The 44,083-nt window shown below is 36.4% G+C and carries 35 protein-coding genes, 1 other RNA gene, 1 pseudogene, 1 riboswitch and 1 other annotated feature; of the genes and pseudogenes, 3 read left to right on the top strand and 34 right to left on the bottom strand.

The window, feature by feature from the left end; translation table 11 throughout:
• From Q5O30_RS00490 to Q5O30_RS00475, 4 genes and pseudogenes are all read right to left on the bottom strand, one after another.
• Nucleotides 1-788 (bottom strand): annotated as a pseudogene (locus tag Q5O30_RS00490) (phospho-sugar mutase); the annotation flags it as partial.
• A gap of 76 nt (nt 789-864) precedes the next feature.
• Complete coding sequence (locus Q5O30_RS00485; RefSeq protein WP_021951812.1) at nt 865-1,848, bottom strand: spore coat protein CotS family; 984 nt, start codon at nt 1,846-1,848, stop codon at nt 865-867.
• 82 nt (nt 1,849-1,930) lie between these two features.
• On the bottom strand, nt 1,931-3,301 hold the full coding sequence (locus tag Q5O30_RS00480; RefSeq protein WP_021951811.1) for a CCA tRNA nucleotidyltransferase: 1,371 nt from the start codon (nt 3,299-3,301) through the stop codon (nt 1,931-1,933).
• Nucleotides 3,302-3,357: 56 nt separating this feature from the next.
• Complete coding sequence (locus Q5O30_RS00475; RefSeq protein WP_021951810.1) at nt 3,358-4,746, bottom strand: PLP-dependent aminotransferase family protein; 1,389 nt, start codon at nt 4,744-4,746, stop codon at nt 3,358-3,360.
• A 221-nt stretch (nt 4,747-4,967) separates the two neighbouring features.
• Between Q5O30_RS00475 and Q5O30_RS00470 the strand changes: the two genes are divergently transcribed.
• The gene (locus tag Q5O30_RS00470; protein ID WP_021951809.1) at nt 4,968-5,804 is read left to right on the top strand and encodes a pyridoxamine kinase; all 837 of its coding nucleotides are present in this window, start codon (nt 4,968-4,970) and stop codon (nt 5,802-5,804) included.
• Nucleotides 5,805-5,888: 84 nt separating this feature from the next.
• Here Q5O30_RS00470 and metK read toward each other — a convergent pair whose 3' ends face one another.
• From metK to Q5O30_RS00435, 7 genes are all read right to left on the bottom strand, one after another.
• Nucleotides 5,889-7,076: a methionine adenosyltransferase gene (metK, locus tag Q5O30_RS00465; protein WP_021951808.1), complete on the bottom strand. Its 1,188-nt coding sequence runs from the start codon at nt 7,074-7,076 to the stop codon at nt 5,889-5,891.
• Nucleotides 7,077-7,227: 151 nt separating this feature from the next.
• Nucleotides 7,228-7,333, bottom strand: a riboswitch (SAM riboswitch).
• Nucleotides 7,334-7,403: 70 nt separating this feature from the next.
• Nucleotides 7,404-9,395: a 2-isopropylmalate synthase gene (locus Q5O30_RS00460; RefSeq protein ID WP_021951807.1), complete on the bottom strand. Its 1,992-nt coding sequence runs from the start codon at nt 9,393-9,395 to the stop codon at nt 7,404-7,406.
• A 97-nt stretch (nt 9,396-9,492) separates the two neighbouring features.
• Nucleotides 9,493-9,728, bottom strand: a binding site (T-box leader).
• An 84-nt stretch (nt 9,729-9,812) separates the two neighbouring features.
• Nucleotides 9,813-11,105 carry a UDP-N-acetylglucosamine 1-carboxyvinyltransferase gene (locus Q5O30_RS00455; RefSeq protein WP_021951806.1) on the bottom strand — a complete coding sequence of 431 codons (1,293 nt, stop codon included), beginning with the start codon at nt 11,103-11,105 and terminating at the stop codon, nt 9,813-9,815.
• 196 nt (nt 11,106-11,301) lie between these two features.
• Nucleotides 11,302-11,856 carry a M23 family metallopeptidase gene (locus Q5O30_RS00450; protein ID WP_021951805.1) on the bottom strand — a complete coding sequence of 185 codons (555 nt, stop codon included), beginning with the start codon at nt 11,854-11,856 and terminating at the stop codon, nt 11,302-11,304.
• Between the two features lie 64 nt (nt 11,857-11,920).
• Complete coding sequence (locus tag Q5O30_RS00445; protein ID WP_021951804.1) at nt 11,921-12,439, bottom strand: shikimate kinase; 519 nt, start codon at nt 12,437-12,439, stop codon at nt 11,921-11,923.
• 20 nt (nt 12,440-12,459) lie between these two features.
• Complete coding sequence (locus tag Q5O30_RS00440) at nt 12,460-13,035, bottom strand: flavin reductase family protein (protein WP_021951803.1); 576 nt, start codon at nt 13,033-13,035, stop codon at nt 12,460-12,462.
• A gap of 13 nt (nt 13,036-13,048) precedes the next feature.
• Complete coding sequence (locus Q5O30_RS00435; protein ID WP_021951802.1) at nt 13,049-14,185, bottom strand: hypothetical protein; 1,137 nt, start codon at nt 14,183-14,185, stop codon at nt 13,049-13,051.
• Nucleotides 14,186-14,335: 150 nt separating this feature from the next.
• Between Q5O30_RS00435 and Q5O30_RS00430 the strand changes: the two genes are divergently transcribed.
• Nucleotides 14,336-15,241: a sigma-70 domain-containing protein gene (locus Q5O30_RS00430; protein ID WP_021951801.1), complete on the top strand. Its 906-nt coding sequence runs from the start codon at nt 14,336-14,338 to the stop codon at nt 15,239-15,241.
• A 148-nt stretch (nt 15,242-15,389) separates the two neighbouring features.
• Here Q5O30_RS00430 and Q5O30_RS00425 read toward each other — a convergent pair whose 3' ends face one another.
• From Q5O30_RS00425 to Q5O30_RS00370, 12 genes are all read right to left on the bottom strand, one after another.
• The gene (locus Q5O30_RS00425; protein ID WP_021951800.1) at nt 15,390-17,129 is read right to left on the bottom strand and encodes an ammonium transporter; all 1,740 of its coding nucleotides are present in this window, start codon (nt 17,127-17,129) and stop codon (nt 15,390-15,392) included.
• 344 nt (nt 17,130-17,473) lie between these two features.
• Nucleotides 17,474-18,415 carry a transketolase family protein gene (locus tag Q5O30_RS00420; protein WP_021951799.1) on the bottom strand — a complete coding sequence of 314 codons (942 nt, stop codon included), beginning with the start codon at nt 18,413-18,415 and terminating at the stop codon, nt 17,474-17,476.
• Nucleotides 18,403-19,239 (bottom strand): transketolase, encoded by an 837-nt coding sequence (locus tag Q5O30_RS00415; RefSeq protein ID WP_021951798.1) that lies wholly within the window; start codon nt 19,237-19,239, stop codon nt 18,403-18,405. Before Q5O30_RS00415 ends, Q5O30_RS00420 begins: the two co-directional genes overlap by 13 nt.
• Before the next feature lie 14 nt (nt 19,240-19,253).
• Nucleotides 19,254-22,259, bottom strand: a complete 3,006-nt coding sequence (locus Q5O30_RS00410) for a hypothetical protein (RefSeq protein WP_021951797.1) — start codon at nt 22,257-22,259, stop codon at nt 19,254-19,256.
• A gap of 42 nt (nt 22,260-22,301) precedes the next feature.
• Complete coding sequence (gene recR, locus Q5O30_RS00405; RefSeq protein ID WP_021951796.1) at nt 22,302-22,898, bottom strand: recombination mediator RecR; 597 nt, start codon at nt 22,896-22,898, stop codon at nt 22,302-22,304.
• Nucleotides 22,899-22,928: 30 nt separating this feature from the next.
• The gene (locus Q5O30_RS00400) at nt 22,929-23,267 is read right to left on the bottom strand and encodes a YbaB/EbfC family nucleoid-associated protein (RefSeq protein ID WP_021951795.1); all 339 of its coding nucleotides are present in this window, start codon (nt 23,265-23,267) and stop codon (nt 22,929-22,931) included.
• Between the two features lies 1 nt (nt 23,268).
• Complete coding sequence (dnaX, locus tag Q5O30_RS00395) at nt 23,269-24,831, bottom strand: DNA polymerase III subunit gamma/tau (RefSeq protein WP_021951794.1); 1,563 nt, start codon at nt 24,829-24,831, stop codon at nt 23,269-23,271.
• Between the two features lie 162 nt (nt 24,832-24,993).
• On the bottom strand, nt 24,994-25,257 hold the full coding sequence (locus Q5O30_RS00390) for a hypothetical protein (RefSeq protein WP_021951793.1): 264 nt from the start codon (nt 25,255-25,257) through the stop codon (nt 24,994-24,996).
• Nucleotides 25,258-25,469: 212 nt separating this feature from the next.
• Nucleotides 25,470-25,730, bottom strand: an RNA gene (ffs, locus tag Q5O30_RS00385) — signal recognition particle sRNA large type.
• A gap of 63 nt (nt 25,731-25,793) precedes the next feature.
• Entirely contained in the window at nt 25,794-26,243 is a 450-nt protein-coding gene (tadA, locus tag Q5O30_RS00380; RefSeq protein WP_021951792.1) for a tRNA adenosine(34) deaminase TadA, read from the bottom strand.
• Nucleotides 26,244-26,285: 42 nt separating this feature from the next.
• Entirely contained in the window at nt 26,286-26,675 is a 390-nt protein-coding gene (locus Q5O30_RS00375) for a hypothetical protein (protein ID WP_021951791.1), read from the bottom strand.
• 54 nt (nt 26,676-26,729) lie between these two features.
• Nucleotides 26,730-28,508 (bottom strand): glycosyl hydrolase family 18 protein, encoded by a 1,779-nt coding sequence (locus Q5O30_RS00370; RefSeq protein WP_021951790.1) that lies wholly within the window; start codon nt 28,506-28,508, stop codon nt 26,730-26,732.
• 540 nt (nt 28,509-29,048) lie between these two features.
• Here Q5O30_RS00370 and Q5O30_RS00365 point away from each other — a divergent pair.
• Nucleotides 29,049-29,825: an adaptor protein MecA gene (locus tag Q5O30_RS00365; RefSeq protein WP_021951789.1), complete on the top strand. Its 777-nt coding sequence runs from the start codon at nt 29,049-29,051 to the stop codon at nt 29,823-29,825.
• A gap of 77 nt (nt 29,826-29,902) precedes the next feature.
• Here Q5O30_RS00365 and Q5O30_RS00360 read toward each other — a convergent pair whose 3' ends face one another.
• From Q5O30_RS00360 to Q5O30_RS00310, 11 genes are all read right to left on the bottom strand, one after another.
• Nucleotides 29,903-30,688: an RNA methyltransferase gene (locus tag Q5O30_RS00360; protein ID WP_021951788.1), complete on the bottom strand. Its 786-nt coding sequence runs from the start codon at nt 30,686-30,688 to the stop codon at nt 29,903-29,905.
• An 18-nt stretch (nt 30,689-30,706) separates the two neighbouring features.
• Nucleotides 30,707-34,192 (bottom strand): DNA polymerase III subunit alpha, encoded by a 3,486-nt coding sequence (locus tag Q5O30_RS00355; RefSeq protein ID WP_021951787.1) that lies wholly within the window; start codon nt 34,190-34,192, stop codon nt 30,707-30,709.
• A gap of 435 nt (nt 34,193-34,627) precedes the next feature.
• Entirely contained in the window at nt 34,628-34,885 is a 258-nt protein-coding gene (locus Q5O30_RS00350; RefSeq protein WP_021951786.1) for an HPr family phosphocarrier protein, read from the bottom strand.
• 65 nt (nt 34,886-34,950) lie between these two features.
• A complete protein-coding gene (gene whiA / locus Q5O30_RS00345; protein WP_021951785.1) occupies nt 34,951-35,895 on the bottom strand; it encodes a DNA-binding protein WhiA in 945 nt (314 codons plus the stop codon).
• A gap of 19 nt (nt 35,896-35,914) precedes the next feature.
• Nucleotides 35,915-36,775 (bottom strand): RNase adapter RapZ, encoded by an 861-nt coding sequence (gene rapZ / locus Q5O30_RS00340; protein ID WP_021951784.1) that lies wholly within the window; start codon nt 36,773-36,775, stop codon nt 35,915-35,917.
• A gap of 12 nt (nt 36,776-36,787) precedes the next feature.
• A complete protein-coding gene (murB, locus tag Q5O30_RS00335) occupies nt 36,788-37,690 on the bottom strand; it encodes a UDP-N-acetylmuramate dehydrogenase (RefSeq protein ID WP_021951783.1) in 903 nt (300 codons plus the stop codon).
• Nucleotides 37,691-37,711: 21 nt separating this feature from the next.
• Nucleotides 37,712-38,653, bottom strand: coding sequence for an ROK family glucokinase (locus Q5O30_RS00330; RefSeq protein WP_021951782.1), 942 nt, complete (start codon nt 38,651-38,653; stop codon nt 37,712-37,714).
• A 19-nt stretch (nt 38,654-38,672) separates the two neighbouring features.
• Complete coding sequence (gene hprK, locus Q5O30_RS00325; protein ID WP_021951781.1) at nt 38,673-39,620, bottom strand: HPr(Ser) kinase/phosphatase; 948 nt, start codon at nt 39,618-39,620, stop codon at nt 38,673-38,675.
• A gap of 99 nt (nt 39,621-39,719) precedes the next feature.
• Complete coding sequence (gene uvrC / locus Q5O30_RS00320; protein ID WP_302674484.1) at nt 39,720-41,624, bottom strand: excinuclease ABC subunit UvrC; 1,905 nt, start codon at nt 41,622-41,624, stop codon at nt 39,720-39,722.
• A 143-nt stretch (nt 41,625-41,767) separates the two neighbouring features.
• Entirely contained in the window at nt 41,768-42,649 is an 882-nt protein-coding gene (locus tag Q5O30_RS00315; protein WP_021951779.1) for a hypothetical protein, read from the bottom strand.
• A gap of 12 nt (nt 42,650-42,661) precedes the next feature.
• Complete coding sequence (locus Q5O30_RS00310; RefSeq protein ID WP_021951778.1) at nt 42,662-43,765, bottom strand: hypothetical protein; 1,104 nt, start codon at nt 43,763-43,765, stop codon at nt 42,662-42,664.
• Between the last annotated feature and the right edge of the window lie 318 nt (nt 43,766-44,083).

Here is a 44,083-nt window from a genome sequence, read left to right as displayed (position 1 = left end):
TGCTCCTTAACAACATATACATTTTCAAATCCTAATTCCTTAAGAACTCTTCTTACCGGAATATTTCCTGTTCCGTGAAGTGGAGTGTAAACAATCTTAATATCCTTCTGCATTGCATCAATGGCATCCTGATGTTTAACCTGTGACTTAAGAGCTGCTATGTACTTGTCATCTACTTCTTTTCCAATCTGAACATAGAGGCCTTCCTTAACTGCTTCATCCTTATCCATTGTCTTTACAAGGCTGTAATCACTAATGGCTGAAACAGCATCCATAATACCTGTGTCGTGAGGTGGTGTAATCTGTGCTCCATCCTCCCAGTAAACTTTATATCCATTGTATTCTGCCGGGTTATGGCTGGCAGTAACATTAATACCTGCTATACATCCTAATTCCCTAACTGCAAATGAAAGCTCCGGTGTAGGTCTTAATGAATCAAATACATAAGCCTTTATTCCGTTTGCATTAAGGCAAAGTGCAGCTTCATCTGCAAATTCCGGTGACATATGTCTTGAATCAAAAGCAATTGCAACACCTTTGTCCTGACCATTCATCTTTATAATATAATTTGCAAGCCCCTGTGTAGCCTTTCTTACAGTGTAAATATTCATTCTGTTAGTTCCAGCGCCTATAACTCCTCTAAGTCCTGCTGTACCAAATTCAAGTTCAGTGTAAAATCTGTCTTCGATTTCCTTTTCATCACCTTCAATTGCCTTTAATTCAGCTTTTGTTCCCTCGTCAAAGTATGGACTTTCCAGCCAGTTATTATATAACTCTCTGTAACTCATAGTAAACCTCCATTAAATTTATGCTATAAGTATTTTAATACAAACTAACCCCAAATAAAAGACCAAATATATTTTTTTACATATTTTCTATAAATTTGTGTCTTAGGTTTTCCTGTTTTAGAAATTGTGTCAGTTTTTCCTCGTTTTTCTCCGAATACCACGCCTTGTTAGAGTTGTAATAGTAATTAATTATTTTCCAAAACTTTTCCGGATAACTTAGCATGATTTTAAGGATGGTATATTCTTCACTATTTAATGGATTAATTTTGTTATATTCTTCCATGATTTTGTTTCCCAGAGAGATGTTCCAGTTGTTCTTTTCCATTACCTTTCTAAGCCAGTCGTATAAATCCTGAAGCTGAGGTGCGTAATTAATTTTTGACATGTTCACCATAATTATTCCTTCCCCATCAAATAAAATATTATGGTGGTTGTAGCACCCGTGATTTATTGTCTTCATTAAAACTGCCTCTTCAAACCTTGAGGCATAGGTGGATTTTAATAAGTTTTCCGTAGCAATAACAGCCTGTTTTTTGTACTCATCCATTATATCCTGTAGGGACATTTCAAAGAAATTCTTGTTTTTCCTCTTCTTTATGTAATTTTTTATGGTAGTAATTTCCCTGTTGTGCCTTTCAAAAACCTTTTCCATGTTTTTTCCCGGATGAAATGCCCTGACATCCTTTAATAGTTCCCTGTTATCCCTTAATATGTTATGAAAGGCTGCCAGTTTTTTTGTTCCTGCTAATATGCTACCTTCATTATTTACATTACATTCCTCTGCATTAAACCATTTTTTTAATATATATGTATAGCCGTCCTCGCTAATGGTAACATAATTTCCCTCATTATTTTCTATTACACAATCACATATAAAACCCTTGTCTTCCATATAGTTGTACAAAATTTTCATTGCCGCCATTTTTTCATTGCTGTTATTGTATTCCTGAAGAATATATTTTTCCTTTTCCACATTACACCCGTAATTTCCCTTTATTCTGTAGGTACTATTTATTTTAAGGTTGTATTGGTCAAATACCGTCAATGCTTTTTCATTCATAAAAAACCTCCTCTTTAAATGGGTAACGTCCCTCCCTATGGTGGAGAACCGGTCATTTAAAGATATGAGGTTTTCTTACTTATTAGAACATTTTTGACGCAATATTAAGGAGTGTTTCTCTTTCATTTAACTGAGGATTGTCTAACACCTTTGCCAAAAGTTCATCTAACACTGTTCCTATTATTTCTCCCTTAGGGCAGCCTATTTCAATCAGGTCTTTTCCTGACACAGCCATCTCTGCCTTACATGTACATATGTTATTGTCCATAATGTATTTAAACTGCTGACAGGTATAAAGATATTTATCAAATCCCTTTTTTCTTCCGTAATCGCTTTTTCCCTGAAAATCTGCATATGCCAGTTGGAGATACTGTTCATAAATATCCTTCCCGATTTTATGAACGCTCCATCTTACGGAAGCAGGACTCATTTCCCCGGAAGCAGTTCTGTCATCGTGACATTCAACTAAACGGGTAACAAGCTTTATGGTTTTATTATCCATTTTCAGCCTTTTCATAATTTCAGGTACCATAAGGCTTCCCACCTTGGCATGACCATAAAAATGAACCAGGTTATTATCCTTTTTGTCCATTGTCATGGAATCAGGTTTTCCCACATCATGTAAAAGTGCCGCCCATCTCATAACCTTTGTGTCAGGGACATTTTCCATTACCTTAATGGTATGTTCCCCTACGTTGTACATATGATATGGTGTGTTTTGAGGGCATTCCATCATTCTGTCAAATTCCGGCAAAACCACTTTGGTAATTCCTGCTTTATAGGCTGTAATCAGCTTATCAGGGTGATTAGAAGTAATTAGTTTTTCTAATTCTACCCGGATTCTTTCTGCACTGATATTTTTTAAAGTATCTGACAAATCCTTAGCTGCTGCTAAAGTCTTATCTTCTATATCAAATCCCAGTTGGGCTGAAAATCTTACGGCACGTAAAATTCTAAGGGCATCTTCACCAAATCTCTCTTCTGCCACCCCTACACACTTTATAATCTTTTTTTCTATGTCTCCTATTCCGTCAAAGGCATCCACCAGCCCTACTGTGGGATTATATGCCATGGCATTAATTGTGAAATCTCTTCTTTTTAAATCCTCTATCAGATTAGAGGTAAATTCCACAGTGTCAGGATGTCTGCTGTCATTGTATTCGCCATCAATACGGTATGTGGTTACCTCATACCCCACTCTGCTCATCATTACCGTAACTGTTCCATGCTGTATTCCCGTATCAAGGGTTTTGTTAAATAACGCTTTTACCTGCTGAGGCAGAGCCGACGTTGTAATGTCCCAGTCCTGAGGCTGTCTGCCTAAAATAGTATCCCTTATACAACCACCAACTGCAAATGCCTCATAACCGTTTTTTTCCAAAATAGTTATTATCATTTTTACACTTTTTGGAATCTCTATATTAAAATCTTTTCTTACTTTATAATCATTCATTAATTTCTGTCCTTCTTTTATGTGATGTAAGTTTTAAAAGTATTAATTAAGTCTGTTTACAATGCCTTGTTCATTATATCGAGGGCTTTCTTTAACTTGTCCTCTGACACGGCAGAGTAGTTTATTATGAATTTATGATTAAACTCCTCTAATTTATTATAGCAATAATCTGAAACACCGGATATATTTATATTATTTTCCCGTAAAACTGCCTTAAAGCTTTCGTCATCTATGTCCTTTTTGATTCCCAAAATAAAATGAAGTCCTGCATTTTCTTCTTCTATGGTAACCTTTTCATAAATATCCGACTGCTTTATGGCACCAATTATTTTGTTTCTGTATTCCCTATAATAATTTCTCATTCTGTTAATGTGCCTCTCGTAGTAACCCTTGGAAATAAAATTTGCCAGTGTGTACTGCTCAAATCCCGACACCGTTCCGGAATAAAATCCCAATTTTTTATGATACAAATCCATTAATTCATCCGGCAGTACCATATAGGCAATTCTAATGGAAGGAGCCAGAGTTTTTGAAAAAGTATTCATATATATAACTCTTGTACTATCCATTCCCACCATGGTTGGTATTGGCTTTCCCGAAAATCTGAATTCACTGTCATAATCATCTTCAATAATCAAGCCATTATTTTCCTTTGCCCATTTTAAAAGCATTTGTCTTCTTTGTACCGGCATAACCCTTCCTGTTGGAAAGTGATGTGAAGGCGAAATATGGACTGCTCCTGCACCGCTTCCTGTTAAATTCTCAGGATTTATTCCCATATTATCAATTTTTAAGTGGAGACATTTAACTCCGTTACTTTCATAAACCTTTCCGATTTTTTTATATCCCGGATCCTCTAAGGCAATAACCGTGTTGCGACCTAAAAGCTGAACAATAATGCTGTAAAGGTATTCCGTTCCCGCACCTACAATAACATTGTCAGGGTTAATTTCCATTCCTCTAAAATGTGCCAAATGGTCTGCAATGGCATTTCTAAGTTCTGCCACCCCATTAGGAACAGGACTTGTAAGGAAGAAATTTTCCTGGTCTAAAAGGGTCTGCCTCATTATTCTTGACCATGTTGCAAAGGGAAAGTTATCGTACATTATATGATTAGAGTTAAAATTAACCAGCCACTGTTTTTTATGTTCTACGCTTCTTGCCATATTTTTCTTTTTAATATTTTCACCCAGATAATCACCACTTATTCTGCTGGCATAATATCCACGTTTTTCTTTTGTGAAAATATATCCCTCCACAATAAGCTGGGCATAGGCATTTTCCACAGTTATAACACTTATGTTGTGATTTTTTGCCATTTCTCTTTTAGAGGGAAGTTTCTCCCCTGCCTTAATTTTTCCTGACAAAATATCATCCTTTATGCATTTATACAAATATTCGTACAGAGACATTTTCCCTCTGTTTTCAAAATCATAGGTAAGCATTGTTCCCCCCTGTTTTATAATGAAATTTGAGTTATTCTAATTTTTCATCATATTAATAATTGCATTTTTAACATTCTGGTATTAAAAAAAAATCATAATATGATATTAACAACAAGACCATTACTGGATTATACTTGAAAAATATGTAATTGTAAATATACGGATTCTTAATTGCCGCTGACCGCAGGGAGGGGGCAATTAAAAATACAAGGAGATTTTTTATGAAACGAGTAATGAGTATTCAGGACATTTCCTGCCTTGGAAAATGTTCTCTTACTGTAGCACTGCCTATAATATCTGCCATGGGTATTGAAACCGCCATTGTACCTATTGCGGTGTTATCTACCCATACTAATTTTGATAATTTTACCTTTAGGGATTTATCTGATGATTTAATTCCAATTAAAAATCACTGGTTAAAAGAAGGTTTTAAATTTGATGCCATTTACACAGGTTATCTTGGTTCAAAGGAACAGGTGGATATTGTATCGGAATATTTTGATGCCTTTAAAACTAAAGACAACTATATAATTGTTGACCCTGCCATGGCTGACAATGGTGAAATGTATTCAGGCTTTACTCCTGATTTTGCACTTAAAATGACTGCACTTTGCAGCAAGGCTGATATTATTCTCCCAAACATTACCGAAGCAAGCCTTATTCTTGGAGCCAAATATCCGGGAGAGGACGCTGATGTGGATACCATTAAGTCAATGCTTCTACAATTATCCAAGCTGGGTTCAAAAAATGTTGTTATTACGGGAGTTAAAACTAATCCCGGACAGTTAGGTTTTGTGGGTTATAATTCTAATGAAGACAGCTTCTTTTGCTACTCTACAAAGGAAGTTCCAATTAAATCCCACGGAACAGGAGATGTTTTTGCCAGCACCTTCACCGGTGCATTAATGAACGGCTACTCTATATTTGGAGCTTTAAAAATTGCTGCGGATTTCACTTACAAGTGTATACAAAATAACTATAACGACAAGGATTCCGTGGATTACGGAGTGAATTTTGAGGCAGAAATTCCTTCGCTACTTAGAATGATTGGAAAATAATGTGCAATATTAATTAAAAATGTCGCAAGGCAATACACTTTTTAGTGTATAATCTTGCGACATTTTTACTGTCTGTTATTCACATTAAACTAACTTTGCCAGTTCCTCTGCCTTATCAGTCTTTTCCCAAGGTAAGTCTAAATCATTTCTTCCAAAATGACCATATGCAGCTGTCTGCTTGTAAATAGGTCTGCGAAGGTCTAACATCTTTATGATACCTGCAGGTCTTAAATCAAACTTATCACGAATGATTTCCACTAATTTTTCATCTGAAACCTTTCCTGTTCCAAATGTATCTACCATTACTGATGTAGGATGTGCAACACCAATGGCGTATGATAACTGAATTTCACATTTATCTGCTAATCCTGCTGCCACAATATTTTTTGCAACATATCTTGCTGCATAAGCAGCTGAACGGTCAACCTTTGTACAATCCTTTCCTGAGAAAGCACCACCACCGTGTCTTGCGTATCCACCATAAGTATCAACAATTATTTTACGTCCTGTAAGTCCGCTATCGCCATTTGGTCCGCCTATAACAAAACGTCCTGTTGGATTTATAAAGAATTTTGTATTTTCGTCTACCATATCCTGTGGAAGAATTTCATCAAATACATATTTCTTAATATCTTCATGTATCTGCTCCTGGGTAACTTCCGGATCATGCTGAGTCGATAAAACTACCGCATCTAATCTAAATGGCTTTCCATTTTCATCATATTCTACTGTAACCTGTGTTTTTCCATCAGGTCTTAAGTATGGAAGTGTTCCGTTTTTTCTGACCTCCGTCAGTTTTCTTGCTAACTTATGAGCCAATGAAATAGGATATGGCATTAACTCCTCTGTTTCGTTAGTAGCATATCCAAACATCATTCCCTGGTCACCGGCACCAATTGCATCAATATCCTCATCCGACATTTTGTTTTCCTTAGCTTCAAGAGCCTTATCAACTCCTAATGCAATATCTGCTGACTGTTCATCTAATGCTGTTATAACTCCGCATGTGTCACAGTCAAATCCGTATTTAGCCCTGTCATAACCGATTTCCCTGATAGTATTTCTTACTATTTTTTGTATATCAACATATCCCTTTGTAGTTATTTCACCCATAACCAACACAAGACCTGTTGTAATACTTGTTTCACAGGCTACACGGCTCATAGGGTCCTGACGCATTAATTCATCTAATATGGCATCAGATATCTGGTCACACATTTTGTCAGGATGACCTTCAGTTACTGATTCAGATGTAAACAATCTTTTTTCCATTTACTTCTCCTTTTCTTTGTTTTAAATGCTTTAACTATAGTATCTTACAAATATTTATTTTCTACTTGTGAGAATTTATTTTTCTTTAAACCTTATTTTTATAAAAGAAAAAGTCCACTAAACAGTGGACTTGAATTCAAGGTATCAAATCCTCTTATTGATCAAACTTGTGTCTGCTCAGGTTGGCACCTTCCTGACAAATGTCGGGGTTGCCGTGGCTTCTTCGGTCCTTGTACCTCCACCACTCTGAATAAGAGAAAATATTTATTTGCAATGGTTATATTACTATTATAGCATACATATGTCAAGGAATAAATCCCAAAAACATTAATCTCTGCTGTTTCTAAATTGTACCGGTGTCATTCCGTACTTTTTCTTAAAAAGGCGGTTAAAATGTTCAACATTCTGGTATCCTACTTTTTCTGCAATAGATTCAACAGTCATGTTTCCACCCTTTAAAAGAGTTCTTGCCTTTTTCATTCTGACATTTTTAACTAACTCTCCAAAGGTCTTTCCTGACTTATCCTTAATGTACTTTGATAAATAAGGTTTTGAAAGATGGAACTGATCTGCTAATTCATCTAAAGAAACCGTTAAATAATTTGTATTAATATAATTAATTATTTCAGTCAGTCTCTCGTCCTGGCAGTCTTTTTCACCTAATTCCTTAATAACCTGATTTACGGCTACTGTTAATGCATGGATTGATGATTTAATAATATCCTCGTCTAATCCTACGCCCCAATGCATAGCTCCGTTATAGCTTATTCCTACATAAGAAACAGCCTTTGAAGAAGAACCTCTTGATAATGAATGTTCCTCGTATACTGAAAGTTCGTAGCTAATATTAAAATACTGCTTAAATGCATTACTTACAGCATCTAATCTACCGTTACCTGTACTCTTAACAATTCTTACCCCGTCATTTTGTGCAATGGTAACTTCTGCCATAATGCCGTTTTTCTGCTGGAAATGTACTTCCGGAACAGAGAAAGCTCCTACATCATTTATGTATTTATCTTCAAATATCTGATATACCCAGTCAGGTGATAATTCCTTATGCTCCTTATCTGAAACATGCTTAACTGTATATCCCACTTCTTCTTTCATCTTATCCGGCAAATCCAGTCCGAAGTTCTGCTTCAAAATGTAGCTTACGCCACCTTTTCCTGACTGGCTGTTAATTCTAATAACATCAGAATCATATGTTCTTCCAATATCCACAGGATCAATAGGAATATATGGAACAGTCCACTCATCAGTTTTGCCTGCTGTCCTGCACGCCATACCCTTGGCAATGGCATCCTGATGTGAACCTGAAAAAGCAGTAAATACTAAATCTCCTGCGTATGGCTGACGTGGACCTACCTTCATTCTTGTAAGTCTCTCGTAAACCTTGCTTATTTCATTTAAATTGCTAAAGTCAAGCTTTGGATCAACACCATGAGATAACATATTCATGGCAAGAGTAACTATATCAACATTACCTGTTCTCTCACCGTTTCCAAACAATGTACCTTCAATTCTATCTGCTCCTGCTAATACACTAAGTTCAGCTGTTGCCACACCGCATCCTCTGTCGTTATGTGGATGAACTGATATTGTTACTGCATCACGATATTTTAAATTCTTATGCATATATTCAATCTGGGTTGCAAATACATGCGGCATTGCATTTTCCACTGTAGACGGAAGATTAATAATAACCTTGTTATCCTTTGTTGGTTTCCACACATCTAATACTGCATTACATACGTCTAATGCATAATCCATTTCTGTTCCTGAGAAACTTTCAGGGCTATATTCAAATGAGAAGTTGCCGTCTACTTCCTTTGCTAATTCATCAAGAAGCTTTGCACCGTCTACGGCGATTTTCATTATTTCTTCCTTGCTCTTTTTGAAAACCTGTTCACGCTGTGCCACTGATGTGGAATTGTACAAATGAATAACTGCGTGCTTTGCACCCTTTACAGCTTCAAAAGTTTTCTTAATAATATGCTCTCTTGCCTGAGTTAAAACCTGAACTGTAACATCATCCGGTATCATGTTTCTTTCAATCAGGGCACGCATGAAATTGTACTCTGTTTCTGAAGCAGCCGGGAATCCCACTTCTATTTCCTTAAATCCGATATCCACAAGCATCTGGAAGAACTCCAGTTTTTCTTCGAGACTCATAGGCTCAATTAAAGCCTGATTTCCATCTCTAAGGTCAACACTACACCATATAGGTGCCTTTTCAATGTACTCCTTCTTTACCCAGTCTGTAGTTACTACAGGTGGCATAAAATACTGTCTCTTATACTTCTTGTAGTTCATCATGATAATTATCTCCTTTAATCTTGTTTTAAAAAATATCTATATAAAAGTTTCCAACTTTTAATGCAAAAAAATATCCCTGTGCTCCATCTGTAGGAAGCACAGAGACGTAAGCTTTACTTGCGCGGTACCACTCTGTTTCATGTAATAAATACACACTCTCATAGGATGCATTCACATCCCTTCCTTTTAACGGTGGATTTCCGTCCTGACCTACTTGACGTTTTCAGCCGGAAGCTCCGGGGCGAGTTCATTAACCTGCATCTGATGTCTCGCACCTTCCGACATCTCTCTTGGTACAGCTCATTAATTACTATTCCTCTTCATAGCCTTTGCAATATTTTTAGGATGAACATATATTAACATATGCCTTTTCCTTTGTGTAGTGACAATATTAATCAGTTTTATTGATTTTTTTTATCATCCTACTTTTAATTTAAACTTCTGTTCTTCCCTTTCAGAATCTACTTTTGCGATAGTTGCTCCAAGTCCTGACAACTTTTCATCGAATCTTTCGTATCCTCTCTTAATGTATACAATATCATCTACCGTAGTAAATCCCTCAGCTGCAAGACCCGCAATAACCAATGCTGCTCCTGCCCTAAGATCAGTTGCCTTTACTTTAGCACCCTGAATACTTCCAACTCCGGTAATAATGGCTGTTCTGCCTTCTACCTTAGTTATGGCACCCATTCTGTTTAATTCTGCTACATACTTAAATCTGTTTTCAAAGATACTTTCCGTAACGGTACTTACCCCATTAGCCATAGTAAGCACTGCTGCCATCTGTGGCTGCATATCTGTAGGGAATCCGGGATAAGGAAGTGTCTTTATGTTAGCACATCTGATAAAATCACCGGCTTTAACCTTAACTGAATCATCATATTCTATAATTGTGCATCCCATTTCCATTAATTTAGATGAAATACACTCTAAATGCTTAGGAATAACATTCTTAATTAAAATCTCTCCACCTGTTGCAGCTGCCGCACACATAAATGTGCCTGCTTCAATCTGGTCCGGAATGGTAGAATACACTGTTCCGTGCAATTTCTCAACTCCGTTAATTCTAATCTTATCAGTTCCTGCACCTCTAATGTCGGCACCCATGCTGTTTAACATATTAGCCACGTCAACAATATGCGGTTCCTTTGCCGCATTTTCTATAATAGTCTTACCTTCTGCCATAACAGCTGCCAAAATTATGTTAATGGTAGCTCCAACTGAAGAAACATCAAAGAAAATATTGTTTCCTCTTAATACATCTGCATGTGCATTAAGCATTCCGTGATCCTGGATAACTGTAGCTCCTAATGCCCTGAATCCCTTAAGATGCTGGTCAATAGGTCTCTCTCCTATAACACAGCCTCCCGGAAGAGCCACCTCTGCCTTTCCAAACTTTCCAAGAAGGGCACCAAGAAGATAATAAGAAGCTCTTATTTTTCTCATCTGTTCTTCTTCCACAATACAGGAATTAATGGTTCCACCATTTATAATTACACAATGTCTGTCAACTCTGTTTATCTTTGCCCCAATTGTTTCTATTGCATCTATTAACTGATTGATGTCACTGACATCAGGAATATTTTCTAAAGTTACATCTTCATCGGTCATAATTGCTGCTGCAATCAAAGCCAATGCTGCATTTTTCGCCCCGCTTATATCAACTTCACCATAAAGTGGTGTTCCACCTTTAATAATATATTTTTCCATTATTCACCTCGGGTTTTATGTAAACTCCAAAAATTTACTCAAATAAATAACAGTGTGCCTTAATTCTTGTCAAAATCTGCTTTTTTCACCTATTGATATTTTTATGCACACTTTCATATATTATAACACAATCTCCTACTTTGTAAACAGCTAAAGGCTTTTTATAATTTTAGAATATGCACTAAGCGGGTAAAAGTTACCCACCGTTTCCGGACTTTACATAATTAACGGGATTAACTTTTTTTCCATTAATTATTACTTCAAAATGAAGATGAGGACCGGTACTGTCTCCTGTATTTCCACTTAATCCTATTACCTGTCCCCTTGAAACCTTCTGCCCCTTTTCCACCTTTAATTCCGACATATGGGCATATCTGGTTTCCACCAAATCTCCGTGATTAATTAAAACGTTGTAACCATAGCTTTCACTATAATACGCTAAGGTTACCCTTCCTTCCTTTGCCGCTTTTACCTTTGTTCCCACACATACTCCCCAGTCATGTCCTAAATGCCTTGAGCTTCTTGATATTGTATCCCCAAACTTTGAGGTGGTAATTCCTCCATTTACAGGCATAATAAAAGAAGCCTCAGAGCCTTTTGCCTTTTTCTTAATGGTTTTCTTTTTAGTTACAACTTTTTTTGCCATTTCAGCCTTATCTTTAGCTTCTTTTATTTTTATATTTTGCCCGGCAATGAAACTATAAGCATGTATTTCCATTGCCATCTGGGAAAAAATAATAACTATCATCATTTGTAAGGCAAGGGCTGATACCGCCCAAAACCATCTCTTCTGATTAAATAGATTATTAATAATTTTAATTTTTCATTTCCTCCAATTTTTCAACAATTTTGTTCACAGTTTTCTGTATTGTACTGTTGTGCTCATTTACTATTATATCCGCATATTTTTCATATAACGGTGTTCTTTCATTATATAAATCCTTAAGAGTCTGTCCTTCCTTTAAAACCACCCCACGTTTTTTAAGACTTCCCAGTCTCTTTGACAACTCATTAAGTTCTAATTCCAGATACACAATGGTTCCAATTTTTGCAAAATGTTCCATTGCCTCCTGACCGTAAACTGCACTTCCTCCGGTAGCTATTATCGCCTTTGTTGTGTTAAGGGATTTATTTACGTCATTTTCAATCTCCTTAAATTTCTCTGTACCTTCTTCAGCAATAATATCCTTAAGGAGGCATCCTGTTTTCTCCTGAATAACTAAATCAGAATCAATAAAGCTATAGCCTAATACCTTTGCCAGCACTACTCCTACAGTGCTTTTTCCAACTCCCGGCATACCTATCAATATAATGTTATCACTGCTTTTGCTCATATTTTTCAGCCTCCTGATTCTTATTTTCTCTTTTTGTTTTTTCTCACTGAGAATCCAAATCTTCCCAGTTTTTTTCCTACTCCGTAATACTGTCCGTGGGAATAAACCAGCGGTGCTGCCATTGCCAAATCAAACTTTCCTTTAGAATCCATATATTTTTCATCAGCATGAACGCATAAAACCTTTGCCAAAAACATGTCGTGAGTTCCCAGATGTGTAATTTCAAGAACCTCACATTCAATGTTTACCGGACTTTCCTTTATAAGAGGTGCCGCAACATATTTTGCCTCCTCCTTTGTAAGATTCATTGCCTTAAACTTGTCCTCGTCTCTCCCTGACTTTACGCCACAGTAATCTGTAGCCTTGGCAAGTTCCTCTGTAGTAAGATTTATAACAAACTGACCTGTGTGTTTTATCATATCATAAGAATGCCTTGAAGGTCTTACTGAAATGTACACCATAGCAGGATCCGAACATACCGTGCCTGTCCATGCTACTGTAAATACATTATCATTTCCTTCTCCGTCTGTAGCAGTAACTAAAACAGCCGGCAGGGGATACAACATATTTCCCGGTTTCCAAATATCTTTTGCCATGTAATTATCTCCTTTATTCCTTCTTAGTATTTTTGTTTAATAACTTTATATCCGTAAGTGAAATATCATCACCCTTTAAGGTATAGTTTAAAGTCATTTCACTTTTACATTTTCCGGATAGGGTATACACATAACTATTATACAATGTGGTCTTTGTAGATGCCATATAATTATAGCTATAAGTATATTTTAAAGTATAAACCTTTGTTTTGTCATTATACGTTATGGTATTCTTTAAATTATTTATATTAAAGTCAGATACCTTATAGTCTTCTATATTTTTAGTATCCGGCGGATATATTATATCCTGTGTCTTAGTAACAAGGTCCTTGACCTTACTTTTCAGCTTTTTATTATTAGGAAAGCATTTTATAAGGTTTGGATAGGATGGTTTTTTATCCCTTGCCGCCTTATAAAACAACTTAATGACTTTATCTCCTGACTGTTTTATTTTCCCGGAATATTCTTCACTGGCAGTGTAAGATTTTTTTGTCATATCAAGCGTTGTATCAGGTTTCTTTAAATCCACCTGACTGTTTACTGCATAATATTTGTTTGTAGCCACTACCTTGTAATCTCCCAAAAGAATACCCTTAAATTTATAAGTCAATTTACCATCCTTTTCTTCTACGGAAGCATTATCCTTTGTAATGGTTTTCCCGTTAATTTTCAATTGATTTCCACTGTTAATAACTACAGTAAAATTTTTTACAATCATGCTGTCGCAATTAACAGAGTATTCCGGTATAATATTCATTCCCTTTCTTATTTCATCAACATATATTTCAAAATATCTGTTTTCTTTTTTTGAGTCATCTATACATTTTACCCTGACTAACTTTTGTCCGTTCTTTTTCTCCGGGTCTAATATTTCGTAAGAATCAATTGTATACTGTAAGCGCATTTGCTTCATGGCTTCGATATATGTTTCTTTATTTATGTAAACCTCTTTTTCCTTTGTAAGGTAATCATACATTTTATTAAAATCACTGCTTACAAACGCTCTGAAATATCCTGCGGCAACATCTGTGGGATCTGACTCATGGTTTATATATGCCATTCCTGCTCCAATTCCCATGCAAACTGCTATAAATATTAATATGAAAAAAAGAGATACTACTCTTTCCCTTATTATCGATTTCTTCTTCATAAGTCTACTCCTGCATTAAAGTCTGTTTTATATATACGTGTACTTAAATGTTACCCATTATCCTTGATTTTTGCAAGGCTTTTATGTATCATTAACATAACATATGAAAGGATTCAGTCGGATAAAAAGTTTTCCGACTATTATATTGTTATGGATAAAAAAGCACAATTTAACGAGGCTCTTACTTCTCTTGTGGATTACGCAGCTACAAAAGGTAACGAAATCACTCAGGAAGATGTTAAGGTCTTTTTCAAGGATTTAATTGATGACGAAAGTCAGTACGGTTTTATTAACGACTATTTAAGCCTTAATAAAATAAAGGTTTTAGGATTTACACCAACGTCTTTTTTTGACACATTAAATGAAGATACCACAGAAAGCATAGCGGAGGATTCCCCTAATGAAGGCATTCCTGAAAAAGCTTCAAATTTTAAGGAGTCCCAAGAGGAAATCGCTTTCGTCAATATGTATATGTCAGATATGGAAAACATTGAACCTTTGTCTGACACAGAAAAGGTTGAATTAATAAATCAGTTACTTTCAGGTAATGCCGAAGCTTCAAAACGTTTAGTTGAAGGTAGTCTTTCATTAGTAGCAGAAATTGCCGGTAATTTTCGTGGCAAAGGGGTCTCCTTTGGCGACCTTATTCAGGAAGGAAATATTGGCATGATGCTGGCGGTATCAGATTATAACAGTAATTGCGGTGACTTTAATGAATTTATTACAAACCGTGTTACTGATGCCATAAAAAATACCATTAACGAACAGATTAATTCTGACCGCATAAGCCAGCATTTGGCTGACCAGCTTAATTTACTGGATAAAGTTACAAAGCAGTTAAGTGAAAAGCTTGGTCGTGTTCCTGAATTAGCTGAATTATCTGAAGCTATGGGTATTGACGAAGATGAGGTATCTCTTTTATTAAAAACATCCATTAACACTTTGTCAGTTAATCAGGATACCAAAATTGCAGAGGATACTTCCCAAACCGGAAATACTTCAGATTTAAACGACAATGATAATAATCAACCTCTTACATGGAGACATAGTAAGTAGTTTTTTTAGCTTAATAAGGCATAAAAGAGGCTGCGGCTTTGACTTATCAGGTCAAGACCACAGCCCTTTTTAATGAGATTAAGTAAAATATATATTTAAGAACAGAGTTCCAAAATATCTAACTGATATACAACTCTTTTCCTGTTTTTTATTTATCCTTGTAAGCTAATGCTTCCACACCAACTTCACCTGTACGAACTCTCATAACATCTTCTACATTTGTTACGAAAATCTTACCGTCGCCATAGTGTTCAGTATTAAGTGCCTTTCTTGCTGCTGCCACAACAAGTCCCGGATCAACTGTTGAAACTACTATGTCAACCTGTACTTTCTTATAAAGGTTCATTGTGGTTGGTACACCTCTGTATCTACCTGTCTTACCTTTCTCAGCTCCACATCCCATTACCTGAGATACTGTCATTCCCATTACTCCAATAGCATTCATTGTGTCACGAAGTACACCAAATCTTTCTTCCGGACATATAATGGAAATCTTTGTATATCTGCCTTCTTCTCTTTCGCCAAGAGCAAGAGCAACCGGTTTAACATCTGAAAGGTCAACTGAACCTTCGCTTTCTCCTGCATATGATGGTGCTGCCGGAAGGAAATCTGCGTAAGCTGATGCAAGGCCATGTTCTGAAATATCCATACCAATGATTTCTTCTTCTGGTTTAACTCTAAGTCCAATTGTATGTTTAATAATCTGGAATACAATTGTCATCATTATTGCTGCGTAAACATCAATTGCTACAATACCTAAAATCTGGATTCCTAAAAGTTTTGCTCCACCACCATAGAATAAACCTGCGTAGTAAGAACCATCTGCAAATGCATTAACTGTTTCTCCCCTACCTGTTGCAAATAAACCTACGGCAATTGTTCCCCAAACACCGTTTGCCCAGTGAACACCAACGGCACCAACCGGGTCATCAATGTGGAACTTTTTATCTAAAACTTCTACTACTACATCCACTAATATACCTGAAACTGCACCAATGATTAATGCTCCTACAGTATCAACTGAAGCACATCCTGCTGTAATTGCTACCAAACCTGCAAGGGATGCGTTAAGACACATACCAACATCAGGCTTTCCGTCTTTAATCCATGTAAATATCATACAAACTACTGTTGCTGTTGCCGGTGCAATTGTTGTATTCATAAAGATTGATGCTAAGCTGTCATTGTTTGTAGCTGCTGCACCGTTAAATCCATACCATCCAAACCAAAGAATGAAGCATCCTAATGCACCAAGAGTTATTGAGTGACCTGCAATGGCGTTTGATCTGATTTTACCATTAGATCTCTTTGTGTACTTGCCAATACGAGGTCCCACAATAATGGCTCCAACTAATGCCGCCATACCACCTACAGAGTGAATAACTGCTGAACCTGCGAAATCTACGAAATGTAACTGCTGTAACCATCCGTTGCCACCATAGTTCCAAACCCAGCCTGCTTCAATAGGATATACTATTAAGCTGATTGCTGCTGAATAAATACAGTAAGCACTGAACTTTGTTCTTTCAGCCATAGCACCTGAAACAATTGTAGCTGCTGTTGCACAGAATACTAACTGAAATACGAACTGTGACCAGTTAAATGTGTCATAATGGATAAAGATATCAAGATTTGGAATACCAATAATTCCCATTACATAATCCTCTGACATCATAAGCCCGAAACCTAATACTATGTACATTATAGTACCGATACAAAAGTCCATTAAGTTTTTCATAATAATGTTGCCGGCATTCTTTGCTCTTGTAAATCCTGTTTCAACCATTGCGAAGCCTGCCTGCATAAAGAATACCAGGCTGGCACCAATAAGGAACCAAATAGCAAAACTGCTGTCTGTTGCTGCTTTAATAATCTCTTCTGCTCCCATAACTAATTCCTCCATTCTTTTTTAGTCCTAAATAATATTTTTACCTGGAAAACATTTAAAGGGGATGTTTTCCCAGACGACACAATTACTGAATTTGCCATTGTGCTTTTCAATAATTATGTGCTCTCAGAAACGAAAAAGGGAGCTAGACCTTTACGTCTGCTCCCTTGCATTTCGTTCAACATGCATTAGTATAACATCATATTTTTTTATTTCAATGGATAAATCACTTTTGCTAATAAAAAAAAGTCCAAATTTAATTTTCTTAAATTCAGACTTTAATTTATTAATGTTAGGTTTTATTTCGTAAACTTTTTTCCGTTTTTTATAAACTTTATTAAAGATTACTGTATATTCTCCTTAATTTTATTATATATGCCTTCTCCATCCAGTCCAAACTCTTTTATAAGCTCTAAAGCCGGTCCTGAATGTCCAAACACGTCATTTACACCTATCTTAGTTACCTTTGTAGGGCATTTTGCGCTTAATGCATCACATACTGCACTTCCTAAACCACCAATTACGGAATGTTCTTCCACTGTAAACACATTCTTAGTCTTTTCAGCGGATTTTACAATTATATCTTCATCTAAAGGCTTAATTGTATGAATATTAATAACCTCGGCACTAATTCCCTCTGCTGCAAGTTTTTCTGCTGCTTCAAGGGCATAAGACACCATAAGACCGGTAGCAACAATTGTAATGTCACTTCCCTGACGCATTAATATGCCTTTTCCAATTTCAAATTTATAATTGTTTTCATCATTAATAACCGGTGCTGCAAGACGTCCAAATCTCATATATACAGGGCCTTCCATTTCATATGCTGCCTTTACTGCTGCACGGGCTTCCACATCATCACATGGATTTATAACTGTCATTCCCGGTATAACTCTCATAAGCGCAATATCTTCATTACACTGATGTGTGGCACCGTCTTCTCCTACAGAAATTCCTGCATGAGTTGCCCCGATTTTTACATTAAGGTGTGGATATCCTATAGTGTTTCTCACCTGCTCAAAAGCTCTTCCTGCTGCAAACATTGCAAATGTGCTGGCAAAAGGTACCTTTCCACAGGTAGATAATCCTGCTGCTATTCCCATCATATTAGCTTCTGCAATACCGCAGTCAATATGTCTATCAGGAAACTCTTTCTTAAAAATGGCAGTTTTTGTAGCTGCTGCAAGATCCGCATCAAGTACCACAATATCGTCATGTTCCTTTGCAAGCTCTACAAGTGCTTTACCATAGCTTTCTCTTGTTGCTATCTTCTTTACTTCTGACATAATGCTTCACCTGCTTTCTCTAATTCTTCCATTGCCACGGCAAACTGTTCATCATTAGGTGCTGCGCCATGCCAATTTACCTGATTTTCCATAAACGAAACCCCTTTTCCCTTTACGGTATTCATAATAATGGCTGTAGGCTGTCCCTTTGTATTTTTTGCCTCATTAAGGGCATTTCTTATTTCATCAAAATCATGTCCGTTAATTACAATAACATGAAAATTAAATGCTTCAAACTTCTTATCAATAGGGTATGGTGAACATACTTCTCCCACTGTTCCGTCAATCTGAAGATTATTGTTATCTACTATTACCACAAGATTGTCTAACTTTCTGTGTCCGGCAAACATTGCTGCCTCCCAAACCTGTCCTTCTTCTATTTCACCATCACCTAATAATGTGTATACTCTGTAATCCTTATGATCCATTTTGCCTGCCAATGCCATACCTACTGCTGTAGATACTCCCTGACCTAATGAACCTGATGACATATCAACTCCCGGAGTATGCTTCATATCAGGATGTCCCTGCAAATATGAATCCGGCTTACGAAGTGTCACAATATCTTCTTTTGGAATAAATCCTTTTTCAGCAAGTACTCCATATAAAACAGGTGCTGCATGTCCCTTTGATAAAACAAATCTGTCTCTGTTAGGATTTTTTGGATTTTTGGCATCAACATTCATTTCCTCATAATACAGGAAAGTTACCATGTCAGCAGCTGATAAAGAGCCACCCGGATGTCCTGATTTTGCACTGTGAAGACCTGTAACAATGTTTTTCCTTACTTCGTTAGCAATCTTTTTTAACTGTAAATTTTCCATTGTTTCTTCCTTTCTTATACATTAAAATCTGATTCTACCAATATGTTATTACCTTCCTCATCTTTTTTAGATGCGAAGATACCCTTTAGCTTTCTTCCTATTCTTCTTGATTTAGAAATAGCCTCATCTACAATGCTTTCAACATCACTTCTGCCAATTCCCTTATTTACACCAAAGAAGTCATCTATAGCCTTATAAAATGCAAGGTTTGCAACCTCGTCAAAAACATATCCCTTGTCTTTTGCATAGCGTTTACCATATTCTACCCATTCCTTAATGTCGTATTCTCTTATGGTAACTACATGATTAAATACCCTTGCAGCCCTCTGGGATTCATTTAATATCTTTGTCATTCCATCAGTTTCGCCTTCTAAGATAATAATCATGTCATCTGTAAACATACCTGATACATCTGTTATTTCACTTAATGTCATAGGTCCTAACCTGTCAGCATTTTCAATAATCAAATCACTTCCAAGAAGCTTTGATAACACTGTTCTAAAACCTTTTCTGTTAAGTGCCACAGCATCTATTTTTGCCAGTTTTCTGTTTCTTCTGCCACGCTTTTTATTTACAAGCTTAATAATTTCTATGGCAAGTGTGGTTTTACCCGTCTTTTCACTTCCCATAATAACTACATTGCCCTCTGCTGAATTTCCATTAGGCTTGTAATTAATAATTAAATCCTTTAAAACATCCCTTATATTGGTGTCAAATCCTTCCACATTAAGATAGTTTTTAAAGGCTGACAGTTCTTCCTCTGTTAAAACTATTTCAGGCTCTACGTCCTCTGCAGAATCTCCATTAGTCTTATCGGTAGGCAGAATCTCCTCATTATATATCGGCTTTGCCTTTTTCCTTACTATAGCCTTGTCAGTATTTCCTTCTTTTCCTTCTTTTCCTTCTTTTACTTCTTCCTTTGTATCATCCGGTTTTGCCTGTTTATCTTCCGGTTCTTCCGTTACCTCCGGTGTCACTTCTTCTTCCTCTTCCTTCGGCTCTTCTAATACTTCAGGTGATTGGCTTAAATTTTCATCCGGCTTTTCCTCTTCTACCATGTCAGGTACCTTGATTTCTAATTTTCCTTCTTCTACAATACCTGCTCCTGAAAGAATTTCTATACTTGCTGATGTAGCATTTTTAACCTTTAAATTCAAGCCCGGCTTTTCAGCCTTTGTTGCCTCTGACTTTTGATTTTCAGTTTCTCTGACAGCAGATTTTAATTCATCTTCTGTTGGAAGTTCCTGGGTAACAAATCCTGAGTTGTCTATCTTAAGGTCTGCTACCATATCATCTTCTATTTCTTCCGGTTCTAAATTATTCTGTGCTTCCCTTTGGGCTTTAGGCTCTACATCCGTTTCCGGCTCAATTTCCGGTTCAGATTGTGCTTTCTGTTCAGCTTTAGCCTCAGGCTCAATTTCTGCTTTCTGTTCAGCTTCAATCTCTACCTCAGGCTCGGTTTCTACTTCCGGCTGTGGTTTTGCCTCTGCCTCAGGTTCATTTTCCGGCTCAATAACCTCCTCTTCAACCTGTCCATCCTTCTGCAAATTATCTTCGCTGTTAAAATGAAGCAATTCATCCTTTTCCTTTATAGATTCCTCTAACTCCTCTCTTGCAGAAGTTGCCTCATCTATAATATTTACAGCCTGCTTAACAGTATCCGCCTTTAATATGCCTCTTTCCTGAAGTTTCCTTAATATATCCGCAACTCCATTCATGTCACTAATGGTATTTTCGGCTTCATTCTGTTCCTGTACCGGCCCTGTTTCTTCTTTCAAATCCTCCGAATGGGATTTTTCCTGTATTTCCGATGTTTCATCTTTTTCTGCTTCCGGTTCTTTCTTATCCTCCGTAACTTCTGACTGCAAAGATGATTCATCAGCCTCCCTGCTTTGGGATTTTGCATTTTCACCTTCTAAGTCCGTTACTATTTCTTCCATTACCGGCTCTTTTTCAGTTTCATCCTCTTCTTCAAGTTCTGAAACCTCTTCCTCGATTTTTTCTTCATCTACCGGCTGTTCAGCTATTTCTGCCTCTTCCATTAACTCTTCAATGGTTTTATTGTTTAAGTCATCCTCTTCGGATTTTAATATAATTTCTTCCATATCGCCATTCATTTTAGGAAAAATCTTTGTTTCTCCTAAATTACCTGAAGCTGTATTGTCAAAAATTCTTGTTTTCGAAAGTCCGTCCTCTGTCTCCTTATTCTGTGCCATCTTAGACTGTTCTTTCTTCTCGTCTGCAAGAATCTCTTTCACACTGTCTGCCACTGCTGCCTGAATATCCTCCTCCGCAGTTTGTGGTTCCACCTTAATTTCAGGAATATCATGGACAATATCCATTTTAACATCTAACGGCTTTAATTCCTCCGCATGCTTTTTAGCTGCTTCGGCTTCCATTGCTATTTTTTTCTTGTTTTCATCATATTTTTCCTGCTGTGCAGGGGTTAGCGGGCTATACATTTTCTTAAGATCCATTGCCTTAAATACATATTTTCCCTCAGCAAACCAAAGGCATATTTCATCACATATATCAATACATTTCTGCTTGTCACCGATTATGTGATACAGTTTGGCTAACTCATATGCCCATCTTTCCTCCATATCAATATTAACATACTCCTCCAGTATGCCAATTAACTCTTCAATAGGCTTTTCCTGTGCCTTTGCCATTTTGTATTTAAGCACAAATCTTGATGTATCCCTAGGTGCCATTTCCACGAAATCTTCGTAATAATCCTTAGCTGCGGTAAAATCTTTTGTCTTTATTGACAAAAGACATAGCTTATACGCTATATGACGACCGGTATTTGTGTTTTCATAGGCTGTAAGAAGCACTTCTTTTGCCTTCTCATAATTATGGTTTAATTCATATGCATTTGCCACGATGTTAAGTAAATTGTTATCTTTAATTTTCTTTATATCCAAAGCATCTGCTATTTTACCTGCCTCTTCGTAATCCCTGTCATGCAGTGCTCTTTTTATTTCCTCTAATTTCAGCTTCTGCTCATTTTTGTCCATTTGAATTCCTCTTATTTTAATATTTATCCATGCTTACATTTTCTAAACCGTAACTCGTCCCTGTAATGCCCTGAGCAATGTTACATTATCAATACATTCTAAATCTCCTCCTACAGGAACACCGCTGGCAATTCTTGTAACCTTTATTCCCAAAGGCTTAACAACCTTGCTGATATACATGGCTGTTGCCTCACCTTCCACACTGGAATTAGTAGCAATAATCACCTCATTTACGTCGTCTTTCAGACGTTCAAACAGCTCTTTTAAGCGGATATCATTTTGTCCTATACCTGCCATGGGATTTATTGCTCCGTGAAGTACATGATAAACTCCCTTATACTCTCCGACCTTTTCGTATGCCGCCATATCTTTGGTAGACTCAACTACCATAATAGTCTTATGGTCTCTTTCCTTACTACTGCAAATAGGGCATTCGTCCTGGTCAGTAAGGGTACAACATGTCTTACAGTATTTAACATTTTCCTTGGCATTTATCATGGCATTTGCAATATCCTCTACCTGCTCTTTGGGCATGTCCAAAATATGAAATGCCAGTCTTCCTGCGGTTTTTGCACCCACTCCCGGAAGAGTCGATAATTCTTCAATTAGTTTTGTTATATATCCACTGTAGTAATCCAATGTCCTTACCTCTTTCTTTAAGTCAAACTATTAGAACAGTCCGCCTAATCCTCCGGTAATTTTGGACATTTTCTGTGTTGACATTTCTTCCATTTTTCTTATGGCCTCATTTACTGCTGCCATAACTAAATCCTCTAACATTTCAATGTCATCAGGGTCTACAACTTCCGGATCAAGTTTAATTTTTGTAATTTCCTTTGAACCTGAAATTGTAACTTCAACGGCTCCACCACCTGCTGTTGCAGTATATTCGGAAGCTTCAAGTTCTGCCTGGGCTTCCTCCATCTGCTTCTGCATCTTCTGTGCCTGCTTCATTATATTATTCATATTCCCCGGCATTCCTCCCGGAAATCCACCTCTTTTTGCCATTTTAAAAATCCTCCTGTACTACTTCCATATTAATATTCTTTAATACAACCTCCTGGAAATAATCTCCAAAATTCTGGTTGCCTTCAAGCATTGTCATTTCTACCTTGACCTGCTTATTAATTTCTTCACTTATTATATTATTAAGCATTTCTATAATCTCAGGTTTATTGCAGCCCTCATATCCGATAGCTCCCGGATTAAATACTATAAGAAGGGTATCATCCCCTTTGACACTAAACCTGGCATCATTTAGAAATGTCTTATACGGATTTGAAATATGTCTTTTTACCTTTCCCCAGTTATCCACTACATACTGGATATCTGCCGGAACAGGCTTGTCAAAGACTTTTTTAGGTTTACTTTCTACCTTCTCCTCAGTTGCAGGCACAGCTACCTTTGCCACAAAATCTCCCTTTTCCATTTTGTTTTCCAAAATAGAAATTCTGTTAATTAGGGATGCCGTATCATTTTCCATCTGAGGCTTATTTAATTTTATAAGTGCAATTTCTATCAGCACTCTTTTATTTGAAGCATATTTTATCTGACCGGCAAGTTCTGAGAACACCCGTATATATCTCATTATTACATCTGTCTCAACCATTGATGCCTCTTCCTTTAATGCCTCTATACGTTCTGCCGAAGCATCTATAAAATCCGTTGCTCCGTCAGAAGTCTTTATAAGCATTAAATTACGCAGGTACCATATAAAATCACTGACAAACTGCCCTAATTCTCTTCCCTGCATAACCATTTCATCTAATATGTTAATACATTCAGTAACATTCCCTGCAATAATACTTCTGGTAAGTCTGCTGAAAATTTCATTGTCAACTGCCCCTAAAACCTCTAACACATTTTCGTAGGTTAGCTTCTGTCCCAGATAAAACGCTATACACTGGTCTAAAAGACTAAGAGCATCACGCATGGAGCCATCCGCTGCCTTTGCCACATATCTGATAGCCTTATCCTCTACCTCTATGCCTTCCTTTTCCATTAATTCCGTAAGTCTGGCAGCTATTGTATCTATGGTGATTCTTTTAAAATCATACCTCTGACACCTTGATAAAATAGTTATTGGTATTTTATGGGGTTCTGTAGTAGCCAAAATAAACATTACATATGACGGTGGTTCCTCTAATGTTTTTAAAAGTGCATTAAAAGCACCAATGGATAACATATGCACCTCGTCGATAATGTACACGGTATACTTTCCATTAGCCGGCGTATATTGGATTTCGTCTCTTATCTGACGAATATTATCTACACCGTTGTTTGATGCCGCATCTATTTCAACTACATTCATTGCACTGCCTGAATTAATTGCCCGACACGTTTCACATTCATTGCACGGGCTTCCATCTATAGGGTGTTCACAGTTTACAGCTCTGGCAAAAATCTTCGCCACACTTGTTTTTCCTGTTCCCCGTGTTCCACAAAAAAGATATGCATGTCCTATTCTGTTAGCATTAATCTGATTTTTAAGAGTCTGTACTATATGATCCTGCCCTTTAACCTGCTCAAATGATGTAGGTCTGAATTTTCTGTATAACGCTGTATAAGACATGTTTTCTCCCTTCGTAATATTCACGCAAAAATGTTTTTTTAGATTTTGGGCGCACTACACCTATTGCGCCTTTGGAGTCATTATAAACCAAAAAAGTTTTCCATACAAGACGTTGGAAAACTTTTCTATATTTTTATTAAGTATATTGACACTTATATGTCTTTATTTAATTTTACTCATTATGTAATCATATACCTCTGTTGGAATCTTATAATAACTTTTATCTACACGGCAATATCCATTATTATCGTCCGGTGAATATATTTCCACCATATCTCCTGAGGGTTCAATTTTTAAGTATGCAACGGGAGCTGATTTAAGCTCAAATCGGTTAATCTTCTCCCATTTTCCGGTATCCTCCACACTATCTGATGCATTGTCAATGCTGTTGGAATTTTGCTTATTGGTATTTTCCTCATTTTCCACTGCCTGTTCATATGCTGACTATGCCTGGGTCAGCTGTTCCTGTAATTTAGTAAGCTGCTCTTCAAGTTGTGTTTTTGTCTATCCGGTGTTAATAAGGTGTATTTTTCGTGAGAATTAAATGAATAAAACCAGGCACACAAAAAGGGAGTTAAAACCAAACAGCTAAATAACTGTTAATGTTCTAACTCCCTTATATGTTTTATTTTATTAATCCGTGCGGTTTGCTTTGTGAATATCCCATAAGCGTTACCTTTACAGTTAACTCGGTCCAGGCACCCTCATGTCACACGAGATGATCTGCTTAGTGCTGCTCCATTCCTGACCTGACACGGTTCACAGGACCCCGTTGCATAAGACCCGGACGTCAACATCACTTATAAAGGGCAGCCCTACAAGATATACCCGACACAAACCATAACCCCTGCTATAGCGGATTGCAGGTTCAGGGCGCCGCTACCTCCCCGGCTGCACGGAAGTGTTATAACAAATTCATTTGTCAGAAATACAGTATAACCCAATGACTTTTTCTTTGTCAACTATGATTTTCTAAGATTTCTAAAAAAATCCTTTAAAAGGCTGCTACATTCTTCTTCTAATATGCCCTTTTCAATCTCTACCTGATGGTTAAATTTGTCCACCTGCAACAGATTCATAATAGAGCCTGCACATCCTGCCTTTGGATTCATGCATCCTATATATACTTTTTTTATTCTTGCCTGAACTATGGCTCCTGCACACATCTGGCACGGCTCAGTGGTAACATACATCTCACAATCATCAAGCCTCCAGTCATCAAGCTTTTTACTGGCCTTTTTTATGGCATTTAACTCGGCATGGCTTAAAGTATTTTTGTCAACCATTCTTCTGTTATAGCCTCTGCCTATTATTTTATCCTTATATACAATAACGCATCCTATAGGTACCTCACCAATATCCCATGCCTTTTTTGCCTGCTTTATTGCCTCTCTCATGTACTTTTCTTTCATCTTAATATTCCATCTGATATTTTATATAAACTTTTAACATATTTATCCCACATATCTTACCTGATAACCGGCTCTTTTGCCTTCCTCCATATCAGCCCTGAATTCTCCACCTTCGTACTCATTACTAAATATGTATATTCCTGCTATTTCCTCCATGGAAAATCCGTTTTGTTCTAATTCATTCTTATCTACCTTTATGGTGTACATGGAATTTTCCACCACAGGATTTAAGGAACCAATTTTGTATCCCTTCTTACTTCCATAACGATATAAATAAATATTAACAAACTCTGCAAGATATCCCTTTGGTATTTTTAAAGTAAGATTAAATTTACAGGTAGTGTCCTTTTCCTTACATTCCACAAATCCTACATTCCTTACTTTTCTTCCGTTTACATAATAATAAATATACAATAACTTCCTATTATTCATTTTTGCCTCACTCCTTCACTGAATTATATGAGGCAAAAATGTAAATTATGACTATTATTTAAAATATTCTGAAATTGTTTTCCAGATGCCGTCCTCTTCCTGACCTAATGACCAGTAAGCAGCTCCTCCTAATTTGTACTTATTCATTAATTCCAGCCTTGACTTAACTGATGTTTCATCCTCAAGCCAAATCATGAAAGTACTGCTTCCCTTTGTATACGTTACAAAATTCTGTCCTGTAGTTTCGTCAAAAGCCGGCTTAACTCCTGCAGCCTTGTATTCTTTCTTTGCGGCATTCATTCCAACAGCCTTGCTTGATAAATAATAATTTCCATTTGCTGCATCTTCAATAAGCTTTCCTGAACCATCTGCATTGCCATCCTCTTCACTTTTTGTTTCCCAGATTCTTGTATAAAACGGCATTCCATTTATTACTCTGTCAGAATTTCCTGTTTCTTCCAAAGTATCTTTAATTGAATTTTGTGCATAAGACATAGATGACACTGAACCTGCCTCATCACTTGCAGAAGTATGTTCATCATAATTCATTATAATCAAATAATCCACTAATTTAATCTGCTGCTTTCTGTCATAATAGGCACTCCATTTAGATGGTGCATAATTATCTACCGAAAGAACTTTTTTAGCAGCCCTACACTCAATGGATAATTCCCTAAGGAACTGAAGATAGTCATCAATAATCTCTTCTGTTATATATTCAAAGTCAATATTAACGCCGTCTAGTTCATAACTGTCTGCAAAATACATTATATTGTTAATAAATTTCTTTCTAAGAGCAGTTGATGTTAATACCTTCTTTGTAAGTTTCCTGTCTGTAAAGTCATTAACTAACGCCCACACCTGCATTCCCTTTTTATGGGCTTTTTCCACATAATTTAAATCTGCAAGGGATGACAGATTTCCGTTTTTATCCACCAATGAAAACCATGTAGGGGAAATAACATTTACCCCTTTAACATTTGCTGTCAGTTCATCAAAGTTGTTATTGGCATTCTGATTATATATCTGATTCCATGCCAGACTCACCTTTGTATCTAATGTTACATGAGTGTATGTATCATCGTCATTTTTAAATGAAACCTCCTGGGTTCCACTATCATTTAACTCCGATACGGGAATGTATCCGATATAGCCGTTTTCTGTTCGTACTTTATCCCAGTTCTTGCCACTTTCTATAACTGTAACCTTTGTTCCCTTTGAAATTTCTTTTACTATAAGGTTCTGGTAATCACCTTTAGTACGCATTTCAATATTACTGTCAGTAGTCATTATATTTTTCTTTCCACTTTTATATGTAATACTTAAAATAGCCGGTGCATCACCTTCTGCCTTAGTTAATTTATAATTAATATCTACAAATTTTTTAACGGTTTCTATATTTATATAGCATTTTTTATTTTCTTTAATGCAGGTTGTATAATTAACCTTTTCCTTGTCTATAACATTTTCATTAAGAGGCATTTCATAGGAAGTTGTTGCGTTGGTAAACATTAAACTCCCATTGCTTTTATCATAGTAAAATCTTGGGTCTATATTGTCTTTAACCATGTCAATGCTTACAAATACATCTGCATCCTTCATAATTCCGTACTGTTCGCTATATTTATCCTCTAATGCAACTGCCACTACACTGTCACCGCTTTTGGTAGTGTAATTAACATCCTTACCATTGTCATCTTCATAGGTAAGTCCCATATACCATTTTAAGTCCACTTTTCCATCATTAGTCTTTCTAAACATATCACATCCTGATAAAACAAACGCTGAAATCACTAATGCGGTAAGTGCAATATATCTTACGTTTTTTCTCACTGTAATTCCTCCTTATAATAAATGTAATGTCCCTACCTTTAATCAGAGGCATTTCGTCGGAAATGTCCCATAAATGGAACATAACACTTTTATCATACCATAAATAAAAAAGACTGCATACAGTATTTTCCCTTACATATGAAAACTTCTGCACTATAATAGTACAGAAGTCTACATTCATGGGGAAACCATAAACTTTCTTGTGAAATACTAATTTTAGTTATTGTTATGCTATGTTTCCGTATTATTCATTTAACCTTAAACCGATTATATCATATTGTTTATATATTGCAACCTATTTTTTGTAACAGCTATGCCTGTGGATTCGAGCTGGGATGGCTGAGCTGTAACTGTATCGCATGGCTAAGCTGTTACCATTTTTAAAAATTTTGTCATACTTTGTACATTTTTACAGTATATATATTGTACTTGTAAGATATTGCTAACCTAAAATCTTTACACTTTTAGGTTTATTGGATATACTAGTATCATAAATGTTTTTGTATTATAACGAATCTATTCGAATGAGAGGTGATTTTTATGAAAATTGAAAAAATCAATGACAATCAGATTCGCTGTACCTTAACCAGGGAGGACCTTGAGGATCGTGACATTACAATAAGTGAGTTGGCATATGGTTCCATAAAGATTAAAGAACTTTTTCAGGACATGATGCGTCAGGCAAATGATGATTTCGGTTTTGATGTTAGTAACATTCCATTAATGGTGGAAGCCACACCGATTCCTTCTGATGGTATTGTTCTGGTTATAACTAAGGTTCCTAATCAGGATGAGGATGGTCATCACTATCCTTCATTGTTTTCCAACGGTTTTCCTGAGGAATTAAAGGAAAAAATTAAGGAAAGCTTATATGCACATTTTGGTGATGCAGGGGTTGAACTTGATGATTTTGATGAAATAATAGAGGATTCTTTAGATGACTACGATGACGAAGCTCCTTTAGATGAGGAATCTTCTTTAGATAAAGATAATAATCAGCCTAAATTAGAGGAATATTCAGTCCATCTTCTTTCTTCTTATGATGATTTGAATGTTTTAATTGATTTAGCAGGAATTTTAAATGATGAATTTTCAGGTGAAAGCTCCCTATATAAGTCTCCTTTAGATGGCAGATATTATCTTAACGTTCTTTTTACTTCAAAAGACGAATTTTTTGTAGCAAGGGCCAGAGGACTTATTTCAGAATACGGCAGGACCGAAGATGTGACGGCTTTTAAACCGGCATATCTTAATGAGCATTATGAAGTAATTATTGCAGATCATGCTGTTGAGAAGCTGGCTTCTATTGCCTATTAATTATAACCTAAAATAACCGGGTTCTAACGATTTCAAATCGTTAATGCCCGGTTATTTTTATGTTAATTATATTTCATCTATTGTATTTTGTCCCTGACAGCTTTTGCTTCATACATAAGAATTGCCGTGGCAATTGCTGCATTTAATGATTCCACCTTTCCTTCCATAGGTATCTTTATAAGCCTATCCGCCTTTTGTGACACTTCCTGACTAAGGCCCCTTGCCTCGTTGCCAATTAGCAGTGCAACATCCCTGTTAAACACATCGTTGTGGTACAAATCCCCCTTTAGATGTGCTGCGTAGGTTGTAATACCCCTTTGTTTTAACTTGTCTATGTCCTCCGGCAAATTATGGGAAATGGCAAAAGGAACCCTGAATATGGAACCCATAGTTGAACGTATTACCTTTGGGTTATATATATCTGCACAATCACTGCTCATTATTATGCCTGAAATTCCTGCTCCCTCACCGGTTCTCACAATTGTTCCCAAATTTCCCGGATCCTGCAACCGGTCTAATACCACAATACAGCTGCCATTTTTATTACGTTTTTCAATTATATCCTCTACGGTATATTTTTTTTGCTTTACTATGGCTAAAACTCCCTGCGGTGTAACAGTATCTGATATTTTTTTAAATATGTTATCACTTACTATATTGTAGCTATAGCCTTTAAGACTGTCCTTGTTTTCTTTTTCAAAACTTTCTGAAACATAAATCTCTTTCAGTTCGTCCCTTGGGACCTCCAAAAACATCTTAATGCCTTCTACCGTAAACAACCCGGTGGATTTTCGCACTTTAGACTTTTCTTTAAGACTTATAATATTTTTTATATGAGCATTTGTAGCTGATGTAATTAGCATATCCTAATCTCCCATTTTTTACTGGAGAAGCTTTACTAAATCCTCTCCGTAGATTTCCTTTAATTTTTCAACAAAATTCTTATTGGCATCTACCCTGTACTGTGCCGGCATCATTTTTCTCTGACGCTCCTTCGCCAATGCTATCATAACTCTGTCATTTCCTTTATTTTCAGATAAAAGACTGATTAACTTCTGTTCCCCGGCAATATAGGCTTCCTTATCCTTAAAGGCTATCCAAAGCTCTGACGGAACCTGAACAAACTCTTTTATTTCACTTGCCTTAACCTTTCCCGGAGCATTTTCCTGTATATCTGCCTCTCCTGTGATAAATATTTTTCTGCCTTCCATTAGAATTTCCCTATATTTATCAAATTCTCTTGGAAAAACAACGATTTCCACAGTTCCCACTAAATCTTCCAAAGTTAAAAACGCCATCTGTTCTCCACGCTTTGTGAATTTTCTCGTTACAGTGGTTATTATACCTCCTACCGTAACCCGGCTTTTGTCCTTTATTTTATAACTTTCCCCTTCTTCAGGAACAGCAAAATCAAGACTCATATTTGTAATAACACGTTTCCACTTTTCTTCCATGTCAGATAGAGGATGACCACTGGCATATATTCCAATAACTTCCTTTTCAAATTCAAGCTTCTGGTCATTATCATATTCACCAACTTTTGGCATTTGCATTTTGTAATTCTTTTTCTGGTCCTCATCGGCAATGTCAAACAATGACATTTGTCCCTGCATGGTATCTTTTTTATCCTGGTTTACACTGTCCACAATCTGAACATAAACCATCATCATCTGCTTTCTCGTGGCACCAAATGAATCAAAGGCTCCCGCCTTAATGAAATTTTCAATGGCTCTTTTATTTACTCCAAGAGGTGCTGTCCTTGAAATGAAATCTTCAAGGTCTTTATATATTCCACGAGCCTCTCTTTCAGCTACTATATTGTCGATAACAGCTTTTCCTACATTTTTTATTGCTGTAAGACCATATCTGATACTGTCTCCTTTAGCTGAAAATCCGCTTTCACCTTCATTTATGTCCGGTGGCAAAATTTTTATTCCCATGGAGCGACAGGAATATACATATTCTGCTACCTTGTCAGTCATATCCATAACTGACGACAACATCGCTGCCATAAATTCAGCAGTATAATAGTATTTAAGGTACGCTGTCTGGTATGTAACCACAGCATATGCCGCAGCATGGGACTTATTAAAGGCGTACTGAGCAAAAACCGTCATTTCGTCGTATATTTTATTGGCAATTGACTCGCTTATTCCATTGTTTACACATCCCTTGATGTTTTCTGACTCGTCACCGTAAACAAAAACCTTTCGTTCCTTTGCCATAACATCCGCTTTTTTCTTTGACATTGCTCTTCTTAACAAATCGCTTCGTCCCAGAGAAAATCCTGCCAGGTCACGGACTATCTGCATTACCTGTTCCTGATAAACGATACATCCGTAGGTTGGCTCTAATATACTCTCAAGTTGAGGACAATCGTAGGTTACGCTGTCTGCATTATTTTTTCCCTCAATATATTTTGGAATGAAATCCATCGGTCCCGGTCTGTACAAAGAAATTCCCGCTATAATATCTTCAAGGCTTTCAGGTTTTAATTCCTTCATGAAGCTTTTCATTCCGCTGCTTTCTAGCTGGAATATTCCTTCTGTATTTCCGGTACCAATATAGTGAAGTACATTTTTATCTGAATAATCTATTTTGTTTAAATCAATATCAAGACCTCTGTTTTTCTTAATGAATCTTAGGGCATTTTGTATAACCGTAAGGTTTCTAAGACCTAAAAAGTCCATTTTCAAAAGTCCCAGTTCCTCTAATGTTGTCATTATGTACTGGGTAGTTATGGAGCCGTCTGAGGCTCTGGACAAAGGTACATATTCATCTACCGGCTTTCCGCAAATAACAACTCCCGCCGCGTGCATGGATGCGTGTCTTGGGAGTCCCTCAAGTCTTTTTGACATATCAATAAGATACTTTACATCCGAATCCCCTTCATATAAATCCCTTAATTCCTTGCTTTGCTTTAATGCTATATCAAGAGTCATATGGAGATCATTTGGTATCATTTTGGCAATGGCATCTGCCTGGGCATAAGGCATATCAAGTACCCTGGCCACATCACGTATTACTCCCTTTGCCTTCAGTGTTCCAAAGGTTACAATCTGTGCCACATGGTCTTTTCCATATTTTCTTCCTACATAATCAATAACTTCCTGTCTTCTTTCAATACAAAAGTCCACGTCAATATCAGGCATGGAAACTCTTTCAGGATTAAGGAATCGCTCAAAAATCAGATTATATCTCATTGGCTCTATATCTGTAATCTCAAGGCAATAAGACACAATGCTTCCTGCTGCAGAGCCTCTTCCCGGGCCTACGGCAATTCCGCTGGATTTGGCAAAATGAATAAAATCCCATACAATAAGGAAATATTCAATGTAACCCATACTTTTTATTGTATTAAGTTCATAATTAAGTCTGTCTTCTAATTCTTCCCTGGAAAGCTTACAGTTTTCGTCCTTTTCACCTTTAAACACCGGATATCTTTTATGTAAACCATTTTCACATAATTCCTTTAAATATGTCCATGATGTATACCCCTTTGGGACAGGGAAACTTGGGATTTTAGTTACTCCAAATTCAAAGGTTACATTACAACGCTTAGCTATTTTTTCTGTATTTTCCAAAGCCTGGGGAGCATACTTAAATAAATCCGCCATTTCCTCAGGAGATTTTAAATAGTATTGTCCCCCTTCATATCTCATTCTGTCTTCATCAGACTTCTTTTTTCCTGTCTGAATACACAATAAAATATCGTGGGCTTCCACATCATCTGCATAAGTGTAATGAACGTCATTGGTACATACTAAGTCCACTCCCAATTCATCACTTAATCTTAAAAGCTGCTGATTAACAGTTTTTTGCTCCAAAATACCATGATCCTGTAATTCCAAAAAATAATTATCCTTACCAAATATATCTAAGTATCTAAGTGCTGCCTCTTTTCCTGCCTGATAATCCCCTCTTGCAAGAAATCTCTGGACTTCTCCTGCAAGACAGGCACTAAGGCATATAATTCCTTCGTGAAACTCCCTTAATACTTCATAATCTACTCTGGGCTTATAGTAAAAACCATCTACAAATCCCTTAGATACTATTTTGCATAAATTAGCATATCCTTTATTATTTTCTGCAAGCAAAATAAGGTGATAGTACCTGTCCTCACCTGCATTTGCTTCTTTATCAAATCTTGAACCGGGAGCTACATACACCTCACAACCTATTATGGGTTTTATGCCGTTAGCCAATGCCGCACGGTAAAAATCTATTGCCCCATACATTACGCCATGGTCTGTAATGGCAAGACTATCCATTCCCAGCTCTTTAGCTCTCTTAGTTATTTCTTTTATTTTACTTGAACCGTCTAACAAACTAAACTCTGTATGGACGTGTAAATGTGTAAAACTCATATATACCTGCTTTCCTGTCTTTATGCCCATGCATATTTTCTACACCGTCAATTCTAAATACAAGTATAACACAGTTTCCCTTCCATTTGGTTATAAAATTCTTAGGTTCATATTTCCGCTTTTTTATAATAATTACTGCATTTTAAAACCCCAGGCCTTAAAAGACCCGGGGTTTTAAAAAATTATATAGAGAAAAACATTCAAAGATAGTTAATATGCTAATAATATTTTTTTGCTTTTCATTTGTTAGTATTAGTATCTTATTTTTCACATATTTTTTCAAGTGTCCATTTTTTTGTATATTCTGTTATTTTTTAGTTTTCCTGATATAACAACATCATTACTCCCCTTTTGTCCATAATAAAAAGAACCGGCTCCATAGTTGACTTTATCAACCCTAAGCCGGCTCGTTTTATTTTACTCTAATTTAATTTCTTAATTTTTGTTTCCTAAATATTTTTCTATGCTTTCTATTGCCTGTGCCTCATCTGCACCATCTGCAGAAACCTTTACTGTCTGTCCCGGCACAAGTCCTAAAGCCATCATTCCCATAATGCTCTTTGCATTAACCTTCTTTGTCTCGTACTCAACATAGATTTTACTTTCAAACTGGCTTGCAACCTGTACACATTTAGCCACCGGGCTAGCTTCCACACCCTGCTTGATATCAATCGTAATGTCCTTTGTTGTCATTTTATACTTCCTTTCTAAAGGGTCATTCCCTTAATTCATTTGCAATGGGACCAAATTTTCAGCAGTTAATCCCTCAATTCGTCTGCAATACGACAAATCTTTCTTAACCGATGATTAACTCCCGACTTTCCTAATGGCGGGTCCAGCATTTCCCCTAGCTCCTGTAATGAAGCATCAGGATTTTCCACTCTGACAGTAGCAATATCCTGTAATTTTTCAGGTAAATACGACAAACCTTTTTTTTCTATAATCATATTTATGTCATCAATCTGTCTTATAGAAGTAGAAACCGTCTTTTTAATGTTTGCAGTTTCACAATTAACCTGCCTGTTATAGTAGTTACTCATATCCTTAAGAATACGGATATTTTCCATTTTCATTAAAGCAACGTGAGCCTCCATAACATTTAAAACATTAATAATTCCTTCGCCTTCTTTGATATATACCACAAAATGACCTTTTCTTGCAACTGTTTTCGCTTCAATATTGAAATTTTTAAGTAAATTTATTATTTGTTCCGACTTTTTATCACTGCTACACTTTATCTCAAAGTGGTAGGATTTCTGAGGATCATTAATGGAACCTGCTGCCATAAACGCCCCTCTGATAAAGGCACGTTTGCAACAGTCCTTCATTATAATAACATTATTTGTTATTGATAAATTCTCCTCTATATCACCATAAGAATTAATCAGTTTCGTTGCCTGCAAAACTTTTAACGCCTCATCATGTTCCTTTATGGTAATAGTATATGTCTTTTGACTTTTTGAATATGCATTATTTCTTGATACAATTTCTGTCTCAATACGAAAAGTTTTCCATAAAAGCTGCTTAAGCTTATCTGCCGTTACCTTGGTTTCAGTACGGAATCTCACGGAATACTTTCCATTTTCGTCAATGGCAACACTTCCACACATGGATAAAATAGCCGCAGTCTCTGCAATCTTACAATGCATTGCACTACTTATGTGAGTGGCTAACTCTTCTTTCACCTCTTGGGAGAAACTCATAATATTTTCCTCCATGATTTTATCTGGTAATATCCCTATGGGCTATTCTGATGCCGTATCCTGCATCTGCACTGTCAAGCTGCTTGTACAATTCCTTCGCCACGGTTACTGACCTGTGATGTCCTCCGGTACATCCTATTCCAATAACCAGCTGGTTTTTTCCTTCATCTATGTAATTAGGAATCAAAAATTTTACCATATCCGTAAGTTTCTCTAAAAATTCCTTAGATACTTCCGAATCTAATACAAAATCCTGCACTTCCTTATCTTCACCGGTTTTATGCTTTAACTCCGGAATATAATAAGGGTTGGGCAAAAACCTCACATCAAAAACCAAATCACAGTCTGCCGGCACTCCAAATTTGAAGCCAAAAGACATTATTGTTACAAAAAGGTTTCTGTATTCCTTATTCATAACAAAAATCTTTTCAATTTCAGTTCTTAAATTTCTCACAAGAAGATTGCTGGTATCAATAATATAGTCTGCCTGCTTTCTTAAAAATGCAAGCTTTTTTCTTTCTGTGTTAATTTCATTTTCAACACTGTCCGCATCACCCATAGGATGGCTTCTTCTTGTTTCTTTAAAACGCTTAATTAAGGTGCTGTTATTGCAGTCTAAAAACAGAATCTCATAATTCTGGTCCTTAATACGCAGATTTTCCAATACTTCATTTATTCTGTCTAAATTGTTGCCACTTCTTATATCAACTCCAATGGCAACCTTGTTTTTTTCGCTGGTCTGACTAAACAGTAAATCAGCAAAATTTTCTATTAAATCTATAGGCAAATTGTCTACACAATAATATCCATTATCCTCGAATATCTTAAGAGCCGTAATTTTTCCGGCTCCTGACATTCCTGTAACTATAACAAACCGCATTGCTGTCTCCCTTTAAATAATTTTAACTTCCGGTTCTAATGTAACATTAAATTTCTCTTTTACAGTTTTCTCCACGTCATTTATAACCTGCAAAACATCAGTTGCCGTTGCATTACTGTAATTAATAACAAATCCACAATGCTTTTCTGAAACCATGGCACCGCCTACCCTGTAGCCTTTAAGACCTGCATCTTCAATAAGCTTTCCGGCAAAATAGCCCTCAGGCCTTTTGAATGTACTTCCGGCACTTGGGAATTCCAACGGCTGCTTTGCCTTTCTCTTTTGCATAAGCATCTGCATAATCAAACTGATTTCCTCTGAAGTTCCTATAAATAAGCCAATACACATCTGAAGAACTATCATTCCTTCTTTTGCAATTCTGCTGGTTCTATATCCCATATCAAGTTCTGATATATCTAGTTTTCTGACATTTCCATCCTTGTCTAAAACCTTTACCCACTTAATTACATCCTTCATTTCACCACCATAAGCCCCTGCATTCATAACAACGGCTCCGCCTACATTTCCCGGTATTCCATGGGCAAATTCAAAACCACCTAAGTCATTTACTGCTGCCGTCATGGCAATTGCTGATAATTTGGCTCCGGCATCTGCCACAATTTCCTCTCCGATAACATCTATGGTATTAATCCTTGAATTTACTTCAATTATTATGCCATCATATCCCTCATCTCTTACAAGGATATTACTTCCGTTACCTATAACCATATATGGTGCATTTTCCGCTCTGCATGCCTTTACTATATCCACTAATTCATCTATTGACCCCGGAATTACGTAAAGGGCTGCATTTCCACCGCACTTAAAGGTACAGTGCTTTGCCATATTTTCGTTTTCCTTAACAAATTCTTCTCCAACAATTTCCTTTAAGTTGTCTATTAACTGCTGTGTCATGAAAAAATCACTCCTAACAAATTATTTTATTATTAATGCTGCTGAACCAAACATTCCTGCATCATTTCCCAATTCTGCCAAATGAACTGCTGCATCTCCACATGCTGAAAAACATGTTTCCCTATATGTATCCTTTACAACATCAATAAGGTATGAACCTGCCTTACTTACTCCTCCACCTATGATAAACGCCTGTGGGTTTACTGTCGCTGCAATATGTGACATGGCCTTTCCAAGATAGTTGCCCATCTGCTTTGTTATGGTTATTGCACCTTCATTTCCTTCTTTTGCCAAATCAAAAACATCTTTAGCTGTAATATTTTCCCCGAATTCATTTAATTTTTCGTCATTATGAGCTGCCATATATCTCTTTGCAAGTCGTACAACTCCTGTGGCAGATGCATACTGCTCCAGACATCCATGTCTTCCACAATTACACTGTTCCTCTTCTCCATCCTGCATATGCATATGTCCGATTTCTCCTGCACCACCATTGTAGCCTGTAAGAATCTTACCATTAATAATGACTCCGCCACCTACACCGGTTCCAAGAGTAATCATTACAATGTCATCATAACCTTTTCCGCCACCTTTCCATGCTTCACCAAGGGCGGCTACGTTTGCATCATTTCCGGCTTTAACCTTTATACCATGGAACATTTCAGAAAGCTTCTGTTCAACATTGAAAGTTCCCCATCCTAAATTTACACACTGTAAAACTGTTCCATCTGCTAAAACAGGTCCCGGAAGTCCAATTCCAATACCTTCTATTTCATCAAGGCTGATGCCTTCTTTTACTAATTTACTCTCTAAAGCCTCACATATATCTGCAAGAATATTTTCACCAAAATTTTCTGTTCTTGTAGTAATTTCCCACTTATCTAAAACTTCTCCATTATTTTTAAAGAAACCTATCTTTATTGTAGTTCCTCCAACATCAATTCCAAAACAATACTCTTTCATTTTTTCCTCCTAAATTATTTTATTCATCGTCTTCTGTTGCTTTCTTCATATTTTTTTCTACACGGTTATATAATTCCTGTGCCGCATTATATCCCATTCTCTTCTGTCTGTGGTTAACCGCCGCTGACTCAACAATAACTGCAAGATTTCGTCCCGGTCTGATAGGAATGGAGTGACACACTACTTTATTTCCCAGAAATTCAATGTAATTGTCCACAAGACCCATTCTGTCATATTCTTTTTCTCTATCCCACTCTTCCAGTTTAATAACCATATCAATGTTTGCCGTATCCAAAATACTTTCAACACCAAACAATGCCTTAACATCAATAATTCCAATGCCTCGAAGTTCAATAAAATGCTTGGTTATTTCAGGTGATGTTCCAATCAATGTTTCATCACTTACTTTTCTGATTTCCACCACATCATCTGTAACTAAACGATGTCCTCTCTTTATCAGTTCAAGGGCAGCTTCACTTTTTCCAATTCCGCTTTCACCCATAATCAGCACACCTTCACCATAAACATCCACCAAAACTCCATGTCTTGTAATGCAAGGTGCCAGTTCAACATTTAACCATCTTGACAGTTCTGCGTTAAATCTGGATGTAGCCATATCTGTTGATAAAATAGGAACTCCATGCTTTGCTCCAATTTCAATCATATCCTCATCCGGCTTATTGCCACGACAAAGAATAAGACACGGTATACCGCTGCTCATCAGTTTCTCATACACCCATTGTCTGTTTTTTCTTTCCATGTTATCTAAAAATGCACATTCCACATTTCCAATAATCTGAACTCTTTCTTTATCAAAATGTTCAAAAAAGCCTGCCAGCTGTAATGCCGGTCTGTTTACTTCCGGTATGGTAATCTTAATTTTATCTGTATCCACTGATGGTGTATGATTTGTAAGTTTGTAATACTCTACAATCTTTGTAAATTTGATGCTGATATCTGATTCCATTTTATGCTCTCCTCTCCTGTTATTATTAATATTTTATAACTTTACTCCTGTCTGATATAATATCATCCGGGCATTTTTTTGTACACATTATTTTTAAATTTAGCGAAAGAACTTATATACATCCTTAGCCACATTTTCATTCATAGATGGTGCTTTCTCCAATTCCTCCACCGTGGCAGTTCTGATATTTTCCAGAGTTTTAAAATGTCTCATAAGTGCTTTTCGCCTTGTAGGTCCCACTCCCGGAATATCATCTAAAATAGAATGTACCTGTCCTTTATTTCTAAGACTTCTATGATATTCAATGGCAAATCTGTGGGTTTCATCCTGTATTCTTGTAATAAGTTTAAAAGCTTCAGAATGGGTATCTATTGGTATTTCCACATTATTATAATATAAACCTCTTGTTCTATGATTGTCATCCTTAACCATTCCACATACAGGAATATTTATTCCTAAATTGTCAAGAACTTTAAGAGCTACATTTACCTGTCCTTTTCCTCCGTCCATTAAAATCACATCCGGAAACTTACTAAAACTTCCCATATTGTAATCACCGTCTTCTAAATCCAGTTTCTCACGCTCTTCCAAACCATGTTTAAAACGTCTTGTAAGAACCTCTTCCATGCTGGCGTAATCGTCCGGTCCTTTTACGGATTTAATTTTGAACTTTCGATAGTTATTTCTCTTTGGTTTGCCGTCCTCATACACAATCATGGATGCCACAGATTCATATCCATTGGTATTTGATATATCATATGACTCCATTCTGTGAATTCCGGTAATTCCCGTAAGTTCCTCTATTTCATGAACTGCACCTGTGGTCTTTCTCTGCTCACGTCTGTATTTTTCCTTGTTTTGCTCTAACAGATTTTCAGCATTCTTAGCTGCCAGTTCCACTAACTTTTCCTTACTTCCCTTTTTAGGATTTACTATTTTAACAGTATAATTCTGATTTCTGCTAAGCAATTTTGATAATAATTCCGGCTCTTCTACCTCCTCCTGTACCAGTAATTCGTGGGGAATAAAAGGTGTTCCTATATAATATTGTTTGATAAAGCTCGTAAGAATGTCCCTTCCCGTATCTCCCGGAACTGTTGTCAGATAAAAATGTTCCCTTCCTATGAGTTTTCCGTTTCTCACAAAAAATACCTGAACCACTGCATCATTTCCCTCTTCTGCATATGCAATAATATCTCTGTCTTCAAATTGATGGGTTGTTATTTTCTGATTACCTGCCACGTGGTTAATACTGTTTATTAAATCACGGCACTCCATAGCCTTTTCAAAATCCAGTTCTGCCGATGCCTTTTGCATCTTTTCCTCTAGTTCCTTGATGGTGTCTCTGTAATTACCCTCTAGAAATTTTATTGCCTTATCTACATTCTCCCGATATTTTTCTTTCGATATATATCCCTGACACGCTCCATCGCATTGCCCAATATGATAGTACAAACAAGGTCGTCCATTAACATGGGGAACTTCCTTTTTATTCTCCTGTTCCTCCCATGGTTTTCTATTATCTATTATGGTTTTATTACAATTTCTGATTTTATACATTTTCTGTAATAAATCTATGGTGTCACGAACTGCCCCGGCACTGGTAAAGGGGCCAAAATATTTATTATTGTCTTTTTTCATTCTTCGGGCTAAAAGTATTCTCGGATAATCTTCACGCAAAGTAACCATGACATATGGATAAGTCTTGTCATCCATAAGCATGGTGTTGTACTTTGGTCTATATTCTTTTATAAGGTTACACTCTAAAATGAGAGCCTCTAATTCGGAATCTGTCAATATATATTCAAACCTTTTGATATTTGAAACCATTGACTGAATTTTCAGGCTCTTCTTAGTGCTTTCCCTAAAATATGAACTTACCCGCCTTTTTAAATTAACTGCCTTACCTACATATATAACGTCGTCCCGTTTATCATGCATAAGATAAACTCCCGGCGTTTCCGGCATTTTCTTCAATTCCTCTGAAAAATTAAACTCACTCATAAGGCTATTGTACCAAATTGCAGGCAGTATGACTAGCCACTAATCATTGGAAATACATTTTGAATTTTAGAAAATAACGTATAAAAAAGCTGCTTCTTTAAAGCTTACAAAACTCTGAAGAAACAGCTCACATATATTTCAATTTAAATATTTAATTTTAACTCTTTGTTTCCTTCAAGAATATTCACGTCCGTTTCCAAAGTATTATCCTTGCATGAAACCGTTACATAATACTTATATTGACTTTTGTCCTTTAATTCCACCAACATATTAACATCCACTGTGTCATCTTCCCTCAGTAAATAAGTATATTTTACATTTTCAAGAGTTTTGGAATATTTATTCTTAATTTCATTGTCAATTTTTTCCTTTACGTTCTTAGCATTTGACATTTTAAAGAATTCCTCTTCTGATATTTCTTTAGCCTCGTATTCCTTACATGTCTTCGAATTATCATCCCATTTAAAATGATATTTCTGTTGAGACAAACTCATCCAGTCCTTAAAATCGGATTGTAATTCATAATATGAATAGTTATATGCGTACAGTTCATTATTTTCTACGAATAAATTAATTCTATTTTTAGAATACAATTCGACTGCCTGATTTTTTTCCACTCCATATATTATGGTCTTCATTTCATCATTCTGTCTCACCTGTACCTCATTAAAAAGCACATACTTATGCCCCAGATTAATTGTTTCAATTGACGTGTCACTTGTAGCTATGAATGCATCTGCTAATTTTTTGCTTTCCTTCGAATTTAAGAACCAAAGTTCAAACTCACTTTCATCTCCGTTCTGTTTGCCCTTTGTTAATGCAAATGCCTCTTCCTCTTCATCCTCATCAAAATCGTCCACAACCATTTTAAACACTTCTTTATCAGTTAATTTTTTAATTTCATTTTTATAGTTCACCGTTATTTTTTCAGGAGTGTCATTTTCAACCTTGTTCTTTGATATACCACATCCTATTAAAGTTATCATTAATGCTGATAAAATAGTTACTAATGCTATCTTTTTCATTTTGTTTTCTCCCTACTTTTCTCCTACAAATTCTGCCCTGCCAATCACCAGTGAATCAGTTTCCGCATCATATTTTAAATACACGTTCAGCTTACCAATCTCTTTAGAGCCAATAGTAATCCTCAGTGAAGTCCTGATTGTTTTATCATCATTTCTTTCTTTGAAATAATCATATTCCGCATAATGGTTATCCCATGTTTCTGCCATTAAAGCATGTAAACTCAATGCACCGGCTGTATCTTCTTCAGTCATTCCAAGTTTGCCTTCTTTGTAAACACGAGCAGCCTGATTATCTGATCTATCCAAATCATTTGGATCTACATATTCCAATTCACTTTTTTGGCATCCTAAATCTAAAAGAGAAATTATCTGCTCATAATTAAATTTAACTCCTGTGATTTTCATTTTATAATCGTCCAACAATTCGACACGAAATGCATCTCTCTCCAACTCTGCCGTCTCAACATTACTGTATATTCTTTTTAATTCCTTACCTGTGAATTCATAAAGATTCCAGTCAACATGCATATTAGGTTCGCTGGACAAAATCACTTCATCTTTACCGTCTCCCGTAACATCCCACAGATTCAACTGTTCGTCTCTGCCACCCAAACCTGCAAATATGTCAGTCCTTGTCAGATAACTTTTCTTGTTTTTATAATCCAGCACTGCAATATAAGCATAATTTTCATTAATATCCACATTTTTGTTTTCATCAATAACTAATACAAGACATTCCCCTTCTCCGCTAATATTACCTACAGTAGCGTTAGTGATATATACCCTATCCTTAAATCCAAGATAGGATAAATCATACGTTGGTTCATCCTTTTTTTCCGTGCAAAATGTGGCGTCAGTTTCTTCTGCATATTGACATTTGTGAATAACAACCTCAACTGTTCCATTTGTCTTTTTAGGATCAGGCACTTCAAAACCTGCATCTGTTTCTTTTGTCTGTGTTAAATGGATTTGTGATTTTTCACCTGACATTTTCATAACATCATTCCCACTTGTTTCAATACCCGTTTTTTCTTCAACACTACCACATGCAACCAAACCGAAAGTTGCAACTCCCATTAGCACTAATGCCATAATTTTTCTTACTGTTTTCCTCACCGTTTTTCTCCTTTGATTCATACATTAAATTCCAATTTTGTAGTAGCATTCATACCCAAATATCTACTTTCCAAACTAATTTTATTCTATCACAAACACAACTCTTGTCCATCATTTTTTGAAAAATTTTTACATTATTTTTTTATTTTTTTACAACCTATTGTATGAAAAAAGTTATAGGACCATCCCCCTAAATCGGGATTTGAATTCTATAACTTTGTTCTAATAATTATGTCTTTTACGCTGTCTGTTTCTCGGCAAGCTGCCTCTTTAATTCCTCTATTTCTTTTTCATATTTGTCTAATCGGTTCTGCTTTT

Source organism: Eubacterium sp. CAG:161, from assembly GCF_000432355.1.
GTDB classification, from domain to species: domain Bacteria; phylum Bacillota; class Clostridia; order Lachnospirales; family Lachnospiraceae; genus Eubacterium_G; species Eubacterium_G segne.
This window is presented reverse-complemented; position numbering and strand designations above follow the sequence as displayed.

What these genes read in the sequence shown, in the direction of transcription:
- Q5O30_RS00485 (WP_021951812.1), bottom strand. Translation starts at nt 1,848, where the DNA reads ATGAATGAAAAAGCATTGACGGTATTTGACCAATACAACCTTAAAATA.
- Q5O30_RS00480 (WP_021951811.1), bottom strand. Translation starts at nt 3,301, where the DNA reads ATGAATGATTATAAAGTAAGAAAAGATTTTAATATAGAGATTCCAAAA.
- Q5O30_RS00475 (WP_021951810.1), bottom strand. Translation starts at nt 4,746, where the DNA reads ATGCTTACCTATGATTTTGAAAACAGAGGGAAAATGTCTCTGTACGAA.
- Q5O30_RS00470 (WP_021951809.1), top strand. Translation starts at nt 4,968, where the DNA reads ATGAAACGAGTAATGAGTATTCAGGACATTTCCTGCCTTGGAAAATGT.
- metK (WP_021951808.1), bottom strand. Translation starts at nt 7,076, where the DNA reads ATGGAAAAAAGATTGTTTACATCTGAATCAGTAACTGAAGGTCATCCT.
- Q5O30_RS00460 (WP_021951807.1), bottom strand. Translation starts at nt 9,395, where the DNA reads ATGATGAACTACAAGAAGTATAAGAGACAGTATTTTATGCCACCTGTA.
- Q5O30_RS00455 (WP_021951806.1), bottom strand. Translation starts at nt 11,105, where the DNA reads ATGGAAAAATATATTATTAAAGGTGGAACACCACTTTATGGTGAAGTT.
- Q5O30_RS00450 (WP_021951805.1), bottom strand. Translation starts at nt 11,856, where the DNA reads ATGATGATAGTTATTATTTTTTCCCAGATGGCAATGGAAATACATGCT.
- Q5O30_RS00445 (WP_021951804.1), bottom strand. Translation starts at nt 12,439, where the DNA reads ATGAGCAAAAGCAGTGATAACATTATATTGATAGGTATGCCGGGAGTT.
- Q5O30_RS00440 (WP_021951803.1), bottom strand. Translation starts at nt 13,035, where the DNA reads ATGGCAAAAGATATTTGGAAACCGGGAAATATGTTGTATCCCCTGCCG.
- Q5O30_RS00435 (WP_021951802.1), bottom strand. Translation starts at nt 14,185, where the DNA reads ATGAAGAAGAAATCGATAATAAGGGAAAGAGTAGTATCTCTTTTTTTC.
- Q5O30_RS00430 (WP_021951801.1), top strand. Translation starts at nt 14,336, where the DNA reads ATGGATAAAAAAGCACAATTTAACGAGGCTCTTACTTCTCTTGTGGAT.
- Q5O30_RS00425 (WP_021951800.1), bottom strand. Translation starts at nt 17,129, where the DNA reads ATGGGAGCAGAAGAGATTATTAAAGCAGCAACAGACAGCAGTTTTGCT.
- Q5O30_RS00420 (WP_021951799.1), bottom strand. Translation starts at nt 18,415, where the DNA reads ATGTCAGAAGTAAAGAAGATAGCAACAAGAGAAAGCTATGGTAAAGCA.
- Q5O30_RS00415 (WP_021951798.1), bottom strand. Translation starts at nt 19,239, where the DNA reads ATGGAAAATTTACAGTTAAAAAAGATTGCTAACGAAGTAAGGAAAAAC.
- Q5O30_RS00410 (WP_021951797.1), bottom strand. Translation starts at nt 22,259, where the DNA reads ATGGACAAAAATGAGCAGAAGCTGAAATTAGAGGAAATAAAAAGAGCA.
- Q5O30_RS00400 (WP_021951795.1), bottom strand. Translation starts at nt 23,267, where the DNA reads ATGGCAAAAAGAGGTGGATTTCCGGGAGGAATGCCGGGGAATATGAAT.
- dnaX (WP_021951794.1), bottom strand. Translation starts at nt 24,831, where the DNA reads ATGTCTTATACAGCGTTATACAGAAAATTCAGACCTACATCATTTGAG.
- tadA (WP_021951792.1), bottom strand. Translation starts at nt 26,243, where the DNA reads ATGAAAGAAAAGTACATGAGAGAGGCAATAAAGCAGGCAAAAAAGGCA.
- Q5O30_RS00375 (WP_021951791.1), bottom strand. Translation starts at nt 26,675, where the DNA reads ATGAATAATAGGAAGTTATTGTATATTTATTATTATGTAAACGGAAGA.
- Q5O30_RS00365 (WP_021951789.1), top strand. Translation starts at nt 29,049, where the DNA reads ATGAAAATTGAAAAAATCAATGACAATCAGATTCGCTGTACCTTAACC.
- Q5O30_RS00360 (WP_021951788.1), bottom strand. Translation starts at nt 30,688, where the DNA reads ATGCTAATTACATCAGCTACAAATGCTCATATAAAAAATATTATAAGT.
- Q5O30_RS00355 (WP_021951787.1), bottom strand. Translation starts at nt 34,192, where the DNA reads ATGAGTTTTACACATTTACACGTCCATACAGAGTTTAGTTTGTTAGAC.
- Q5O30_RS00350 (WP_021951786.1), bottom strand. Translation starts at nt 34,885, where the DNA reads ATGACAACAAAGGACATTACGATTGATATCAAGCAGGGTGTGGAAGCT.
- whiA (WP_021951785.1), bottom strand. Translation starts at nt 35,895, where the DNA reads ATGAGTTTCTCCCAAGAGGTGAAAGAAGAGTTAGCCACTCACATAAGT.
- rapZ (WP_021951784.1), bottom strand. Translation starts at nt 36,775, where the DNA reads ATGCGGTTTGTTATAGTTACAGGAATGTCAGGAGCCGGAAAAATTACG.
- murB (WP_021951783.1), bottom strand. Translation starts at nt 37,690, where the DNA reads ATGACACAGCAGTTAATAGACAACTTAAAGGAAATTGTTGGAGAAGAA.
- Q5O30_RS00330 (WP_021951782.1), bottom strand. Translation starts at nt 38,653, where the DNA reads ATGAAAGAGTATTGTTTTGGAATTGATGTTGGAGGAACTACAATAAAG.
- hprK (WP_021951781.1), bottom strand. Translation starts at nt 39,620, where the DNA reads ATGGAATCAGATATCAGCATCAAATTTACAAAGATTGTAGAGTATTAC.
- uvrC (WP_302674484.1), bottom strand. Translation starts at nt 41,624, where the DNA reads ATGAGTGAGTTTAATTTTTCAGAGGAATTGAAGAAAATGCCGGAAACG.
- Q5O30_RS00315 (WP_021951779.1), bottom strand. Translation starts at nt 42,649, where the DNA reads ATGAAAAAGATAGCATTAGTAACTATTTTATCAGCATTAATGATAACT.